The 57671-nt window shown below is 67.2% G+C and carries 42 protein-coding genes and 2 pseudogenes (1 of these 44 running past the window's edge); 24 read left to right on the top strand and 20 right to left on the bottom strand.

Going from position 1 to position 57671, the window contains the following annotated elements:
- The 3 genes in view from DIE04_RS07730 to DIE04_RS07720 are tightly spaced (at most 30 nt apart) and all read right to left on the bottom strand, a layout consistent with a single transcriptional unit that may run on beyond the window.
- On the bottom strand, positions 1-1905 hold the 5' portion of the coding sequence (locus DIE04_RS07730) for a T6SS effector BTH_I2691 family protein (RefSeq protein ID WP_124488666.1). 657 nt of this gene lie to the left of the window's left edge; the window shows 1905 of its 2562 coding nt (coding positions 1-1905); the start codon lies at positions 1903-1905; the stop codon falls past the left edge of the window.
- Between the two features lie 30 nt (positions 1906-1935).
- Entirely contained in the window at positions 1936-2739 is an 804-nt protein-coding gene (locus tag DIE04_RS07725) for a DUF4123 domain-containing protein (protein WP_124523290.1), read from the bottom strand.
- Positions 2740-2749: 10 nt separating this feature from the next.
- The gene (locus tag DIE04_RS07720) at positions 2750-5302 is read right to left on the bottom strand and encodes a type VI secretion system Vgr family protein (RefSeq protein WP_124488668.1); all 2553 of its coding nucleotides are present in this window, start codon (positions 5300-5302) and stop codon (positions 2750-2752) included.
- Positions 5303-5749: 447 nt separating this feature from the next.
- On the opposite strand from DIE04_RS07720, the pseudogene DIE04_RS07715 reads away from it, so the two are divergent.
- From DIE04_RS07715 to DIE04_RS07705, 3 genes and pseudogenes are all read left to right on the top strand, one after another.
- Positions 5750-6490 (top strand): annotated as a pseudogene (locus DIE04_RS07715) (substrate-binding domain-containing protein); the annotation flags it as partial.
- A 46-nt stretch (positions 6491-6536) separates the two neighbouring features.
- On the top strand, positions 6537-7223 hold the full coding sequence (locus DIE04_RS07710; protein ID WP_185500324.1) for a c-type cytochrome: 687 nt from the start codon (positions 6537-6539) through the stop codon (positions 7221-7223).
- The gene (locus tag DIE04_RS07705) at positions 7220-8185 is read left to right on the top strand and encodes a c-type cytochrome (protein ID WP_124488670.1); all 966 of its coding nucleotides are present in this window, start codon (positions 7220-7222) and stop codon (positions 8183-8185) included. The genes DIE04_RS07710 and DIE04_RS07705 overlap by 4 nt, the downstream gene beginning before the upstream one ends.
- Positions 8186-8219: 34 nt before the next feature.
- Here the strand turns inward: DIE04_RS07705 and DIE04_RS07700 are convergent, their stop codons facing one another.
- From DIE04_RS07700 to DIE04_RS07690, 3 genes and pseudogenes are all read right to left on the bottom strand, one after another.
- Positions 8220-10142, bottom strand: a complete 1923-nt coding sequence (locus DIE04_RS07700) for an SMP-30/gluconolactonase/LRE family protein (protein ID WP_124523294.1) — start codon at positions 10140-10142, stop codon at positions 8220-8222.
- Between the two features lie 513 nt (positions 10143-10655).
- Positions 10656-10754: pseudogene (locus tag DIE04_RS07695) on the bottom strand (aldehyde-activating protein); the annotation flags it as partial.
- Positions 10755-10807: 53 nt separating this feature from the next.
- On the bottom strand, positions 10808-12001 hold the full coding sequence (locus DIE04_RS07690) for a porin (protein WP_124523296.1): 1194 nt from the start codon (positions 11999-12001) through the stop codon (positions 10808-10810).
- A 317-nt stretch (positions 12002-12318) separates the two neighbouring features.
- Between DIE04_RS07690 and DIE04_RS07685 the strand changes: the two genes are divergently transcribed.
- From DIE04_RS07685 to DIE04_RS07670, 4 genes are all read left to right on the top strand, one after another.
- A complete protein-coding gene (locus DIE04_RS07685; RefSeq protein ID WP_124488673.1) occupies positions 12319-12951 on the top strand; it encodes a LysE family translocator in 633 nt (210 codons plus the stop codon).
- A gap of 96 nt (positions 12952-13047) precedes the next feature.
- Positions 13048-13584 carry a GNAT family N-acetyltransferase gene (locus tag DIE04_RS07680; RefSeq protein WP_124488674.1) on the top strand — a complete coding sequence of 179 codons (537 nt, stop codon included), beginning with the start codon at positions 13048-13050 and terminating at the stop codon, positions 13582-13584.
- A 106-nt stretch (positions 13585-13690) separates the two neighbouring features.
- On the top strand, positions 13691-14425 hold the full coding sequence (locus tag DIE04_RS07675) for a metallophosphoesterase (protein ID WP_124488675.1): 735 nt from the start codon (positions 13691-13693) through the stop codon (positions 14423-14425).
- A gap of 52 nt (positions 14426-14477) precedes the next feature.
- Positions 14478-15089 (top strand): alpha/beta fold hydrolase, encoded by a 612-nt coding sequence (locus DIE04_RS07670; protein WP_044847427.1) that lies wholly within the window; start codon positions 14478-14480, stop codon positions 15087-15089.
- 61 nt (positions 15090-15150) lie between these two features.
- On the opposite strand, the gene DIE04_RS07665 is transcribed toward DIE04_RS07670, so the two are convergent.
- On the bottom strand, positions 15151-16473 hold the full coding sequence (locus DIE04_RS07665) for an ATP-binding protein (RefSeq protein ID WP_124523299.1): 1323 nt from the start codon (positions 16471-16473) through the stop codon (positions 15151-15153).
- On the bottom strand, positions 16470-17210 hold the full coding sequence (locus DIE04_RS07660; RefSeq protein WP_044847429.1) for a response regulator: 741 nt from the start codon (positions 17208-17210) through the stop codon (positions 16470-16472). The genes DIE04_RS07665 and DIE04_RS07660 overlap by 4 nt, the downstream gene beginning before the upstream one ends.
- Positions 17211-17437: 227 nt before the next feature.
- Here DIE04_RS07660 and DIE04_RS07650 point away from each other — a divergent pair, with 227 nt between their 5' ends.
- On the top strand, positions 17438-18028 hold the full coding sequence (locus DIE04_RS07650) for a thioredoxin family protein (protein WP_124523303.1): 591 nt from the start codon (positions 17438-17440) through the stop codon (positions 18026-18028).
- 49 nt (positions 18029-18077) lie between these two features.
- Here the strand turns inward: DIE04_RS07650 and DIE04_RS07645 are convergent, their stop codons facing one another.
- Positions 18078-18716, bottom strand: a complete 639-nt coding sequence (locus DIE04_RS07645; protein ID WP_124523305.1) for an FMN-binding negative transcriptional regulator — start codon at positions 18714-18716, stop codon at positions 18078-18080.
- A gap of 126 nt (positions 18717-18842) precedes the next feature.
- Here DIE04_RS07645 and DIE04_RS07640 point away from each other — a divergent pair, with 126 nt between their 5' ends.
- The 3 genes from DIE04_RS07640 (at position 18843) to DIE04_RS07630 (ending at position 23237) form a co-directional block, all read left to right on the top strand.
- Complete coding sequence (locus DIE04_RS07640) at positions 18843-20396, top strand: PLP-dependent aminotransferase family protein (protein WP_124523307.1); 1554 nt, start codon at positions 18843-18845, stop codon at positions 20394-20396.
- 97 nt (positions 20397-20493) lie between these two features.
- A complete protein-coding gene (locus tag DIE04_RS07635; RefSeq protein ID WP_124523309.1) occupies positions 20494-22692 on the top strand; it encodes a penicillin-binding protein 1A in 2199 nt (732 codons plus the stop codon).
- 98 nt (positions 22693-22790) lie between these two features.
- Positions 22791-23237 carry a nuclear transport factor 2 family protein gene (locus tag DIE04_RS07630; protein ID WP_124523311.1) on the top strand — a complete coding sequence of 149 codons (447 nt, stop codon included), beginning with the start codon at positions 22791-22793 and terminating at the stop codon, positions 23235-23237.
- Positions 23238-23357: 120 nt separating this feature from the next.
- Here DIE04_RS07630 and DIE04_RS07625 read toward each other — a convergent pair whose 3' ends face one another.
- Both DIE04_RS07625 and DIE04_RS07620 read right to left on the bottom strand, forming a co-directional pair.
- The gene (locus DIE04_RS07625) at positions 23358-24656 is read right to left on the bottom strand and encodes a hypothetical protein (protein ID WP_185500323.1); all 1299 of its coding nucleotides are present in this window, start codon (positions 24654-24656) and stop codon (positions 23358-23360) included.
- 334 nt (positions 24657-24990) lie between these two features.
- Positions 24991-26409, bottom strand: a complete 1419-nt coding sequence (locus tag DIE04_RS07620) for an MFS transporter (RefSeq protein ID WP_124523313.1) — start codon at positions 26407-26409, stop codon at positions 24991-24993.
- A gap of 422 nt (positions 26410-26831) precedes the next feature.
- Here DIE04_RS07620 and DIE04_RS07615 point away from each other — a divergent pair, with 422 nt between their 5' ends.
- Positions 26832-29291 carry a DUF3772 domain-containing protein gene (locus DIE04_RS07615; protein ID WP_124488684.1) on the top strand — a complete coding sequence of 820 codons (2460 nt, stop codon included), beginning with the start codon at positions 26832-26834 and terminating at the stop codon, positions 29289-29291.
- A gap of 142 nt (positions 29292-29433) precedes the next feature.
- Here the strand turns inward: DIE04_RS07615 and DIE04_RS07610 are convergent, their stop codons facing one another.
- Positions 29434-30945 carry an aldehyde dehydrogenase family protein gene (locus DIE04_RS07610; RefSeq protein WP_044848776.1) on the bottom strand — a complete coding sequence of 504 codons (1512 nt, stop codon included), beginning with the start codon at positions 30943-30945 and terminating at the stop codon, positions 29434-29436.
- A gap of 642 nt (positions 30946-31587) precedes the next feature.
- Between DIE04_RS07610 and DIE04_RS07605 the strand changes: the two genes are divergently transcribed.
- The 3 genes from DIE04_RS07605 to DIE04_RS07595 all read left to right on the top strand — a co-directional run bounded on the left by DIE04_RS07605 (position 31588) and on the right by DIE04_RS07595 (position 35362).
- Complete coding sequence (locus tag DIE04_RS07605; RefSeq protein WP_124488685.1) at positions 31588-33168, top strand: amino acid permease; 1581 nt, start codon at positions 31588-31590, stop codon at positions 33166-33168.
- Between the two features lie 135 nt (positions 33169-33303).
- Positions 33304-34572 carry an FAD-binding oxidoreductase gene (locus DIE04_RS07600; protein ID WP_124488686.1) on the top strand — a complete coding sequence of 423 codons (1269 nt, stop codon included), beginning with the start codon at positions 33304-33306 and terminating at the stop codon, positions 34570-34572.
- A gap of 115 nt (positions 34573-34687) precedes the next feature.
- On the top strand, positions 34688-35362 hold the full coding sequence (locus DIE04_RS07595) for a TetR family transcriptional regulator (RefSeq protein WP_044848780.1): 675 nt from the start codon (positions 34688-34690) through the stop codon (positions 35360-35362).
- A gap of 139 nt (positions 35363-35501) precedes the next feature.
- Here DIE04_RS07595 and DIE04_RS07590 read toward each other — a convergent pair whose 3' ends face one another.
- The gene (locus DIE04_RS07590) at positions 35502-37325 is read right to left on the bottom strand and encodes a phospholipase D-like domain-containing protein (protein WP_124523315.1); all 1824 of its coding nucleotides are present in this window, start codon (positions 37323-37325) and stop codon (positions 35502-35504) included.
- Positions 37326-37429: 104 nt separating this feature from the next.
- Positions 37430-38188: a DeoR/GlpR family DNA-binding transcription regulator gene (locus tag DIE04_RS07585; RefSeq protein ID WP_124523317.1), complete on the bottom strand. Its 759-nt coding sequence runs from the start codon at positions 38186-38188 to the stop codon at positions 37430-37432.
- A 205-nt stretch (positions 38189-38393) separates the two neighbouring features.
- On the opposite strand from DIE04_RS07585, the gene DIE04_RS07580 reads away from it, so the two are divergent.
- From DIE04_RS07580 to nadE, 3 genes are all read left to right on the top strand, one after another.
- The gene (locus DIE04_RS07580) at positions 38394-38579 is read left to right on the top strand and encodes a hypothetical protein (protein ID WP_006752380.1); all 186 of its coding nucleotides are present in this window, start codon (positions 38394-38396) and stop codon (positions 38577-38579) included.
- Positions 38580-38831: 252 nt separating this feature from the next.
- Entirely contained in the window at positions 38832-39701 is an 870-nt protein-coding gene (locus DIE04_RS07575) for a DMT family transporter (protein ID WP_124488688.1), read from the top strand.
- Between the two features lie 279 nt (positions 39702-39980).
- Positions 39981-40829: an ammonia-dependent NAD(+) synthetase gene (gene nadE / locus DIE04_RS07570; RefSeq protein ID WP_124488689.1), complete on the top strand. Its 849-nt coding sequence runs from the start codon at positions 39981-39983 to the stop codon at positions 40827-40829.
- A gap of 75 nt (positions 40830-40904) precedes the next feature.
- Here the strand turns inward: nadE and DIE04_RS07565 are convergent, their stop codons facing one another.
- The 3 genes from DIE04_RS07565 to DIE04_RS07555 all read right to left on the bottom strand — a co-directional run bounded on the left by DIE04_RS07565 (position 40905) and on the right by DIE04_RS07555 (position 45151).
- A complete protein-coding gene (locus DIE04_RS07565; protein WP_124488690.1) occupies positions 40905-42581 on the bottom strand; it encodes a S10 family peptidase in 1677 nt (558 codons plus the stop codon).
- Positions 42582-42654: 73 nt separating this feature from the next.
- Positions 42655-44268: a protease pro-enzyme activation domain-containing protein gene (locus tag DIE04_RS07560; protein WP_124523319.1), complete on the bottom strand. Its 1614-nt coding sequence runs from the start codon at positions 44266-44268 to the stop codon at positions 42655-42657.
- 259 nt (positions 44269-44527) lie between these two features.
- On the bottom strand, positions 44528-45151 hold the full coding sequence (locus DIE04_RS07555; protein ID WP_124488692.1) for a LysE family translocator: 624 nt from the start codon (positions 45149-45151) through the stop codon (positions 44528-44530).
- Between the two features lie 134 nt (positions 45152-45285).
- Between DIE04_RS07555 and DIE04_RS07550 the strand changes: the two genes are divergently transcribed.
- Positions 45286-45750: an Lrp/AsnC family transcriptional regulator gene (locus DIE04_RS07550; protein WP_044848788.1), complete on the top strand. Its 465-nt coding sequence runs from the start codon at positions 45286-45288 to the stop codon at positions 45748-45750.
- Positions 45751-45818: 68 nt separating this feature from the next.
- Here the strand turns inward: DIE04_RS07550 and DIE04_RS07545 are convergent, their stop codons facing one another.
- A complete protein-coding gene (locus tag DIE04_RS07545) occupies positions 45819-46730 on the bottom strand; it encodes a LysR family transcriptional regulator (RefSeq protein ID WP_124523321.1) in 912 nt (303 codons plus the stop codon).
- Positions 46731-46880: 150 nt separating this feature from the next.
- On the opposite strand from DIE04_RS07545, the gene speB reads away from it, so the two are divergent.
- Positions 46881-47837 (top strand): agmatinase, encoded by a 957-nt coding sequence (speB, locus tag DIE04_RS07540; RefSeq protein WP_124488694.1) that lies wholly within the window; start codon positions 46881-46883, stop codon positions 47835-47837.
- Between the two features lie 53 nt (positions 47838-47890).
- Positions 47891-49216 (top strand): MFS transporter, encoded by a 1326-nt coding sequence (locus DIE04_RS07535; RefSeq protein ID WP_124523335.1) that lies wholly within the window; start codon positions 47891-47893, stop codon positions 49214-49216.
- A 174-nt stretch (positions 49217-49390) separates the two neighbouring features.
- Here DIE04_RS07535 and metE read toward each other — a convergent pair whose 3' ends face one another.
- The gene (gene metE / locus DIE04_RS07530) at positions 49391-51685 is read right to left on the bottom strand and encodes a 5-methyltetrahydropteroyltriglutamate--homocysteine S-methyltransferase (RefSeq protein ID WP_124523337.1); all 2295 of its coding nucleotides are present in this window, start codon (positions 51683-51685) and stop codon (positions 49391-49393) included.
- Positions 51686-51812: 127 nt separating this feature from the next.
- Here metE and DIE04_RS07525 point away from each other — a divergent pair, with 127 nt between their 5' ends.
- The 3 genes from DIE04_RS07525 to DIE04_RS07515 all read left to right on the top strand — a co-directional run bounded on the left by DIE04_RS07525 (position 51813) and on the right by DIE04_RS07515 (position 55595).
- Complete coding sequence (locus DIE04_RS07525) at positions 51813-52721, top strand: LysR family transcriptional regulator (protein ID WP_124523339.1); 909 nt, start codon at positions 51813-51815, stop codon at positions 52719-52721.
- A gap of 220 nt (positions 52722-52941) precedes the next feature.
- Positions 52942-54534: an inorganic phosphate transporter gene (locus DIE04_RS07520; RefSeq protein ID WP_124488698.1), complete on the top strand. Its 1593-nt coding sequence runs from the start codon at positions 52942-52944 to the stop codon at positions 54532-54534.
- 317 nt (positions 54535-54851) lie between these two features.
- Entirely contained in the window at positions 54852-55595 is a 744-nt protein-coding gene (locus DIE04_RS07515; RefSeq protein WP_185500328.1) for a 2OG-Fe(II) oxygenase, read from the top strand.
- A 255-nt stretch (positions 55596-55850) separates the two neighbouring features.
- On the opposite strand, the gene DIE04_RS07510 is transcribed toward DIE04_RS07515, so the two are convergent.
- Positions 55851-57275, bottom strand: a complete 1425-nt coding sequence (locus tag DIE04_RS07510) for a DHA2 family efflux MFS transporter permease subunit (RefSeq protein WP_124488700.1) — start codon at positions 57273-57275, stop codon at positions 55851-55853.
- Positions 57276-57671 lie beyond the last annotated feature (396 nt).

Raw genomic sequence — 57671 nt, 5'->3', positions numbered from 1 at the left:
CTCGAAGCCGGGTTTGGCCTTAACGTTTGCCAGGGCGGCGGCCTCCGTCGCAGGGCTTTCGACTAGCACGAATTGCTTCGCCTTAATTTCCGGCTCGGCACTTCCTCCTACGGTGGCCTTGTCCTGAAGCTGTTTCTTCAGGTCCTGCACGCTAATTTTCTGCCGACCCGGCATCATTTCCTGCATCTGGCGGGCGACGTAATTCACCCACTGGTTTACCGACCCGTATACGGCCTTAAACTCGAACAGCTGTTTCGTCCGCATGCACAACGTGACATACAACGTCTTCGCCGCCGCAGTCTCCACGCCCGTACTGACCGCTTGAACGACTGGCCCACCGGTCTCGTGCAACAGTCGCGCCAGGGATTTCGCGACGGCAACCTTAATGCCCTTGTCCTTCGAATCCTCCACCTGCTCTATCTTGCTGTAGGACTCGATGAGCTTCGCCACAAACTCCCTCAGTTCCATGTACGGGTAACTGGACGCTTCCTTGACCTTCTCGGCCAGCACCGGGCTATTTAAGACGAACGCGCGCAGCAGCGGGTTGCGGGTATCGGATACGCTTCCTTGGGCCCACTTGACGAGCACGTCAATGGTTTCTTTGCGGTCCGCCGAGCCTTCGATGCACCGAGTAAATGTGTTGGTATAGTTCAGCCCGCAACGCCAGCTTCCCGACTCGTAGTCGAATTCGAACACATTGAGAAGCGCGGGACTGGAAAGCCATACCTGATGGTCTTGCGATAGCGGCACAAGCGTACTAGTTTGCTCCTGCCTCATGTCGTTTGCCATCTTTTGCCGAAAGTCGACGATGGCCTGCTGCCGATAGTGGGTCGTATAGGGCTTCCATGCCTCCGGTCCGGCCGTTGCAAGCTCCGCCGTCTTCTTCGCCTCAATGCTTTTGAGTTGCTTCTCAAGCGCCTTGCCACCATCGAACAGCGCTCCGAGGCTCATACCCTCATAGGCATTGGCTTCTAACATACTGGCGCCACGTTCAACGTCCTCTTTCGCCGATACCGCGACCGCTTTTTGCAGCGCACCGATTGCGCTGGCGGCCCAGATGCCGTGTTCATACGGTGCAAGCGCAGCGCCGAAAGCGACGCGCTGCTCGAAGTTGAGCTCCTGCGTGATACCGACCGGGTCCCACAATGCGAAGAACAGCCCCTTGTCCGGCAGGATGGTATCCATCGCCTTTTTCAGGGCCGGCTGCTGCCCGGCACGGTCATGGTACGGAAAGCAACCGGTAACGAGCGCATCGGGACGGCCGCCCTGGTATTCGCTCAGCAGCCCCTCGAGATGGTCCAGGCTATCCGCGTGCGGCTGGTTCATGCTGCCGTTATACCAGGCGGTCGCATCGAACTTCTGCATCCGCTTGTCACGACAGCCCATGAAATTCTTCGCATAGGTGTCGCGGACCTTCTGCGTCCAAAGCTCATCGCTGAACGCCAGATACACGGCTCCGGCATGTTCAGCGTCTTCAATGGTGATGCATTGGGCCAGTTGCGCATGCCCGGGTTGATGACAGCTGAACGGCTTCTCGAAACTACGGTCGAGCTTGATGCCGACCGGATAGTCGTACAAGTATCCTTCCGCCGTAACGGCATATATCTGCCACCGCTGTGTTTTCGGATAGAAGATATACACGTAGCCATAGCGCAAAGTGCGCAGCGTGTACTTTGCCTTCTTGAGCGCAATGCTGACAACGCCGTCGCCAAACTTGCCGCCCATGAGCGACATCGCGCCAGCAGAGCTGTGGGCCTTCGAGTTGGCCACGGCCCCGTAGCGGACGGGCAGAATCGGCAATCCCTTCTTCTTGCACATATTGCATGAATTGGGCGCGCGCGAGCTTGTCTGCATCGCGGACTGCGTGAGCTGGGAAATACTCGCAAAGTTCGTGTCGAGTGCCATTCTGTATCTCTCTCGTGCCCCCACTCGGGCTTATTGATATTGGATGCTCTCGCGCGCAATCGCTTCCCAGTCTGCTGCGCTCCAGTTCGCCACCGCTTCAGCATACGGGCCTTTCCGCGGCGCCTGCAGAACGGCCCGAACACGCGGGTGACGGTCGAAGTACGGGGAGACGAGTGTGCCGTGAAGTGCAAAAGCAAGCAGGTCCCCGCCAGCGAGTCCATGAGCTTCGCCTTTTGCAAGCTGCGCATCGAGCAGTGCCGGAATTTCGGGACGCGGCGCCGTACCATTGCGCCGGAGCAAGTCAAGCGCGCGCTGAACCAGCTCGATGCGCGCGATTCGTGCGTGCTGGTCCGCCGTAACAGCGAAGGCTGCGTCCAGTTCGGCGGCGCCGTTGACCACCGTCCAACCGCTCATGGGGTCGAGGTACGTCCACGATGCAACCGGCCCCAGAAGAGCACCCATCTGCTCAGCCTTCAAGATGCGACCCAAGTGCGGAAACACGCGCGGGTCGTAGTAGCGGAAGACCGCATCGCCCGAAGTTGGCGCCCGCAGTATCAACCGGTCCGCCAGATGGTGCTGTAGCCGGCCCGTCGCCTTGCCGCATTCGACAATGGCGCAAACGACCGGCGGCAAGCCATTCTCCAGGTCCGATTCGGCGCGCTCTCTCAACGCTGGCAATTGCAGTTCGGGATGCTCGGCGCAGTACAGCACGGGAGCCACGCCCTCGAGCTCGGGACGAGCCGCGGGAACCAACTCACCGACTTCATAGACCGGCGGCACGCCAAGCAGCTCGAGCTTCCCGTTGACGACTTCAACGATAACGTAGTGAACCATGCTGACCGCCCTACACGAGTGCCGAGCCGGCCTGCGCTGCGGCTGCGAACTGCTGGGCGCACGACTTTGAAGGCGCAAGCTGCGCCGATGCGTTATCGCCCCCCGGGCCATCGAAGACGAGTGGACTGCCCTTGACCTCGACCAATCCCGGCGCATGGATGAAGATTTTGCCGTCGGCGATGCGAATCGTTGCGCCGCCGGCGGTGAGGGTGATTTCCTTCTGGGCCGTAACATTCACCGAATCGGACGTGGACACGACCTTCACGGTTTTGTCTGCCGTAAGTTCGATGTTGTCCGACTGCGCCTGCACTTCGACCTTGCCTTTGCCGGCAAACAGCTTGATACCGGCGTTCTGCACAAAGAAGCTCAGTTTCTCGCCAATGCTGGCAATCCATGACTTGGCCGCCGACACATAGGTGCTCTCGCCGCTGACCAGATTGACGTGCTGGGTGGCTGCTGCGTGGAGTGATTTCTGCGTCGACAGTCCCATGTCAGCCGGGCTCGCGAGCAGCATGACGGGTTGCGAAAATGCGTTGGCGCTTCCGGTGCCGCCACCCGCTGTCCTGCCGCCCGCCATAGAGCCCTGCGCATCGCTCTGCGTCGTCGCAGCGAAGTCCTTGATGGCGTCCTGTGCGTCGTCCAGGGTCTCGGCCTTGCCGTCAGCTGCCGCGAGTGAGCGATGCTGAATCACGCCGCTCGAATCGATAAGGTGTTGCGTGGCTTCCTTCACATCCAGCGGCTGACTCGACGTACCGCCGCGGGCGTAGGTCGACACGTAGAGCCCGCGTCCGGCCCGCAGTGCGCCTGACGCCTCGGTCTTCAGTTCGAATCCCGCTCCAAGGTAGTTGCCGCGCGTATTGCCGCTGTGGTCGATGAGATAGCCGATGTGCAGATACGAATTCGCCGTCGAGCTGAAAAGCTGCGCCCGGTTCTGCGACGTGGAATCGTCGAAGACGAGTTGATTGAAACCCTGCCCGCTGTACTCCTGCGACTTGAAACCGGACAGCAGGCCGTTCGAATGCCAATGTGGCGTGTTGACAGCGTGAAAGAGCACTCCGCTGACGACCGGGCGGTCGCAATCCCCGTCGAGGTAATTGACGGCCACTTCCTGCCCGATTCGCGGAACAAACACACCGCCGAACCCTTTGCCGGCGTGCGGCAGTATCACCCGCATCCAGCACGATGACGTCTCGTTATTGCTACCCAGACGGTCCCAGTGCATCTGCGCCTTCACCCGGTTCAACTCGTCCGTGTACACCTCCTCACCCGCCGGTCCCACGATAGTGGCCGTCTGCATGTGCATGACCGGCTTTCTGTGCTCGAACGGGCTGCGGAATGGCACCGAGCGGCGCTGGACCTCGATTTCGGCCAGCACGAAGCTTTCATTACCTAACGGGTCTTTGGACACGAATGCGGCCTGCCGGTCCTTGTATTCGGCACGCAGACGCGACAGGCGCCGCTGCAGGCTACCCGGGAAGGGACGGCTGTTGCCCAGCGGCAGATTGTTCTGGATAGCCCAACGCACGCCGAGAATCGCGAACTCGCGGTCCTCAGGCTTGTCTGCTTCGTGCTCGGGATGGTCTTCGAGCGTGAACCATCGACCGGCGTCCATGCACGGCACACTGCCCACCCCGAAAAACCGTTTGCTGCGCGAGGCCATCTCTTCAAGTCGAATTCGCATAGCGCGCTCGCCACGGTCGTAGGACTCGCCGGTAACCGGAAAGCTATAGTGGCCCGCGTATTCGTAGACTTCCAACTGCTGCGGGATATCGCCTTGGTCGACCGTAGACCGGTCCGCCCGCTGCAAAGCGCGCGTTGGACGTTTGTAATCCGCCGTGCTGAACGCATATCCGACGCTTTGCGTCGTACGCTCGCCGCTCCATTCGACGAGTGTGCCGGCCTGACCGTCTTGGTCGCCGCGGTAGAACGGTACTCGCTGGGTAGCGAGCGCCTTGCAATTGAAGAGGTCGTCGGTCACGACAACCGTATGGGACTTACCGTCCTCGGCATACTCCACGTACGTGAACCACCCCTCTGACTCCATCAGCCGATGGACGAAATTGTGGTCGGTTTCGTACTGGGTGCAATAAGACCGCACTGCGCCCGGGTCTTTCGTGTCAACACGGAAGTGGCCCTTTGCCTGCATGTGGCCGCTGAACACTTCAGTCAGGATGTCGGCAGTCGTCAGGTCCTGGAAGATGCGCGCATCCTTGCGGTACTGCAGAAAGCGCATCCACGATGAAAAGGAAAGCTGGTAGTAAACGAGTCCCCCGTCCGCGCCGAGGCGTCGCGTGGCATAAACGTAGCCGTGCCAGGGCAGGTAAGACTCGTCGGCTTGACGCACCCATAACGTGACAGGTTGCGCCATCAGGTTCTTCAACTGGAGCGCTTGCTCCCGGGAAACGACGTCGACTGTGAGCTCGAAATCCCGGCCCACGCGAGATTCACCGATAACGCGCTGCGGCAAAAGCACTCTTGCCCCGAGAGGAGTGTCCAGGATGAGCGTCCGGTTCGTCTGCTCGATACCCGCGTCGAGCATCAACGCGTTGGGCAACCTACCCATATCGAATATCTCCTCGGGAAATTAACATGCACATAAATCGAAAGGACAAAAGGTCAGACGAGATTTTGACACAACGACCTTCCCGATTTGATAACAAACGTAAAAACAGCAAGCCTGCAATATTTTCCGAGTCAATGCACCGCAATCTCTCTCCTCGGGAGCATTGGTATTTTTTACATCACCCCAACGTACAGCAATCGCCCAGTACCATCTGTGATAAAAGCGAACAGTTCCCGCGCGTATCGTCCTTCATGGCGTGAGGGCGCTCACATTCTAAAAAATGCGCACCAAATGGACCTCCGCACAATCGCGTTGAGTTATTCAATTTTTCGAAAAATATAACGGCGAAAAATAAGCAACTGTCAGAAATTACTGGTCACGCAAATTTCGTCATGTGTCGCCGCCCTGCCCCGGCGACGTGATTGAACTCCATTCCAAAAGTTGATTCCGGAATACCGCGGCCGCATCTACTCGGAAACGACCCCGCCCGGCCTGCTCGTGAAGCAGATTCACGCGGGCGGTACGATCACCGTCGGCAACATGACGTGGACGGTCGAGCCCGAAGCGTATTTCGCCGGGCTCGGCAAGATCGACGAACTGATCGCGGACGGCACGCCCGACGGTCCGGCCGTACCCTACGTGACCAACCAGTTGACGATCATGGTGCGCGCGGGCAATCCGAAGCACATCGCGTCGCTGAGCGATCTCGCGCGGCCCGACGTGAAGCTCGCGATGCCGAACCCGGCGTTCGAAGGCGTCGCGCGGCAGATCCGCGCATCGCTCGTGAAAGCCGGCGGCGGCGATACGCTCGCGCGCACCGTCTACGACGACAAGGCGCGCGCCGGCACGACCGAACTCACGCACATTCATCATCGGGAAACCGCGCTGTTCCTGATGCAGGGACGCGCCGACGCCGGCGTGCTGTGGCAATCGGAAGCGGCGTTCCAGGAACAGGTCGGGCATCCGCTGATGCACATCGACATTCCGGCCGCGCACAATACGACGGCGATCTATGCAGGCGCGATGGTGAAGCACGCGCCGCATCCGGACGCCGCACGCGCGTGGCTCGCGTACATCCAGTCGCCCGAGGCGTTCCGGATTTTCGCGCGCTACGGCTTCGGGCAATATGACGCGACGGCACCGACACCGCAGCTTGCGCCACGGCAGGACCGGCCCGACGCGGGTTGATCGCGCAATTGCGCACGCCACAAGACAGACAATGAGGAGGGGACCCGTGAACGATTCGGGCGACACACCGCGACGCCGGTTCGCGCCGCTGCTGCTCGCCGCGGCAGCGCTCCTGGCCGGCAACGCGCGCGCGGACGACGTCGCGCTCGGCAAGACCATCGCCACCCGGGGCACGACGACGGGCGTGGCTGCATGCATCGGCTGCCACGGTGCCCAGGGCGAAGGCAACGCGGCCGCCGGCTTTCCGCGGCTCGCCGGCACACATGCCGCCTATCTTTCGGCTCAACTCGCCGCGTTCGCCGACGGCAGCCGCCAGAATCCGGTCATGCAGCCGCTCGCGAAACTGCTGTCGCCGCGCGATCGCGACGCGGTCTCCGCGTACTTCGCGAGCCTGCCCGTGCCGCCCGCCATTGCCGCTTCCGACGCCGCGTCGATCGACCCGGCGAACACCGGCGCGTGGCTCGCGACGCGCGGACGCTGGTCGCAGGGCCTGCCCGCCTGTGCGCAATGCCACGGCGCGGGCGGCCTCGGCGTAGGCACCGCGTTTCCGCCGCTCGCCGGCCAGCCGGCCGCGTACATCGCGAGCCAGCTGAACGGCTGGAAGCGCGGCACGCGCGCGCCCGGCCCGATGGCGCTGATGCCGATGATTGCCGGCAAGCTGTCCGACGCCGATATCGACGCGGTGGCCGCCTACTATGCGCGCGGCGGCGCCGCGAACGGAGAACAACGATGATCGACCGCTCGGTGGTGGTCCGCGGCGCGCGTGCCGCGCTGCTCGGTACGGCCTGGCTGCCCGCGCTCGCGTGCGCGGCCGCGCCGCAGGACGCCCCGGCCGCCGCTTCCGCTTCCGCCTCCGCCGCTTCCGCCTCCGCCACAGCCACCGTTCCCGCGACGACGACGACGGCGAAGCCGTTCACGCCGCCGCCCGAATCCGCGATACCCGCCGACGACTTCGGCAAGACCGTGAAGCTCGGCGAGCAGATCTTCCTGCACACACCCGAGCTCGCGGGCAAGTACGTCGGCAACAAGCTGACCTGCGCGAGCTGCCACCTCGACGCGGGCCGCCGGCCCGATTCGAGCCCAATGTGGGCCGCCTACCTGCTGTACCCGGCCTACCGCATCAAGAACGGCCACGTGAACACGTTCGCCGAACGCCTGCAGGGTTGCTTCAGATACAGCATGAACGGCAAGGCGCCGCCGGCCGGCGATCCGATTCTCGTTGCGCTCGAAACCTATTCGTACTGGCTCGCGAAGGGCGCGCCAGTCGGCACGAAACTGCCCGGCCAGGGTTTCCCGAAACTGCCGCCGCCCGCACAAAAAGCCGACTACGCGCGCGGCGCCGCCGTCTACACGCAGCACTGCGCGCTGTGTCACGGCGCGGACGGCCAGGGACAATCGAGCGGCGGCAAGCCGGTCTTTCCGGCGCTCTGGGGCGCACGCTCGTTCAACTGGGGCGCGGGGATGGGCGACATCCGCAACGCGGCCGGCTTCGTGAAGGCCAACATGCCGCTCGGGCTCGGCGGCACGCTGACCGATCAGGAAGCGTGGGACGTCGCGACCTTCATGGACAGCCACGAACGCCCGCAGGACCCGCGCTTCACCGGCTCGGTGCAGGACACCCGCGCGAAATTCCACGACACGCCCGACTCGATGTACGGACGCGAGGTGAACGGCCGCGTGCCCGGCGCGCCATGAGACCTGGCCGGCCCGGGCGGCGCCGCTTGCACCATCACGGACGCCAGCGATACACGACGAGGCTCGACCCGTTGTAGTTGTCCTTCGTGATCACGTATTCGCCGGTCGAGCGCAGGTACGCACGGATGCCGTACATCGAGTCGACGTCGTTGCCGACGTCCATCGCCGACGTGTTCGAGTTCGTCAGCGTGGTGACGAGGCTGCCGGTGTTCAGGTCGAACACGTCGACGTTCGGCACCGTGTGCACGTAGCCGACGAACAGGTAGTGGCCGGCCGCAGCCATCGATTTCGGATTCGCGCTCGTCAGGTTGATCGCCACGTTCGGCGTGCTCGTGTTGCCGGCCATCCAGCCGCGATAGACCTCGATGTGCCCGTTCATCGCGGTCCAGTCCCAGCTGCCCGAGATGCCCTGCGCGAGGATCATCGTGTCGCTGTCGGCCTGGTAGATGATCCGCGTGAGCGGCAGCACGGTGCGGGGAATCGGAATCTGCACCGGCTTGCCCCATGTCGGCTTCCCGGCCGCGTCGAAACCCGTCATCGGATAGTGGGAGATGTTGTTGGTGCGATCGAGCCCGGCCCACACGTCGCCGTTGTCGTCGAGCGAGAAACCTGCCGTTACCTGCAGCGTCGTGTTGAACGGCTTGCCGGGAATCGAGCCGTCCGGAATCGCGATGTAGCCGCTCGCGCCGTTGAAGTGATAGAGGTTGTAGTTGCCCGGGTTCTGCCCGGTCGCGACGAGCATCCGGGTGCCCTTTACCAGCGCCAGCTGGCCGAAATGCTGGCCGCGCTGGTAGTCGTTCATGTCGAGGCGCGGGTCCTTCGGATAGCTGAACGGATCGATCGTGTTCGCGACGAACGTGCCGCCCGCGGTGCCGGTGTACACGTTGTTGCCGCTGTAGAAGAACGCGCCGTCGGTCGCCGGATCGGGCGCGGCGGCACCCTCGAAGTTCAGCGCCTGCAGCTTCCATTGCAGCGCGCCCGTCGGGTTGTACGAATGCAGGTCGGTGCTGCCGTTGCGCCCGAGATCCCAGCCGCCGCCCCACGCGTTGTTCAGCACGTACAGGTTGCCGGCCGCGTCCTTGCCGATGCCTGCGACGCGCGTGAAGCGCTTGTCGCCGACCTGCCCCTTGATGCCCGACGTCGTGTCGAGATAGCCGCCCTGCACGCCGAACGTGCCGAGCTGCACGGGCTGGCCCACGAGCGCGTAGATCTTGATGTTCATGTCGGGGCCTTCGTCGCCCACCAGCAACTGCCCGCGCGGCGCATCGAAATACAGCGATGCCGGCCGCGCACGGGCCGCCATCTGGATCGTGCTCATCGCCGTGCCCGTCGGGCTGAACTGCGCGACGACGCCCGCACTCTTGCGCGCGACCCACAGGTTGCCGGCCGCGTCGAGCGCCAGCGCGCCGGGCCCCGATACGCCGATGTCGCGCTGCCACACGCCGTCCGTCGTGTAGACGCGCACGCGATTGCCATAGAAGTCGCTCGCGTACAGCAGGTTGCCGGCCGTCGCGAGGCCCGTGATCACGTCCGCGTACTGGATGCCCGTCCACGTGCTGACCGGAATGCGCAGGTCGCGCTGGTTCGTGCTGCGGTTGTAGCGGCCGACCGAGCCGCTGCCGAACGTGCGGTTGTAGCCGAGCGCGACGAACAGCGCGTTCGCATTGCCGGTGATCGCGCCGCCCTGGAATTCGTCGTGGATGCCGATCGTGCCGAGCGTCTGCCCGTTCTGGTAGATCGCGACGCCGCCCGCGTTCTCGTCCCAGCGCGAAGCCGTATAGATCACGCCCTCGGGGGCGACCCACAGCGAGCGCGCGCCGTTGCCGACGTGCGCGGCGAGCGTGCCGAACGTGTTCGCGAGCCAGTCCGTCGTGTATTGCGCTTGTGCGTGACTGACCGGCGCCAGCATTGCCATGCACAATCCAAGCAATGCCGCGCGAATTTGTTTCGATAACATGAATGATGCTCCCGGACGATCGTTTTTCGACACTCTAATTCGCCGCGTATGAAATATCGGTGATTTTTTCAAGAACCGGTTCAATTACCGTGCAAGCGATTCATTACGTTCCCTTACCGCACGACGCGAATTGACCAGCGATGGGGCATGCCGGGGTCACCACCGTGAAACCCGTCAACCAACGCCGTTGCGATCCGTCATTACCGGCACTTTGTTCCGGATTTCCTAATGCTCGCACGTCATTTTTTCTGACATGCGAGCATTGATTTTCATTTCCAGGAAACCGATTCGATTATTACAAATCGAAATAAAAATGAAAGAGAAAAAATATTATCCGGCGCACGCAGCCTTGCCGGGTAAATCGTGAATATATGAAATAAGGCAGTGTGCGGCGGAATGCCGTTGCCGATGAAGATGCGGACGAGGTCCGGGATGTACCGCGCGTGCGGCGAAGGGAAGTGGGCGGCGGTGAATGAGCACGGCCGCACGCCGGCGGGTGGCGGCCGGTTAAGGTCAGCTCGCGCTGTCGAGCGTCGGGCCGTCCCGGCCGTCGAGGTACTTGGGCAGCGCATCGACGACGTCAATCACGCGCTGCCGGTGGAACAGATGCATCCACGCAACCGGCGGCCCGCATCGAACGCGAGCCCCCGGTCATGCGCATGCCATCAGAACTTCTGACGCAGCCCGAGGCTGACGATCGCCTGCGATCGCGAGTCGGACGAGTGGCCGTTCGCCTTGTCCGACACCGACGCGGTCGCCGCCACCGGCCGGCCGAGCGCGTCGAGCGTCGTGCCCGACGCATGCTGGTACGCACCGAGCAGGTACACGCTGGTGCGCTTCGACAGGTCGTAGACCGCACCGAGCGTGACGTTGTGATACTGCGCACGGTTGTCGATGCCGTCGACTTCGCTGCCGCGCGTGTAGCTGTAGCCCGCGAACAGTTGCGTCTGCGGCTGCACGTTCCAGCGCGTGAACACGCCCGCGACGTTGAACGTCGCATGGCCGCTGAACAGCGACTGGGCACCGCTGCGGTACTGCACGTTGCTGTAGTTCACGCCGACCACGGCCGGGCCGAAGTCGTACGTCGCGCCGGTCGCGATGATCTGCTGCGACTGCGCGCTCGCATAGCCTTCGTTGATCGACGAGTTGAACAGGCCGTCGTCGGTGCTCCGCCATTTGCCGGCGGTCGGGTCGGTCGCGCCCGTCTTGCTGTTGTCCGAATGCTCGTAGCCGACGCCCACACGCAGCGGCCCTGCCGCGTACGCCGCGCCGACGCTCCACGTGTTGCGCTGCTTCATGCTGCCCGGCTGGCTGCCGAAGCCGTACAGCGCGCCGAACGTGAAGCCCGCGTAGTTCGCGCTCGTGTACTTGATCGAGCTGTCGACGCGCGCGGTCTGGTCGAGGTCGTCGATGTCGCCCGGATGCGCGCCGAAGCCGCCGATGAACGACGACGGGCCGACCGGGCTCACGAAGTCGTCGAGCGACGTGTACTGGCGGCCGAGCGTGACCGTGCCGTAGCGGTCGCTGCCGACGCCGACGAACGCCTGCCGGCCGAACTGGCGGCCGCCCTGGCCCGACGTGCCGTTGGTGATGTCGAAGCCGTTCTCGAGCACGAACAGCGCGCGCATCCCGCCGCCGAGATCCTCGGCGCCCTTGATGCCCCAGCGGCTGCCGGACAGGTTGCCGGTAGTCAGGGCGACGTCCGAGCGCCCCGTATAGGCGCCCGGCGAGCCGACCCGTTCGTTGCTGCGATAGGTCACGCCCGCATCGACGATGCCGTACAGCGTGACGGAGCTTTGCGCGGAGGCGATGCCCGCGAGCGAGAGCAGCAGCGGTGCTGCGATCAGTTGCTTGTTCATGATTTTTTAGCGTCTCCGGGCGGTGAGCCCGTTGTTCTATGCGAGTAGCGCGTGCGGTCGGCGAGATCCGCCGGCATGGCGAGGCCGGCAGCGTCCGCACACGGGAACGCGCGCATGCGAAACGCGCGCGCGACGTCGCGGCCAGCATGCCCGCCGCGGCCGCCATGGTAGTTGGAACCGGTTCCGGTCGATAGCGCAATAATGAAAACAGCTTCTTGCCAAAATCGAGATAATCAGCCGCGCGGCGGACGTCCCTGTACAGCGCGAGGCCGCGCGCCCGATAATCGGGCACCCGCCTTCCACCGGGAGTCTTCGGCATGCATCAATCGACCCTGCTGATCTTCGCCGCCGTCGCGTTCGTCGGGATCGCGACGCCCGGCCCGACCGTGCTGCTCGCACTGACCAACGGCTCGCGCTACGGCGCGCGCCGCGCGGCCTACGGCTTCGCCGGCGCGATGCTGTCCGACTTCGTGCTGATCGTCGCGGTCGCGCTCGGCCTCGGCGCGCTGCTGATGGCCTCGGCGTTCTGGTTCTCGGTGGTGAAATGGCTCGGCGCCGCCTATCTCGCGTACGTCGGCATCCGGCTGCTCACGTCGAAGGGCTCGCTCGACGTCGCCGTCGCGCATGGCGGCGCGGCGTACGAACGCAACGCGTCGATCTTCGCGAAGAGCTTCCTGACCGCGGTGACGAATCCGAAGGGCTATCTGTTCTTCTCCGCGTTCCTGCCGCAGTTCCTCGATCCGGCCGCCCCGCTGGCACCGCAATACGTTGCGCTCGCGGTCACGTTCGCGCTGCTCGACGGCGCCGTGATGTTCGGCTACGCGCTGCTCGGCGCGCGCGCTATGCGGCTGCTGAAGCGCTCGGGCGCGCTGTGGCTCGAACGCACGTGCGGCGCGATGCTGCTCGCGCTGGCGGGATCGCTCGCGCTGTATCGGCGGCATGCTGCGTAGGAGCATCGGCATGCGCGGTGCTTCGGGCGCTTCGAGCGCTTCAGGCGCGCCGTTCGCGCGGGTCGCATTACCCGCAACGTTCTCAACGGGCTCGCGATGAGAATCGACGTCCCGCCCCGCTCCGGTTTCCCCGGCCTGTCGCTGCGCCAGCTCGACCGCGCGGATCTCGACACGTGGTACGCATACCTGTCGAATCCCGACGTCGTCCGCCACACGAGCTGGAACCTGCATGCGCGCGACGATCTGCTGCCGCTGTTCGACGGCATCGAATCGGCTCATCCGGATTCGATCCGCCGCCTCGCGATCGTCGACGACGCGTCGGGCGCGCTCGCCGGGACCATCGGGCTGCATACGGTATCCACCGCGAACCGCTCGGCCGAGATCGCGTACGACCTCGCGCCGTCGCACTGGGGGCGCGGCATCGCGAGCGCGCTGTGCGCGAGCGTCACCGCATGGGCGTTCGCCGAAGGCGGCTTCATGCGGATCCAGGGCGTCGTGCTGACCAGCAATGCCGGCTCCGCGCGCGTGCTGCAGAAATGCGGCTACCGGTACGAAGGATTGCTGCGCGCATACCGGATGGTGCGCGGCATGCCGGGCGATTTCGCGCTGTACGCGCGCCTCGCGACCGACTGACGGGTCGACGCGACGCGCGACGCGCCGATCCGCACGCCGTCGACGCGAATGGACGACCCGCGGCGAATTCGCGACAATCGCCGTTCCCCGCCTCGACTCCTTCGCCATGAAAATCGCCGCGCTGTCCGACATCCACGGCAACCTCGCCGCGCTCGACGCGGTGCTCGACGACGTGCGCCGCCGCGGCGCCGACGTGATCGTCAACCTCGGCGACATCGTGTCGGGCGCGCTCCATCCTGCCGCAACGGCCGACCGCCTGATCGCGCTCGACCTGCCGACCATCAAGGGCAATCACGAACGGCAACTGCTGACCGGCGATCGCGACACGATGCGGCTGTCCGACCGCTGGGCGCACGACACGCTGCGCGACGACCATCGCGCATGGATCGCCGCGCTGCCCGAGCGCCTGACGCTCGGCGACGATGTACTGATGGTGCACGGCACGCCCGCCAGCGACCTCGTCTACTTCCTCGAAACGGTCACGCCCGACGGCTGCCGTGCGGCGACGCCCGATGAAATCGCGCAGCGCGCGGGCGACGAGACGGCCTCGCTGATTCTGTGCGGCCATACGCATGTGCCGCGCCTCGCGAAACTCGACGACGGCCGGCTGATCGTCAACCCCGGCAGTGTCGGGCTGCAAGCGTACGCGGACGATCTACCGCACCCGCACCGGATCGAAACGGGTTCGCCGCATGCGCGCTACGCGATGGTGTCGCGCACGCCGGCCGGCTGGCACGCCGAATTCCATGCGGTCGAATACGACTGGCATACGGCCGCCGCCACCGCGGCATCGCGCGGCCGCGACGACTGGACCGTCGCGCTGCGCACCGGCCGGTGCTGACGCATCGCCGCCTTCCATTCACCCGCTTCGTTCACCAGAAAGCCGATCCGTCATGCCCGTTCCGTCACAACTGCTGTTCCTGCCCGGCGCGTCGGGCAGCACCGCCTTCTGGCAACCGCTCGCGAGCCGCCTCGCGCATCCGGCCGAGCGTCGGATCGTCGGCTATCCGGGCTTCGGCGACACGCCGCGCGATCCGGCCGTCGACGACTTCGACGGTCTCGTGCGCCATGTGCTGAGCGCGATCGACCGGCCGACCGCCGTGATCGCGCAATCGATGGGCGGCGTGATCGCGATGCGCGCGGCACTCGAACGTGCACCGCTCGTCACGCACCTGGTGCTGACGGTCACGTCGGGCGGCCTCGACATGCAGGGGCTCGGCGCGCAGGACTGGCGCGCCGGCTTCGCGCAAGCGAACCCGCAATTGCCCGACTGGTTCCTGACGTTGCGCGCCGACCTGTCGCAGGGCATCGGCCGCATCGCGCAGCCGACGCTGCTGCTGTGGGGCGACGACGATCCGATCAGCCCGGTCGCGGCCGGCAAACGCCTGCTCGAACGGCTGCCCGATGCACGGCTGCACGTGGTGCCGGGCGGCCGGCACGATCTCGCGGCCGTGCATGCCGAAACGCTCGCGCCGCTCGTCGACGCGCATCTGCAGCGCGTGTGACGCAGCCCGCTTCGACCCAGAAGCCCGCGACGCGCTCGACGCCGCATCTCGGGGCGCCCCGTCAGGTCGCGTTCACCAGCGTCAACCGCGCTTCGAGTCCGCCGCCGTCCGGCCGGTTGCGCAACGTGAGCGTGCCGCCCATCGCGAGCGCAAGCTGCCGCGCGATCGCGAGGCCGAGCCCCGTGCCGCCCGTCTCGCGATTGCGCGACGTCTCCACGCGCCGGAACGGTTCGAACACCGCATCGAGCTGATCGTCCGGAATGCCCGGCCCGCGGTCGAGCACCGCAATGACCGCGCCGCCGCCCGGCGCCGCCTGCACGTCGATCTCGGCCGCGCCCGCGAACTTCAGCGCGTTGTCGACGAGGTTGCCGACGATCCGGCGCAGCGCCTTCGGCCGCGTGACGAGCGCGAGCGGGCCGCCGCCATGCAGCGCGACGTCCTGCCCCGCATCCGTGTAGTCGCACACGATGCTGTCGAGCAGCGCATCGAGATCGATCCGGCGCGCGGCCTCTTCCGTGCCGTGCAGCGTGCGCGCATACGCGACGCCTTCCTTCACCAGATGCTCCATCTCGAGCAGGTCCTGGCGCAGCTTCGCGCCCTGCGCGTCGTCGTCCATCACGTCGACGCGCAGCCGCATCCGCGTGATCGGCGTCTGCAGGTCGTGCGAGATCGACGCGAGGATCTGCATGCGCTCGGCCATGTATTGCGCGATGCGGTCCTGCATCGCGTTGAACGCCCGCGCGGCACGCGCGACTTCGGACGGCCCGTCCTCGTTCAGGCGTTCGCCTTTCAGGTCGGGGCCGAGCGCGTCGGCCGCCTGCGCGAGCTGCTTCAGCGGCCGCGTCGCGAGCCGCACCGCGAGCCAGCAGCACCCGGCCAGCACCGCGAGCTGCAGCGCGAGCACGACGGGCAGCCAGCCCGACAGCGGCACCGTCGACATCGGGTGGATGTCGATCGTCAGCGGCGAGCCGTCGGTCAGGCGCAGATGCACCTGCAGATGTTCGCGATCGCCGGGGATCGCGTTCGCCGTCAGCGGATAGTCGCCGCCGATGCCGTCCGAGATCGAGCGCTCGACGCGCGCCGAGAGCCGCGCCTCCGGCGGCGTGCCCGTCTCGCCGGGCCCGAGGATGAACGCGTAGCTGCGCCGTGCGAGACGCGGCAGCCACGCGGCACGCTGGTCGGGCGGCAGGTGATCGAGCAGCGCGACCGAACTCGCGACCTCGCGTTCGATGTAGCCCATCATCAGGTTGGTGGTCGCCTGGTCGCGCTCGGTGACGGTGAGCCAGAACGACAGCGTCTGCGCGAGCGCGAGGCCCACGCACAGGATCAGCGCGAGCCGCGCGAACAGCGAGCGCGGCCAGTGCCACGGGGTGCGCGCGCTCATGCGTCGCCTTCGACCGCGGTCACCGCCGACGAGAACACGTAGCCCTCGTTGCGCAGCGTCTTGATGTAGCGCGGCTCGCGCGCGCCGTCGCGCAGGCGCTGGCGCAGCCGGCTCACGAGCAGGTCGATCGACCGGTCGAACGGATCGGACTGCCGGCCCTGCGTGAGGTTGAGCAGCTGGTCGCGCGTCAGCACGCGCTGCGGATTGTCGAGGAACACGCGCAACAGCCGGTATTCGGCGCCGCTCAACGCGACCAGCGTGCCTTCGGCGTCGAGCAGGTGACGCCCCGTCGTGTCGAGCCGCCATTCGCCGAACGCGAGCATCGCGGCCGACTCCGTCACCTGCATGCCGGGCGGCAGCATGCGCGCGCGGCGCAGCACCGAGCGGATCCGCGCGAGTAGCTCGCGCACCGCGAACGGCTTCGCGAGATAGTCGTCGGCGCCCATCTCCAGACCGATGATGCGGTCGGTTTCCTCGCCACGCGCGGTCAGCATCAGCACCGGCACCGTCCGGAACTTGCCCGCGCGCAGATCGCGGCACAGCGTGAGGCCGTCCTCGCCGGGCATCATCAGGTCGAGCACGATCAGGTCGGGCGCGCCGTCGTCGAGCGCGTTGCGCATCTCGCGGCCGTTCGCGGCGAGCGACACGCGCATGCCGTTCTTCTCCAGGTAGTCCGCGATCAGTTCGCGGATCGCGCGATCGTCGTCGACGATCAGTACGTGGTCGATCTTGTCCATGGGCGGTGTCGTTGGCGTGATGTTCCGGCTGGCGATGTCCGCTTTTATACCCCACCGCGGGCACCCGTTTGTATCCCAATGTATCGCGCCGCCGTGACGACACACAACATTGCACACACGCGGCTTGCCGGACACATCGCAGATACGTCGGCGCGGCCCAATGAGGGCTGTCGAAACCTGTCCGGCCGCCGCCCCCGCGCGGCGGCCGGCCGAACCGGAGAACCGCCATGCCGACCAGACTCAAGACCGCCGCCCTCGTGATCGCCCTCGCCGCCACGGCCGGGCTCGCCGCGTTCGCCGGCACCCGCGACGACGCGGGCATGCCCGCCTCGCTGGCCGGCACGCCGGCGCCCGACTTCACCGGCATCGAGCAATGGCACAACAGCGCGCCGCTCAAGCTCGACCAGCTGCGCGGCAAGGTCGTGCTGGTCGATTTCTGGACGTACTCGTGCATCAACTGCATTCATACGATTCCGTACGTGAACGACTGGTACCGGAAGTATCGCGACCAGGGGCTCGTCGTGGTCGGCGTTCATACGCCCGAGTATCCGTTCGAACGCGATGCGAAGAACGTCGCCGATGCGGTCAAGCGCTTCGGCATCCAGTATCCGGTCGCGCAGGACAACCGTTACGACACGTGGCGCGCGTACGGCAACCAGTACTGGCCCGCGCTGTACCTGATCGACGCGAACGGCAAGGTCGTCTATACGCGGTATGGCGAGGGCGGGTATGACAAGACGGAAGCGGCGATTCGGGGGGCGCTGGCGCAGGCGGCAGAAGGGACAATGGGAACGAAGGGCGCGACGCGTACGCAGTAGCGTGCGCCGGCGGGGGTGCCACATGCGCCCCCGTGCGATTCACCGTGACTCACCCGCGCTTCGCGTCGGCTTCCGCCAGCATCGCCTCCCCGATCGCGAGATTCCCGTCCGCGATCAGCGCGTCGCCCGCGCCGCGAATGTCGTCGACCGCCTTGTTCTGCCCGAGCTTGCGCTTGCCGACGAGCCGCGTGATCTCGATCTGCAGCCCGACGATCGACTGCAGCATCGTGTCGAGATAGTCCTTCGGCGCGTCGGCCATCTTCCACGGCGCCGGCTGCGACGCCTCGTGCGTGCGCGTCAGCCGCGCGACCACGCCGCGCACGAACTTCTCGTCGTCGCGCACGGTGATGCGGCCGTGCGCATGCACGACCACGTAGTTCCACGTCGGCACCTGCCGATGCGCGACGTGCTTGCTCGGGTACCAGTTCGGCGAGATGTACGCGTCGCCGGCGCGGAAGATCACGAGCACCTCGTCGCCATCCGCGACGTCCTGCCAGACCGGATTCGCGCGCGCGACGTGCGCATGCAGTTCGCCGAGGCCGCCGTCGCCCGGCAGCAGTTCGAACGGAAGGTGGTTCGCGTCGAGCCCGCTGTTCCCGCGCGTGACCAGGGTGCCGAACGGATGCTGGACGATCAGTTCGCGCAGCACGTCGGGACGGGATTCGGCGAAATCGGCGGGGACATACATGGCGGCTCCACGGTCAGACAGGGTTGGGAGGGAACGGGTCGGAACCGGCCCGTCATGCCCCGATTGTGATCGCTAACTGGTTTATGCTGTAGAGCCGGTTTAGAACATTTTCAGCAGACCAGAATCATGGCCAGGACCGCCCGGATCGTCGAAATCCCGTCGCTCGGCGCGCTCGACCGCGCGGCCGGCGACCTGAGCCGCCAGCTCGCGCAGGCGTTGCGGGACGCAGTGCGCCGCGGCGACGTGCGGCCCGGCGACACGCTGCCGTCCACGCGGCTGCTCGCGGCATCGCTGCAGGTCGCGCGCGGCACCGTCGTCGACGCGTATGCGCAACTCGTCGCCGAAGGCTTCCTGGAGTCGCGCGGCGGCGCCGGCACGCGGGTCGCGAACGCGCTGGCCGAGCCGTCGCCGCCGGCTGGCGCACGGCCCGGCGCCCGCGAGCGTGCCACCCACGCCGGCCTGCCCGAACCGGCCGCGACGTTTGCGCGGATCGCCCGCGAATTCCGCCCGCTGCCGGCCGTGCCGTTCGCGATCTCGGTGCCGGTCGGGCTCACCGCGCCCGACGACATCTGGCGCCGGCTCGGCAACCGCCTGCGCGCCCGCGGCGCCGGCGCGCCGTCCGGTTATGCGGATCCGCAAGGCGCGCTGCCGCTGCGCGAAGCGATCGCCGATTACGTGCGCCGCTCGCGCTCGGTGCGCTGCAGCGCCGAGCAGGTCGTCATCACGAGCGGCACGCAACAGGGGCTGCACCTCGCGAGCCAGATCCTGCTCGGCCCGAACGATCGCGCGTGGGTCGAGAATCCCGCCTATCGCGGCATCACCGCGCTGCTCGAGAGCACCGGGCGGCGCGACGCGATGGTCCGCGTGCCGGTCGACGCGGACGGCATCGAGGTCGAGGCCGGCATCCGTCTCGCGCCGGACGCGCGCGCGGCGTTCGTCACGCCGTCGCACCAGTATCCGCTCGGGATGCCGATGAGCATGGCACGCCGCAACGCGCTACTCGGCTGGGCGCGCGCGCATCGCGCATGGGTGGTCGAGGACGACTACGACAGCGAGCTGCGCTACGAAGGCTATCCGTTCCCGTCGCTGCAAGGCCTGGATCCGGAACACGTGATCTATCTCGGCACGTTCAGCAAGATCCTGTTCCCGTCGCTGCGGCTCGGCTACGTGGTCGCGCCCGCCGAGCTCGTGCCCGCGTTCTGCGGCGCGCGCGTGCTGATGGATCGCCACGCGCCGACCGCCGATCAGCACGTGCTCGCCGCCTTCATCGCGGAAGGCCATCTCGACCGCCACATCCGCCGCGTGCGCGGCGTCTACGCGGAACAGCGCGCGCTGCTGATCGACACGCTCGGCGCGCGGCTGCCGCGCGAGCGCGCCTGGGTGCAGCCGGGCGATCAGGGGATGCACGTCGTGCTGTGGCTCGCGGACGGGATCGACGATCTCGACGTGGTGGCGCGCGCCGCGCAGGCAGGCGTGGCGGTGCGCGCGGTGTCGCCGATGTTCGCGCCGGGCACCGCGCGTCCGGGCCTCGTGCTCGGCTTCGGCGGGTTCGATCGCGCACGGATGGAAGCGGCCGCGCAGCGGCTCGCGGACGTGGTCGGCGAAGCCGCCGGCGTCGATTCGTCGGAGGAATCGCGGCGACGCATGCGACGAAAAGTTGTCCGCGGGCAACAAACGTAATCGTCTGTAACGCCTGCAGGAAAACCGGCGTTTTGGCCACAGGTGACGCTGCGCGGTTTGCTAGGATCGCGCCTTTTCCGCTCGCGCTCCTGCCGCCGTGAATCGCTTCGTGCCGTATCTTCGAGATCTGTGGCTTCGCTGCCGTACCGGCGCCCGCGCGCTCGGCGCCGGCGCGTGGCATCGCCTGCGCCATCCGACGCGCCGCGGCGTCGCGCTGACGCTCGCCGCGATCCCCGTGCTCGGCCTGCTGGTCCTGCTCGCGTTCGTGCCGTTCACGCCGAGCATCGGCGACATCCGTAAGGCGCGCATCGACCGTCCCGCGCGCGTGCTGTCGGCCGACGGCCAGCTGATCGCCGAGTTCCGGCCCGTGAACCGCGAATGGGTGCCGCTCAAGCAGATCTCGCCGCACATGGTCGACGCACTGATCGCGACCGAGGACCATCGTTTCTACGCGCATCACGGCATCGACTGGCGCCGCACGCTCGCGGCGGGGCTGCATACATTCTCGGGCAGCCGCCAGGGCGGCTCGACGATCACGCAGCAGCTCGCCCGCAACCTGTATCCGGACGAAGTCGGCCGCGCGCCGACGCTCACGCGCAAGGTGAAGGAGCTGATCACCGCGTTCAAGATCGAGGCGGTGTACAGCAAGGACGAGATTCTCGAGACTTACCTGAACACCGTGCCGTTCCTGTACAACGCGTACGGCGTCGAAATGGCTGCGCGCACCTATTTCGGCAAATCGGCGGACCAGCTCGACATCGTCGAAAGCGCGACGCTCGTCGGGATGCTGAAGGGCAACAGCTACTACAACCCGGTGCTGAATCCGGAGCGCGCGGTCCAGCGCCGCAACATCGTGCTCGCGCGGATGGCCGCGATGGGCATGCTGTCGCCGCGGCAGCTCGCGCAACTGCAGCGCCGCCCGCTGCGCGTCGACTTCGAGCCGCAAACCGCGCAACCCGGCCCCGCCCCGCACTTCGCGGTGCAGCTGCGCAAGTGGCTGATCGCCTGGGCCGACCGCAACAACTACGACCTCTACTCGGACGGCCTCGTCGTGCGCACGACGCTCGATGCGCAATTGCAGGAGATGGCGACGCGAGCGCTGACGCAGCAAACCGATCGCCTGCAGGCGATCGCCGATGACGCGTGGCACAACCCGTCCGGCTGCGGGCTGCGCAACGACCTGTTCCGCGGCTTCATCCGGCAGACGCCCGACTATCGCGACGCGCGCGCCGCCGGGCTCGCCGACGCGGCGGCGCTGAAGCAGCTCGGCGCGAATCGCGCGTTCGTGCGCGCGTTATGCGAGCGCAAGACGCAGGTACAGGCCGGCTTCGTCGCGCTCGATCCGCGCAACGGCGCGATTCGCGCGTGGGTCGGCAGCCCCGATTTCGGCAGCGAGCCGTTCGATCACGTCGTGCAGGCGCGGCGCCAGCCGGGCTCGACATTCAAGCCGTTCGTCTATGGCGCCGCGTTCGCGGACGGCATGCGGCCGGACGATACGTTCGTCGATCGCCCGGTGGCGATCCCGATCGGCGCGCACGCGGTGTGGCGCCCGACCGATGCCGAACCGCCGACGGACGCGCCGATGACGCTGCGCGACGCGCTCGCCCTGTCGCGCAATCGCATCACCGCGCAGGTGATGCAGCGCGAAGGCGCGGCCAGGGTCGCACAGCTCGCACGTGCGATGGGCGTGCGCGAAAGCCCGCTCGACGCGGTGCCGTCGCTCGCGCTCGGTACGAGCCCCGTCACGCTGAAGGAAATGGTGTCCGCGTACGGGACGATCGCGAACCGCGGCGTGTACGTCGCGCCGCAGATGATCACGCGCATCGAGGATCGCGATGGCAAGGTGCTCGCCGCGTTCGGCAGCGCGCCGCCCGAACGCGCGATGCCGGTGGCCGCGGCACAGACGCTGGTCGACGTGATGCGTGGCGTCGTCGATTACGGAACCGGTGCCGACATCCGCTCGCGCTACGGGATTCGCATCGACGTCGCGGGCAAGACCGGCACGACGCAGGACAACACGGACGGCTGGTTCATCCTGATGCATCCGCAACTGGTGGCCGGCGCGTGGGTCGGCTTCGACGACGGCAACGTGACGCTGCGCAGCGACTACTGGGGCGCGGGCGCGCACAGCGCGCTGCCGATCGTCGGCTCGTTCTACGATGCGGCGCTGCGTGCGCGTGCGATCGACCCGCATGTGCAGTTCTCGCCCGACTTCCGGCCGCGCAGCGCGCCAGCGCCGGCACCGAGGCGGCGTCCGCATCCGGGCCTGTTCGACTGGCTGAAGATTTTCCGCTGAGCGCGGCACGACTAAGACGCTTCGTCCACCCGGACGAAGCGATCCCGGCCCGCACCGCGCATCATCGACGCAACCCGTCCATCGATGCCGGAGGCCGCATGACCCACAGCGCCGTCCAAATCGCGAACCTGCTGTACCGGTACGCGGAGCTGCTCGACGCCGGTGACCTGCCGGGGATGGCGGCGCTGTTCCGGCATGCGCAGATCAAGGTCGAGGAAGCGGCGCCGACGATCGGCGCCGATGAATTGCTCGCGCTGTTCGACGCGCGCGTGAAGCGCTACGCGTGCGGCACGCCGCGCACGAAGCATGTAATCACGAATCCGCTCATCGAGATCGACGAAGCCGCGCATCGCGCGACGGCTCGCTCGTACTACACGGTGCTGCAGGCCGTCGACGGCCTTGCGCTGCAGCCGATCGCGGCGGGCCGCTATCACGACGCGTTCGAGCGCGTCGACGGCGCATGGCGTTTCGCGTTCCGCGACTACACGCTGTTCGATTTCGCGGGCGACCTGCGTCGCCACCTGAACGATGCGCCGGCCGCTTGACGCGCCGGCCGGCGAACACGGCCGGCAACGCGCTCAGGCCGCCGCGAGCGTCGCGGCCAGTGCGTCGAACTGCGGCGCCCACGCCGCGCGGCCTTCGTCGCGCCGGCGGACCGGCTGTCGTCAGTCCGCCGTGTCGCCGCTCTTCGGCAGCTTCGACCATGCGTTGCGTCCCGGCGCCGGCGACCATGCCGGACGTGTCTTGCGCGCGCTGTCGATCACGACCAGGTAGCGCCCGGCGATCGGCGTGACGTCGCGATCGCGGCGCAGCACCCACAACGACTTGCCGTCCTCGACGCGCGCCTCGTAGTCGTCGTCGAGGATGCCGTGCTGGTCGATGAACGCGTTCAGCGAAGCAGGAATCCGCACGCAGCCTTTCGAGTGCCGGATGCCGAGCAGCGGCTCGAGGCGATCGGGATCGGTCGCGTGCATCTGGAAGCGCATCGGCGACTTGCCGCCCTTGCCCCAGCCGCGCTCGCCGTCCACCCAGCCGAAGTCGTAGATGCGCATGTCGCGCTTGCCGTAGCCGCGAATACCGTTGTCGTTCGTCGTGCCTTCCGCGCGGAAGTCCATGTTGTCGGGCGAGTGGTGGAACACGCCGAGCGGCGTCAGGAAGTGATCGTATTTGCCGGGCCAGCCGGTGCCGACCGGCGACGCGCCGATCATCAGCCACGCATTGGTCGGCGTCGCGCGGAAGTAGATGAACAGCGCCTGCACGTTCGGCGCGCGGTCGACGATCGCGACGTATTCGCCGGCCAGGTCGCCGAGGTCTGCATCGGCGAGCGCCTGCTGAAGGCGGACGCCATACGCGCGCTGCTCGCTCGCGGGCACGTTCAGGCGTCGCGTGACTTCCTGCGTGAAGCGCTTGCGCATGTCGATCGCACGCGCGGTTGCGCTCTTCGCTTCGTCGGCCGACAGCGGCGGGTGCCGGCGCGGCGGCGTCGGTGCGGGTGCTTCGGCTTCGCTTGCCGGCGTGCCGGATGCTGCCGATGTAGGCGATGCCTCCGATGCTGCCGATGCGGCGGAAGCCGGGGATGCCCCGCTGGCGGGCGACGCATGATGCGCGGCGGATGCCGCGGATGACGGCGCGACTCCGGACGACACATGCGCCGGCGAAGCCGAATGCGCGGCCGAAGCCGCGGATGACGACGCGACGCCCGACGACACATGCGCCGGCGAAGCCGAATGCGCGGCCGAAGCCGTTGATGAGGATGACGTAGCAGTTGCCGACGGCACGTCGGACGCGGCAAAGGCGGGCCGCGCGACAAGCACGGAGATCGGGAGAACGGCCGCGAGCCACACATGGGTGGCGACCGCGAGAGTACGGCAACGCGGCTTGTACAACCGCCGCGTCAGGTCGGAGAGCATCATGCGATCGAAACCATCGGCCGAACCGGCCGCCGCACGTTGCGAACGGCGCATCTCCCGCGCGAGCCATCGACACGCCGGCCGCACGCATGTGCCCGGCGCCGACGCCTCTTCGCGGTGGAGTCGTTCGCAGTACAACGCGTTCGGTCCAATGGCGGCTAATGAGTCGTCAGGTCTTTCATTCTACCCGCGCGGACACGAATCGGCAGGGCCGCTTCCCCGGTTTCGCCGCGGTTTTGCGCTTCGTCACACTTTGTTTCAACTCATTGCCGCTTGATGCGCCGCTGCACGGCAGGTTGCTTCGCCGGGCGTGTCCGGCAAGACAAAACCGAAACGCCCGGAAATTCACGCGCATGCGGCATACGACACGCGAACGCGCAACCCCCGACTACTTCGAAATGGTTTCGAGCGCGATGCCCCTGGTACGCGGCCCCATGAACCCGATCGCGGCCATCACGATCACCATCGCGCCGGCGATGAACGCGAACACGCCGAACGTGCCGAAACCCTTCAGCACGGCCGCGATCACGAACGACGAGAAGATCGCCGAGAAGCGGCTCCACGAGTAGACGAAGCCCACCGCGCGCGCGCGGATCGACGTCGGGAACAGCTCGGCCTGATACGCGTGGAAGCTGTACGACATGATGTTGCTCGCGAGCGTGAGGCCGATGCCGAGCACGATCAGGAACGCGCCCACCGTCGTCTGGCTGAACAGCAGCCCGCAGACGACGATCGCCGCCGCCATCGCGACGATCACCGACTTGCGCTCGAAGCGGTCGGCGATCACGAGGCCGATCAGTGGGCCGAGTGGCGCCGCGAGCGCGATCACGCTCGAATACATGAGACTCGACGTGATCGTGATGCCCTGCTTGATCAGCAGCGTCGGCACCCAGTTTGCGAAGCCATAGAAGCCGACCGTCTGGAACACGTTGAAGATCGTCATCATGATCGTGCGGCTGCGATACGGCGGCACCCACATGTCGCGGAAGCTGCCGCGCGGCGGCACCGGCTCGGAGGGCGCGGGCGGCGGCAGCGGCCGGCCGTATTCGGCTTCGACCTTCGCCTCGAGCGCGCGCATGATGCGGTCGGCTTCGTCGACGCGGCCCTGCTGCGCGAGCCAGCGCGGGCTCTCCGGCAGCGCGCGGCGAATCCACCACACGAACAGCGCGCCGTGCGCGCCGATCAGCACGACCCAGCGCCAGCCGTCGAGGCCGAACGGTGCGTGCGGCACGAGCAGGTACGCGAGGAACGCGACCACCGGCACCGCGACGAAGCCGACCGCCTGCTCGCACGCGAACGCGCGGCCGCGGATCTGCTTCGGCACGAGTTCGGAGATGTACGTGCCGATCGTCACCATCTCGACGCCGAGCCCTAGGCCGACGACGAAACGCCAGAAGTTCAGCCCGCCTGCCGTGTCCTGGAACGCCATCACGACGTTGGCGGCCGTGTACCACAGCAGCGACCACGTGAAGATCGCGCGGCGGCCGAAGCGGTCCGCGAGGAAGCCGCATGCGATCGTGCCGATGAAGAGGCCGGAGAACAGCGCGGCGATGAAACTCGCGACGCCCGTGGTGCCGAACAGGCCGTGCGTCGTCGCGGACAGGATCCCGCTTTTCACGAGGCCCGGCGCAACGTAGCCGCTGTACAGCAGATCGTAGAGTTCGAAGAAGAAGCCGAGGCTCAGCAGCACGACGAGCTTCCAGACGCTGCGGGTCGGCGGCAGGCGGTCGAGGCGGGCTGAAATCGAGCCGGCGTCGATGGAAGAGGACGAGGTGGCTGCCTGGGGAAAGCTGTCCGTTGAGACCATCTGGGTCGTGTCTCCTGATCGTGTCGTGTGTTGTTGTCCGGCGGCCGATCGGCCCGGCCGCCGTCGGGCGATTCGTCGCATTGTACCGGCACGCCGCGCGCGCCGCGTCGCGTGGCGAACCGGTTCCGACACCCCACTTTCGCGCCGGACCATGTGTAACTTGCGTAACCGTCTGTCGAATCCGTAAGGTTCGAAGGCATCGCGATCGTCTGCCACTCGCGCGCATCCGAAACCGGCACGGCCCCGTCTGCAAGGGGCTGCCGGGCCGTCGCGCGCTCGCGCCGGCACCGCGAGACACGCCAGGCAACGTGCGCAACCGGCAGCGCCGCCGCCGCCACGCCCCGGTAACATGCTACCGGGCCAACTCCCGGCTTCCGGGCGCCTTTCGGCACCCGGCATTGTCGGCAAAACGTAAGCATTCCATGTTCATACAACGACTCTCCACGTACGCACGCCGGATCGCGCTGTTCGCACTGCTGCAGTTCGCGGCGATCGCGACCGCGTCGGCGTTTCCGACGGCTGCGTCCGCACCGGGCGCGAGCGGCGTCGGCGTCCCCGTGCCGACCATTTCGCTGAACGACGCGGTTGCGCGGCTCAAGCAGATGCAGGTGCAACAGGACCGCATCAAGCAGCAGACATCGAACGCGACCAACAGCAAGGAGCTCGACGAGCTCGGCGACGCGACCCAGGAACTGAGCGCCGACGTCGACAAGCTGCAGAGCCAGCTCGCGCCGCAGCGCACGCAAGTCCAGGCGCAGCTCGACGTCCTCGGCCCGCCGCCGGCGCCGGGCGCATCGCCCGAAACACCTGCCGTCGAACAGCAGCGGGAGACGCTGAACGCGCGCAAGGCGCAGATCGACGCGGCGCTGAAACAGGCCGCCGACCAGAAGACCAACCTCGCGAACCTGAACGACCAGTTCGCGAAGCTGCACCGCAGCCTGCTGAAGAACCAGCTCGCGTTCCGTTCGGGCAGCATCTTCGGCGCGCAGTTCTGGCTGCCGCTGTTCCACCTGTCGCCGGACGACGTCCAGCGGCTCGAGGACTTCAACGACGAACTGCGCGACATGCTGCGCTCGTCCTGGACACCCGGCCAGCGCGCCATCACCACGCTGCTGCTGATCGCCGCGCTCGCTGCCTGGCTCGGCGGCCGCCGCGTCGTCGAACGCGGGCTCGCGTGGTTCTGCCTGAACCGCCTGCCGCCCACCCGGCTGCGCCGCAGCGCGCTGGCGCTGGCGACGGCGTTCTCGACACTGCTCGCGACCGCGGTCGCCGTACAGATCCTCTATCTCGCGCTCGCCCGCCACTCCGAACTCACGTCTTCGATGACCGATCTGTGGGACCAGTTCGCGAAGCTCGCCGTGACCTGCGCGCTGATCGCCGGCCTCGGCCGCGCGCTGCTCTGCACGAAGCATCCGTCATGGCGGCTGCCGGCGCTCGCCGATCCCGTCGCGCTCGCGATGAAGCCGTTCCCCGGCGTGCTGGCCGCGCTGCTGCTGATGTCCGGCACGCTCGAGTCGATCAACCGGATCGTCGATACCAGCCTGTCCGTCACGCTGTTCGGCCGCGGCATCGTCTCGCTCGTCGTCGCGCTGACCGTCGGCGCGTCGATCCTGCGCGCGAATCGCGTCCGCACCGCGCTGGCGGCATCCGGCGAGGCGCCCGAGCAACGCTCGACGCTCGCCGGGCTGATTCACGCCGGCGTCACGCTGGCGATCGTCGTGTCGCTGGTCGCGCTGCTGATCGGCTACATCACGGTCGCGCGCTTCATCACGTACGAGCTCGTCTGGTTCGAGATCGTGGTGTGCAGCGTCTACATCCTGACGCAGCTGACGCGCGACGCGAGCGAAAGCCTGTTCTCCGCGAACCTGTCGACCGGCAAGCAGATCAAGCACCTGTTCGCGCTCGACGACCGGCATCTCGACCAGGCCCACACCGTCGTGTCCGGCCTCGGCACGAGCCTGCTGATGCTGATCGCGGCGATCGCGCTGCTGACGGGCGGCTTCGGCACGACGCCGAGCGACCTGCTCGACAGCGCGGTCGCGATGATCGGCGGCCAGCGGCTGCAGAGCCTGAACATCATGCCCGACCGGATCCTCAACGCGGTGATCGGGTTCGCGATCGGCTTCTACCTGCTGCGCTCGGTGCGCCGCTGGCTCGACGGCGAGTTCATGCCGGCGCTCGGCATGGACGCGGGGATGCGCGTGTCGCTGATCACGCTGTTCACCAACGTCGGCTACGTGCTGCTCGTGCTGATGACGCTGGGGCTGCTCGGCGTCAGGTGGAGCAACCTCGCGTGGATCGTCAGCGCGCTGTCGGTCGGTATCGGTTTCGGCCTGCAGGAGATCGTGAAGAACTTCGTGTCGGGGCTGATCCTGCTGACCGAGCGGCCGGTGAAGGTGGGCGACATGGTCAGCATCGCGGGCGTCGAAGGCGACATCCGCCGCATCAACGTGCGCGCGACCGAGATCCAGCTCAGCGACCGCTCGACCGTCATCGTGCCGAACTCGCAACTGATCTCGCAGAACGTGCGCAACGTGACGATGGGCAACAGCACGCAGGGCGTCGCGACGCTGATGCTCACGTTCCCGCTGAACACCGACCCCGAGCAGGTGCGCGACCTGCTGCTCGACGCGTATCGCGAGCACCCGGCGATTCTCGACAAGCCGGCGCCGTCGGTCACGTTCAGCCAGCTCGCGCCGGACGGGATCACGCTGAGCGTCACGGGCTACGTGGCGAGCCCGCGGATCGCCAGCTCGACGAAGAGCGACCTGCTGTTCGAGATCCTCAAGCAGTTGCGGGCGGCGCAGATCACGCTGTCGACGCCGCAGATGCTGGTCGTGCAGAACATGCCGGCAAGCGACGCTTCCGCCCCGCACGAGTAAGCGATCGAGCGGGCATGCGCCGATCGGGCATCGGCGCGCACGCATCGCCGCAAGCGACAAGGGCCGGTTACCGCTTTCGCGGCAACCGGCCCTTGTCATTCGATCGATTCGACCGTCGCGGCGCCCTCCCGGACGCGCTCCGTCAGACGTCGAACTTCACGCCCTGCGCCAGCGGCAACTGACGGCTGTAGTTGATCGTGTTCGTCGCCCGGCGCATATACGCCTTCCACGCATCCGAACCCGACTCGCGGCCGCCGCCCGTTTCCTTCTCGCCGCCGAACGCGCCGCCGATCTCCGCGCCGCTCGTGCCGATGTTCACGTTGACGATCCCGCAGTCGCTGCCCGCTGCCGACATGAACTGCTCGGCCTCGCGCATGTCGTTCGTGAAGATCGCCGACGACAGGCCTTGCGGCACCGCGTTGTGCAGTTCGATCGCATCGTCGAAGTTGTCGTAGACCATCACGTACAGGATCGGCGCGAACGTCTCGCGCTCGACCACGGCCGATTGCTTCGGCATCCGTACGATGGCCGGGCGCACGTAGTACGCATCCGCGTGACCGACGTCGACGCGCTCGCCGCCCTTCACCTCGCCGCCCTGCTCGCGTGCGTCGCCCAGCGCCTTCTGCATCGCATCGAACGACGCGCGATCGACCAGCGGGCCGACCAGCGTGCCTTCTTCAAGCGGGTTGCCGACCTTCACCGACGCGTAGGCCTTCTCGATGCGCGGCAGCAATTGCTCGACCAGGCTGCGATGCACGATCAGGCGGCGCAGCGTCGTGCAGCGCTGGCCGGCCGTGCCGACCGCCGCGAACGTAACTGCACGCACGACGAGATCCAGATCCGCGCTCGGCGCGACGATCATCCCGTTGTTGCCGCCGAGTTCGAGGATGCCGCGCGCGAGACGCTGGCTCAGCACCTTCGCGACTTCCTGGCCCATCCGCACGCTGCCCGTCGCGCTGACGACCGGCACCTTCTTCGACGCCGTCAGCACCTCGCCGACATCGCGCATGCCGAGCACCAGCTGGCTCAGCTCCGCCGGCGCGACACCCGGATGCGTCTTGTCGAATTCGCGGATCGCCTTCTGGAGCAGCACGTGGCACGCGATTGCCGTGAGTGGCGTCTTCTCGGACGGCTTCCACACGACCGAATCGCCGCATACGAATGCGAGCGCCGCATTCCACGCCCACACCGCGACCGGGAAGTTGAACGCCGAGATCACGCCGCACACGCCGATCGGGTGCCACGTTTCCATCATCCGGTGGCCCGGGCGCTCGGACGCGATCGTCAGGCCGTAAAGCTGGCGCGACAGGCCGACCGCGAAATCGCAGATGTCGATCATTTCCTGCACTTCGCCAAGGCCTTCCGACGTGATCTTGCCGGCCTCGAGCGTGACGAGGCGGCCGAGCTCGGCCTTGTGCTCGCGCAGCACGTTGCCGAACACGCGCACGAGCTCGCCGCGCACCGGCGCCGGCACCGTGCGCCACTTGAGGAATGCGTCGTGCGCGGCGTCGATCTTGCGCTCGGCGTCGGCGGGCGAGTCGACCGCCAGCGTCGCGAGCGTCGCGCCGTCGAGCGGCGAACGCGCGGTCAGCGCATTGCCTTTCCACTGGGCGAGATCGATGTCGAGCGCAGCAAGAATGTCGTTGAATTGCATCACTTCCTCTTCAGGGACAGATTGATCGGTGCGGCGGCGACGCCGCCCGCGTGATTCGATTGGAGCGCGTTCGTGCGCCCTGTGCAAGCGGATGCGCAGCTCGGCAGGCCCGGTGCGCCGCACGGCGCATCGCGCAGCGCCGCCGCCGGAAACCCGGCCGGGCGGCGCGCCCCCGCCTCGCGAGGCACGATCCATGAGACACATTGTCGATGGCCACAAGTCCGGCCGCTATTGATATTAACTCACGACTTCATTCCCAAAACGCAACAACCCAGCAGGACGAATCCGCCCGTTTCGGCACCGGCATGGGACGTATCCAAGGCCGATGGCCGGGCCGCCGCGGCGGTCCCGATGCGCGGCAAGTTGATGACAAAGTTGCATCACCCTGTGCGGAAATATCGTTTGCGGCGCTTGCGGCCGGCACCCACAATCGGGGCGGCGTCGAGGTGCACCGCACCCGGCGCGCCGACGGCCGCCCAACGGGCGGCCGACGACAGACGAAGGCAACACGCGTCGCGGCCCGGCGGTCCCGGTCGATCCGGACCAGCCCCGCGAAGCAGTGCCGCCGCCCGGCCGGCGGCCGGCAACGCGCCGCCCTTCGTAACCAAAAAACAATCCCGGAGACAGCGCCCAGCACCCGCCATGCATTCAGATGCCCGCCCCGACTCGCCCCGTCCGTCCGGCTCGCCGCCCGCGCAGCCGTCCCTCCACCGCAGCCTGCAGGCGCGCCATCTGCGGATGATCGCGATCGGCGGCTCGATCGGCACCGGCCTGTTCGTCGCGTCCGGCGCTTCGATCTCGCAGGCCGGCCCCGGCGGCGCGCTGGTCGCGTACATGCTGATCGGCCTGATGGTCTATTTCCTGATGACGAGCCTCGGCGAAATGGCCGCGTTCATGCCGGTGTCGGGCTCGTTCGCGACCTACGGCGCGAAATTCGTCGACGAAGGCTTCGGCTTCGCACTCGGCTGGAACTACTGGTACAGCTGGGCCGTGACGCTCGCGGTGGAACTCGTCGCCGCGCAGCTCGTGATGCACTACTGGTTCCCGCACGTGCCGGGCGTCTGGTGGAGCGCGATCTTCCTCACCTTGATCTTCGCGCTCAACGCGCTGTCGGTGCGCGGCTTCGGCGAAGCCGAATACTGGTTCGCGCTGATCAAGGTGCTGACGGTGCTCGCGTTCGTCGGCGTCGGCCTGCTGATGATCTTCGGGATCATGCAGGGCGGCCCGAGCGCGGGCTGGGGCAACTTCACGATCGGCGACGCGCCGTTCGCGGGCGGCTGGGCCACGATGCTCGGCGTCGCGATGATCGCGGGCTTCTCGTTCCAGGGCACCGAAATGATCGGCGTCGCGGCCGGCGAATCGGAGAACCCGCGCACGACGATCCCGCGCGCGGTCAGCCAGATCTTCTGGCGCATCCTGCTCTTCTACGTGTTCGCGATCTTCGTGATCGGCGTGCTGATTCCGTACACCGACCCGAGCCTGCTGAAGAGCGACGTGACCGACGTCGGCGTGAGCCCGTTTACGCTCGTGTTCCGCCACGCGGGCCTCGCGTTCGCGGCCGGCGTGATGAACGCGGTGATCCTGACGGCCGTGCTGTCGGCCGGCAACTCGGGCATGTACGCGTCGACCCGGATGCTCTACAACCTCGCGGTCGAGGGCCGCGCGCCGAAGCTGTTCGCGAAGCTGTCGCCGGGCGGCGTGCCGCGCAACGCGCTGTACGCGACGACCGCCGTCGGCGCGCTGTGCTTCCTCACGTCGCTGTATGGCGATAAGACCGTCTACCTGTGGCTGCTGAACACGTCGGGCATGGCCGGCTTCATCACCTGGCTCGGCATCGCGGTCAGCCACTACCGGTTCCGCAAGGGCTTCCTGAAGCAGGGCTACCGGCTCGACCAGCTGCCGTACCGGTCGAAGTGGTTCCCGTTCGGGCCGCTGTTCGCGTTCGCGCTGTGCGCGATCGTCGCGCTCGGCCAGGACTACCAGGCGTTCCTCGCCGACAGGATCGACTGGGCCGGCATCGCCGCGACCTACATCGGCCTGCCGTTCTTCCTCGCGATCTGGCTCGGCTACGCGCTGGTGCGCAAATGCCGCCTCGTCCGCTACGAGGACATGGAGATCGCGCCGTGGATCGAGCGCAACGCGGCGCCCGACGCCACGGTCAAGACCGACGCCGGCTATCCGGCCTACATCGCCGCTCCGGTCAACCCGACGCCGGGCGCATGATGCCCGGCCGCGCACCGGCCGCCGCCCGACCGCGGCGGCCGGTGCGCTGAACACCCCATTCGACGCGGCGCGCGCGTTCAGGCAAGATCGACGCGCGCCGTCCGTTTTTCCGTCGTCACGAGTCATCGAAAACGCATGCAGAACTTCTACGAAGCCACCGTTACCCGCCAGCCCTACCCGCAACTGACCGGCACGATCGACACGCAGGTCTGTATCGTCGGCGGCGGCCTCGCCGGCCTGTGCACGGCGCTCGGCCTCGTCGAGCGCGGCGTGCGGGATGTCGTCGTGCTCGACGGCGAACGGGTCGGCTTCGGCGCGTCCGGCCGCAACGGCGGCTTCGTGTTCGGCGGCTACAGCCTCGACAACGCGGACCTGCTGCGCACGCTCGGCCGCGACGAAGGCCGCCGCCTGTACCGGCTCACCGTCGATGCGGTCGACCTGATCCGCGCGCGGATTGCCCGCTACGGCATCGACTGCGACATCGTCGACGAGGGCGTGATGCTCGCCAACTGGTTCGACGATCCGTCGCGGCTCGATGGCGTGCGCACGCTGATGAAGCAGGAATTCGACGTCGACTGGGAACCGGTCGCGACCGACGCGCTGCGCGCGCGGCTGAAGACCCAGCGCTATTACGGCGGCCTGTTCGAGCCGAACGCGTTCCACTTCCATCCGCTCAAGTACGTGCTCGGCGTCGCGGCGGCCGCCTCGCGCGGCGGCGCACGCGTGTACGAACGCTCGGCCGCGCTCGGCATCGCGCGCGAGGGCGCCGGCTACGTCGTGCGCACGGCGCAGGGCACGGTGCGCGCGAAGGACGTCGTGTTCGCCGGCGGCGGCTACGCGCGCGGCGTGTCGCCGCGCATCGAGCGCGCGGTGCTGCCGATCGCGACCTACGTGATCGCGACCGAGCCGCTCGGCACGCGGCTGCCGGACGCGATCGACGCGCCGTACGCGATCTACGACACGCGTTTCGCGTTCGACTACTACCGGCCGCTGAAGGACACGCGGATTCTGTGGGGCGGCCGGATCTCGGTGCTCGACCGCGGCCCCGACGCGATCGCGCGGCTGCTGCGGCGCGACCTGCTGCGCGTGTATCCGCAACTCGACGGCGTGAAGGTCGAGTACGCATGGGGCGGGCTGATGAGCTACGCGCGGCACAAGATGCCGCAGATCGGCCGCGATGCGGACGGCGTGTGGCACGCGATCGCATTCGGCGGTCACGGGATGGCGCCCACCACCGTCGCCGGCGAAGCGCTCGCCGCCGCGCTGGCCGGGGAGCAGCCGGTGCCGGAAGGCTTCGCCGCGTTCGGGCTCACGCGCACGTTCGGTCTCGCCGGCCTCGCGGCCGCGCAGCTCACGTACACCGCGTACCAGGCCCGCGACGCGCTCGCGTCGTGCCGGCGCTGAGCGGCGACGGCCGCCGAAACCGCGCGGCCGATTAGAGCAGAAGGTCGGCCGGGCGGCGATTTCCCGCATGCTAGAATGATTTCTTCATGCCGCCGCGAACCCACAACAAAGTCACATGAAAGCTGGAAGCAAGGCCGCCACGTCCGAAAGCCGCGCGCTTGCGACCGATGCGCGGCGCAAATACGATCCCGAGCAAACCAAGCGCAACATCCTCGACGTCGCCACGCAGGAGTTTTCCGCGATGGGCCTCGCCGGCGCGCGCGTCGACGCGATCGCCGAGCGTACCAACACGACGAAGCGGATGCTCTACTACTACTTCGAAAGCAAGGAAGGCCTGTACGAGGCCGTGCTGGAGAAGGTATACGGCGACATCCGCGCGCTCGAGCAGGAACTGCACGTCGGCGACATGGAGCCGCGCGAAGGCATGCGCCGGCTCGTCGAATTCACGTTCGACTATCACGACAAGCATCGCGACTTCGTCCGCCTCGTGTCGATCGAGAACATCCACGGCGCGAAGTATCTCGAACAGCTGAAGTCGTTCAAGAACCGCAACGTCAGCATCATCAAGACGCTCGAGGAACTGCTCGAGCGCGGCGCGGCGAGCGGCGCGTTCCGCAAGGACATCGACGCGTTCGACCTGCATCTGCTGATCAGCTCGTTCTGCTTCCACCGCGTGTCGAACCGCTATACGTTCGGCGCCGCGTTCGGCCGCGATCCGTCGGCGCCGCGGCTGCGCGCGCGGCATCGCGAGACGATCGCCGATTCCGTGCTGCGCTACGTCGCCGCGTAAGCGCATCGCGCGGTTTCATCCGAAGGCCGGCGACGAGCGCTGAACCCGCCGCCCGGCCCTCTCCCGACCGGCACTACGACGCTTGCAACCGGCATGAGCCGGATTCACGCGGCGGGTCCCTTCAAGCCGCTCGCGCCGCTCAGGCCGCCTCAGGCCGAACTTCCGCCTCACGCCAGTCCGTCGGCGCCGACGCCAATGCGATCCGCGCCTTCTCTTCCGGGCTGCCCGCCACGTAATACTTCTTCGCCCAGCTCGAATCCGGTGCGAGCGCGAGGTGCCGTTGCGCACCGGCGCCCTGCCGTTGCGACTCGATCGACAGCGCCCGCGCGCGGTAGTGCTCGTAGAGCCGCAGGAATTCCGCGAGATAGATCGCCGCGATCCGCGCGTCGCGAATCTCCAGCAGGTTCTCGTCGTTGTACTGCTCGGAATTGCGGCTCATGTTCGCCGAACCCGTGTAGACGATCGGGTTCGCGCCTTCCGCATCGATCACGATGAACTTGTGGTGGATCACGACCGGCGGATAGGCCGGCGCCGGCTCGCCCGGAAAGAGGCGCAGTTCCGGCTCGAAACCCTGCGGCACCGTCGCCGGTGAAAAATACGCGGCGTCGATCACGTCGCGATGATCGCGCCGGCGATGGTAAAGCTCGAGATTCGCGAGCGTCGCCGCATCGAGCGGCCGGCCGTCGTGCTGCGCGGCATCGGCCTGCGTCGCGCTGCCGGCGTTGATGCGGTTCACCAGACCGAACATCATCAGGCCGCGGTCGCCGGCGGCAAAGCATGCGTCGCGCAGCGCCGCGTCGGTCGGCATGAACAGGCAGAACGACACCGAATGCTGCGCGGCCGCGATCGCGGCGACGATCGTATCGATCTCGGTGCGCTGCCCCGCCGGCTCCGGCGAAAACGCGACGCGCACCTGCGCGCTGCCGATCGTCAGCGGCTCGGACCAGCCCGGCGACAACTTCGCCGTCTCCGCGATCGTCGGATTCGCGGCCAGCGCCTGCGCACGCGCGTTGTACAGCGCCGCGAGCGCCGGCGAATCGAATGCGTGCAGCACGTTCGCCTGCTCCGTCAGCCCTTCGGTCGTGAAGTTCGCTGAACCGGTCAGCACGCGCGCCGGCGTCGGCGCAGTCGTCCCGTTCGCCGGTGCGTCGGTCACGATGAATTTGTCGTGCATGATGTGCGTCCTGTCGCGCGGCGCGCGCGTCGCGAGGCCCTGAAGCGCGTCGACGGCCGGCTGGTTCGGCGACGGCAGCGGCGGCTTGCCCTTGCGGGCGGTCAGGTGCGCGTCGTAGACGATCGCGAGCGACGCTTCGCCGTGCTGCCGTCCGAACGCCTCGAATGCGGGCAACGCCCACAGCGTGTCCGTCAGGTGATAGACGGCCGAGACCGCGCGCGACGCGGGGTCGAGCATCTCCGCGAACACCTGTTCCATGTCGTTCGCGAGCCACGTGCGCAGCTTCAACGCCTGGTCCGCGCTCGGCGCCGCATGCGGCGCGAGACCCAGCGCCGCGACCTGCTTCGCGAACGCCTGCGAGCTGACCACCGCGCGATTGAACCACGTGCCGACGCCGTCCACGATGTGCGCGGGCAGCACGACATCGCACACGCCGGCCTGCGCATCGAGCACCTTCAGGTTCTCCGGCGTGCCGACGACCGGATAGACGTCATAGCGGAACGACGCATCGCGATCCTGCGGATCGATGCGCGCGTCCCACCACATGAATTTCTGGATCGGTGCCTGGTCGGTCGGCGCGTCGCCCTGCGTGCCGGCGGCCGGGCCGTCGAACGTGAGCCGGTTCGGCAGCCAGCTGTTCGGCGCGCGCGTCTTGCCGTCGGCCGACCAGAAGCCCGGCGTGCGTCGGATCGCGAAGCCGAGGAAGTCGGTGCGCGAGGCCGCGTCGGGCCAGTCGAAAGCGAGGAGAACCAGGGTCGGGGAAAGATAGCTGCGTACGCTGACGGTCATTCTTTGCTCCTGCCGCGGCGGCCGGTCGAAAGGAATGAGTCAGTGTCGAAGGCGCATCTTCCCGTGCGATGACCGTTCGATGAACCTTGTATGTCGAAGCCGCGTCAGTCGCACACGAGCAGCTCGATGCCGCGCGCGGTCAGCGCGCGACGCACGGCCTTGTCCGGCGCGCGTTCGGTGACGAGATAGCGCGCGGCCGAGGCGCCGTTGATCCGCACCGGCGTCACGCGGCCGAACTTCGAATGGTCGGCGACGATGATCGCGGTGCCGGCCGCCGCGATCATCCGGCTGCGCACTTCGGCGGCGAGCCGCGAGTAGTCGGTGCAGTCGCCATCGGCCGTGATGCCGCCCGCGCCGACGAACGCGAAATCGACGTGGTATTGCGCGAGCTGCTGGATCGTATCGAGCCCGAACGTCGCATCCTCGTCGTCGGACAGTTCGCCGCCGAGCAGCGTCACGCGATTGCCGTTGCGCCGCGCGAGCACGAACGCGGTGCGCCAGTCGTTCGTGTAGATCGACAGCCGGTGCCGGTCGGCCAGCGCGAGCGCGACCGCATGCGGCGTGCTGCCCGAGTCGATCAGCACCGAGGCGTCGTCGGGCACGAATTCGGCCGCGCGTCGCCCGATCGTGCGCTTCGCTTCGGCATTCGCCGCCTCACGCTCGGACAGGCTCGGCTCGCGGCGATCCGCCGCCAGCGCGCCGCCGTGCGTCATCACGAGCAGGCCGCGCGCCGCGAGCGCGTTCAGGTCGCGCCGTACCGTCTCGCGCGACACGTCGAGCGAGCGCACGAGTTCGGCGACCGACAGCGCGCCCGATCGTCCGAGCTCCGACAGAATGTATTGATGACGTTGTTCCGCCAGCATCGCAATGCGCCCGAGGCGACTGGTAATGGGTAGGCCGACCATTGTATTACGGCCGTTTGACCGCCATTTGACGGCGGTGCGTCCGGCCGCGGCCACGTTTCACGAAAGCGAAATTCTGTATTGCCCGATGCGCGCGAATCGGCGTGGCAAGCGGTTGCTACACTCTGCGTTTCGCCGAACGACAGACCATCAAGGGGCTTGCGTCATGTACCGCAAAGGCAGTGTGCTCGAAATCCAGTTTTCGCCGGAACGGCTCAACGACGGGGCCGGCGATCCGTACTGGATCGACCTGACGCTCGACGAGGCCCGCCGGCTGTACGAACAGCTCGCCGCACGCTTCGCGACCGATGCGCGCGCGAACCAGCCGCTCGACACGTTCTCGCTCGACTGATCCCCGCTCCTCTGCGCGCGCCACGGCGCGCTTTCATGCCGCGGCGCCTTCGCCCGGACGGCCGCTAACCGGACGGCCGGCGTGCTGCCGTGCTCGTGGCGGATCACGCCCGCGGCCAACGTGCCGCGCACCGCTGCTGCATGCGTTCCGCACGCGCCACGCGCGAATGCAGAATCCGACAAGACGGCCACGCCGCTTCACCCGATACTGGCCGGCTCACGATTCGTCCGGCCGTATCGCGGCCCGCCACGCATGTTTACCTCGCTCGTCGCCGCGGCTTTCGTCGCGCTGTGGTCCACCGGCTTCATCGTCGCCCGGGCAATCAAGCCCTACGCCGACCCGAACCTGTTCCTGCTCGCGCGTTTCGCGGGCACGGCCGTGCTGTTCGGCGCGGTGGCGCTCGCCGCGCGCGCGCCGTGGCCGGCGCGCCGCGAATGGCCGCGCCACCTGATCGCGGGCGCGCTGCTGCAGGGCGTCTATCTCGGCGCCAGCTACTGGGCCGTCGCGCAAGGGCTGAACGCCGGCGTGATGGCGCTGCTCGGCGCATTGCAGCCGCTTGCCACCGCCGTGCTCGCGGTGCCGCTGTTCAACGAGCGGCTGCCCGCGCGCGGCTGGCTCGGGATGGCGCTCGGGCTCGCCGGCGTCGCGCTCGTCCTCGCACCGAAGGTCGCGGGCGGCGTCGCGCCGCCGGCGGGCGCCGCGCCCGCGTGGTTCGTCGTGACCGTGTCGATCCTGTCGGTCGGCTCGATCACCGCGGGCTCGCTGTACCAGAAGGGCAAGCTCGCGCAGAACGACCTGCGTACGGCCGTCGCCGTGCAGAACCTCGGCGCGGCGATCGTCGCGGCCGTCTTCGTCGTGCTGCTGCACGAAACGCGCTGGATCGGCGCACCGGCGCTGTGGATCTCGCTCGTGTGGGGCGTCGTGTTCCTGTCCGGCGGCGCGGTCACGATGCTGATGTGGATGCTGCGGCGAGGCAACGCCGCGCGCGCGACGTCGTTGCTGTTCCTCGCGCCGCCGCTCGCCGCGCTGCAGGGCTACCTGCTGTTCGGCGAAACGCTCGCGACCGTCCAGCTCGCCGGCTTCGCGCTCGCGCTGGCGGGCGTCGTGCTCGCGCGGCGCTGACGCGGGCGAGCGCGCGGGTTCGTCACCGCGCCCCGCCATGCGCGGCGTCGCCCCGCCGCCGGGCGCCGCGCCTCGTGGTTCGTCGTGGCGCGCCCCGCCATGCCTCGAAACGAAGCATCCGCGCGCACGCCGGGGGACGCCGCCCCGCGCGCCGCACCATGACGATGCATCGCGTCTCGCCGATGCAACGCGCGGCCGCCGGATCGCATGCCCGGCGCGGCGCCGGGCCGCGATTGCGCTTATGATGGGCGCCTTGCATTTCGTTCCGGAACCACCTTCATGACATCCGCCGATTACGCCAGCCGCCAACGCGCGATCATTGCCGAACTGAACGTCACGCCGCACTTCGACGCCGACGCCGAAATCGCCCGCCGCGTCGATTTCCTCGCGCAGTACCTTCGTTCGACCGGCCTGCGGACCTACGTGCTCGGCATCAGCGGCGGCGTCGATTCGTCGACGGCCGGACGGCTCGCGCAGCTGGCGGTCGAACAGCTGCGCGCCGGCGGCTACGACGCCCGCTTCATCGCGATGCGCTTGCCGAACGGCGTGCAGAACGACGAAGCCGACGCGCAACGCGCGCTCGCGTTCGTGCGCGCGGACGAAACGTTCACGGTCGACGTCAAGCCCGCCGCCGACGCGATGCTCGCATCGCTCGTCGCGTCCGGCCACGCATTCGAAAACCCGGCCCAGCAGGACTTCGTGCACGGCAACATCAAGGCGCGCGAGCGCATGATCGCGCAATACGCGGTGGCCGGCGCGCGGCGCGGCATCGTGATCGGCACCGACCACGCGGCCGAATCGCTGATGGGCTTCTTCACGAAATTCGGCGACGGCGGCGCGGACGTGCTGCCGCTCGCCGGCCTGAGCAAGCGCCGCGTGCGTGCGGTCGCCCGCGCGCTCGGCGGCGACGAACTGATCGTGATGAAGGTGCCGACGGCCGACCTCGAGGAACTGCGTCCGCTGCGCCCCGACGAGCACGCCTACGGCGTCACCTACGACGAAATCGACGATTTCCTCGAAGGCAAACCCGTCGCCGACAACGTGTACGAAACGGTGCTGCGCTTCTACGACGGTTCGCGCCACAAGCGCGCGCTGCCGTACACGCCGTTCGACTGGCCGGCCGCGTAAGCCGGCTCGTTCAGCCGCAACACCGCGCCGCGCGAACCCTGGCGGTTACGCGCGGCGCCTGCGCGACGGGCAGCGCTACGCGTGCCCGCCCGCCTTCTTCGCCTGCAGCGCGCGAATCCGCAGCCGCGCGCCCGTATCGCTGACCGTCGCGTCGTACATCGTCGCGAGATCGCGCTTGAGCGCGGTGCGCGAACCGCCGTCGAGATACACCATGTGCCCGGACGGATAGAAACGCGCGGACAGGTTCTGCCGCACCTTCGGATCCTCGAGCGGCATCTGCTGCAGGTCGATCACGGTCTGGTAGAACGGCGTGACGAAGTCGTAGAGGCCGTTCGCCGACAGCACCTTCAGGTCGACGTTCAGCGCCATCACCGCGGCGAGATCGCCCGCCGTGTAGAGGATCAGGTTCCCCTTCGCATCGATGCCCTGCTGCGCGCCGGTCGGGTCGATGTGGCTGAAGTCCCAGTTCCGGAACGCCTGGTCGTTCAGGTCCGTGAACGCGGAATTCGACGTGAACTTCAGCTGCTCGTTCAGGTAGCTGTTCCACATCGCCGTGTAGACGCCCGTCACGGCCGTCATCGTCGGATCGTTGCCGCCCGAGTTCGGGTCGATCTTGCCGGCGATGCCCGACGAGATCCCGGTCACGCGGCCGTCGTACGACCCGAGCGCGAGCCCCTGCGCGTGCAGCAGCGTCGTCAGGAACAGCGAATTGCCGCGCGTGTCGTAGCCCGCGATGTCGAGGCTCCACGACTGCAGCGTCGCCGTATCGATACCCGTGTATCGCGACAGCTTCTGCACGGCGGCCGGGTCCGCATGCGGAACCGTGCGCAGCGCCTTCAGGTAGTCGGTGCGCGCGAATTGCGCGACTTCCTCGACGAACGCGCCGAGATCGGTCGGCGCGGGCGTGACGCCGAGCTTCTTGTGATACCACGCGTCGGCCGCCGCGGTCGGCAGCGCGCCGACCGGGTTGCCGGCCTGCCGGTAGTCGAGGATCGACGACTGCAGCGTGACGCCGTTCAGGTCGACGCCGTCCTCGTGCAGCTTGTACGCGAGCACGCAGCTGCGCGCGGTGCCGTACGACTCGCCGAACAGGTACTTCGGCGAATTCCAGCGGTTGTTCTTCGTCAGGTAGCGCTTGATGAACTGCTTCAGCGAATCCGCATCCTGGTCGACGCCCCAGAAATCGCGGTTCTTGTTCGGCGCGACGGCCGCCGAATAACCGGTGCCGACCGGGTTGATGAACACCAGGTCGCTGTGGTCGATCATGCTGTCCGGATTGTCTTCCATCTGATACGGCGCGGGCGGCGTGAACCCCGGCATCGACGTCCTGATGCGCTTCGGCGCGAACGAGCCGAGCAGCACGAACACCGACGACGACCCGGGTCCGCCGTTGTAGAAGAACGTGACGGGCCGCGTTTCCTCCTTCGCGCCGTCGGCCGTGAACGCGACGTAGAAGAGCTTCGCGGCCGGCAGCGAGCTGCTCGGGTCGACCGTCACGAGGTGGCCGGCCGTCGCCGTGTACGCGATGCGCTTGCCATCGATCAGGATCGTGTGATGCGTGATCGCGGCCGCTTCGGTCGTGTCGGTCACCGAGTCGTCGGGACCGTTGCCGTACGCGACCGGATCGAAGAACGGCTGGTCGCGGCCGTGGCTCAGCGCGACCGGACTGATGGTCGGCGGCACGCCATGCGAATTGTGGTCGCCGTGATGCAGCGGATACACGCCGCCGGAAGATGCGGAATCGATGCCCATCGTGCTGCTCCTCGAGGTGAAAAAAGACGCGGGCAGGAAACCCGCGTCGCTTGGAAAGGCCGGTGCCGGCGCGTCAGCTCGACGGCTTGCGCGCGAGGATCGCCGCGAGTTTCGCGCCGTCGGGGCTGCCGAGGCCCGTGCACGCATCCCAGCCGGACGCGGCGGCATACGTGCCGTTCGAGCCTTTCGTGATGTCACGCAACGCGCCAGGATTCTTGTACAGCGCCGGGTTGATCCAGCCGGCCGATGCACTCGCCGCCGCACCGGCCGCCGCACTCGCCGCCGCATTGATCCGTGCGATCAGCGCGGCCCACAACGGCGCGACCGCGCTCGTGCCGCCCATCACCGCGACCGTGCCGGCGACCGACACCTCGTAGCCCGTCTGCGGCGATGCATCGGCGGCGACGTCCGGCACGCCGCGCTTCGTGAGCGGCGTGGTGCTGCCGTCGGCGAGCGTGACGGTCAATCCCTGCTGCCACGCCGGCAGGTCGAACAGCGTGCTGACACCGCCGCCGCCCGCGCCGCCGCCGGCCGCCTCGTCGTTCCACGCGACTTCGCTGCGAATGCCCTGCCCCGGCAGCGCATCGAGCTGCGTGCCGCCGCAGCCGAGCACGTACGGACTCGACGCCGGGAAGTCGACATGATCCGTGCCGTCCTGCAGCCCGTCGCCCGAGCCGCTGTCGCCCGACGCCGCGCATACCGTGATCCCCTGCGCGGCGGCCGCCTGCAGCACGCGGTTGAACGCATGCGCCGACTGCGCCTGCCAGATCGCTTCCGGGCCGCCCCAGCTGATCGAGATCACCGACGGCCGGTTGGTCTTGTCGGTGACGGCCGCGTTGACGGCCTGGATGAAGCCCGCGTCGCTGTTCGGCGCGAAATAGACGGCGAGCTTCGCGGCGGGCGCGATCGCACCGGCTATCTCGATGTCGAGCGCGACTTCGCCGTCCGGGCCGTTCGCCTCGCCGGTCGGCGCATTGCGGCCGGTGCCGACGTTCACGTCGACGAGCGTCGGCGGCGTCTTGATGCCGAGCCCGCGGAAATACTGCTGGATATCGGCTGCGCGATAGCCGCCGCCGAGTTCGACGATCGCGATGCATTGCCCTGCACCGTCGCCGGCCGGAAAGCCGTACAGCGACGCGAGCTGGATCGGCGTGAACGTGACGGCGGGCGCGCCGCGCGCGGGCTGGAACGGCGGACGCAGCCGGAAATGCGGCCGCGCCTGCGGACGGCTGTCGAGGCCGAGCACGGCCGTGACGGCATCGCCGAGCTCGTCCGGCAGCGCGATCGGGCCCGAGCGGCCGCGGTACTGGCCGATCGAACGATGCTCGAAACGCTCGAGCTTCACGCTGAATGCCGCTTCGAACTGCTGGATCGAGCCGGACAGCACGACGACGCTTTCGACCGGATCGACGCGATCGACCGTGAGCTGGTGACGGCGCGCGAAGTCCTCGGTCTTGCGAATGTCGTCGGGATTGGCGGAGAAACGCTGCGCGAACGCTTCGCGCGACAGCGGTTTCGCCTGTGCGTCGCCGGTGGCGAGCTGCTGGACCAACGTGTCGAGTTGCCCTTCTTCCTGCCGCCGCAACATGATCGTGACGTGGATACGTTCTGCCGGATCGCAGGGGCCGAGACACTTCGACTCGGCGACGATTCGGGGTTCACGGTCGGCGTGAAGATGCCTTGCCATGTTCAGACCCTCCTTGGTACCGCGTTGCACGGAACAGCCAGGAAATCGGACATAGCCGGCGGAAGTCGGTTCCGTTCGGTCAGTCGGTTCGCGAAAGCGCGAAGCTGAAGGGAGTTTAGATCAGTCAGACGATTTACGCGCACGCCCTTCCACCCCAACGCATGCGCGCGAAGCCCGGCATGGCGCGCGGCCCGCGTTCGGCAGCGCATCGCGGCCGCGCGGCAAGTCGAGCCGCGCGGCCGTGATGCAATGCAGCAGCTCAATCCATCGACAGGCGCAACGCGAACCCGATCAGCGCCGCGGAAAACGTCCAGCGCTGGACCGTCTGCGCGAGCGGATGCGCGCGCATCCACGCCGCGATGCGCGACGCGCCGAACACGCATGCGAGGTCGAAACACACGCCGGCGGCGACGAGCAGCGCGCCGAGCTCGAACATCTGCCACACGACGGGCCCTGCCTCGGGGCGCACGAACTGCGGCAGCAGCACCGAGCAGAACAGCAGTGCCTTCGGATTCAGCAGGTTCGTCAGCAGCCCCTTGAAGAACGACTGCCGCAGTTCGCCCGGCGCCGCCCCATCGCCGTCGCCGAGCGCGAACACCGGCGAGCGGAACACCTGGATCGCGACGTAAGCGAGATAAAGCGCGCCGCCGTAGCGGATCACTTCATACAGCCACGGTGCGCTGCGGATCAGCGCCGCGACGCCGCAGGCGGACAGCGTCACGTGCGCGGTGCGCGACAGCGACAGGCCGGCCGCCGCCGCCATGCCCGGGCGCACGCCGCGGCCGATGCTGGTCTGCAGCACGAGCGCCATGTCGGGCCCGGGCACCGCGTAGATGGCCGCCAGCGCGGCGAGATAAATCAACAGCAAATGCGTGGAAATCATGGTCTGCCCCCGTTCTTCAGTGACGATATGTTGCCGCTGAAGGGAGAGCGATTATTGGCCATCTTTGGCTCGAAATTGGCGATACATAGCGGAATCCGCCAAAATCACGGAATTTAGACAAGGATTCCGCCAACATGACCGAACTCGACAAAACCGATCGCGCGATCCTCGCCGCGGTGCAGCGCGACGGCCGCCTGCCGATCGCGCGTCTCGCCGATTCCGTCGGCCTGTCCGAGACGCCCTGCGCACGGCGCCTGAAGCGTCTCGAAAACGACGGCTACATCGAGCGCTACCGCGCGCAGCTGTCGCGCCAGGCGCTCGGCTTCGGCGTCGTCGCATTCGTGCTCGTGCGGTTCGCGACGCACGACCGCAAGGTCGCCGACCGGTTCGAACGGGAAGTGCTCGGCATCGAGCGGATCCTCGCGTGCCACAACGTCGCGGGCACGGCCGACTACCTGCTGCAGGTGGTCGCGCGCGATCTCGACGACTACGGTACGTTCCTGCGCGACTCGCTGCGGATGCTGCCGGGCGTCACGTCGATCGAATCGGCGTTGTCGTTGCGGGAGGTGAAGCACGATGCGGGGTTGCCGGTGCCGTGATGCGGGCAGTGGATCGCTCCGGCGTGACATTCGTTCACGTTGCCGCCCTCAGGCGACCTCACGCGACCTCACACGACATCGGGCTTTTGATGCGCGCGCTCGAGATCCTCGAGAAACGCTTCGACGAGCGGATCGCCGCGCCCGTCGCGCGCCACGACCATGTGGAACGTGACGTCGTAGTGCAGTTGGTCCGGATTGAGCGGCGCAAGCAGCCCCTGCGCGACATACGGCGCCGCAAAGTGCTGCGGCAGGTAGCCGAGGTGATGGCCTGACAGGATCAGCAGCGCGACGGCCTCCATGTTGTCGGCGGTTGCCGTCACGCGATCGGGCGTCGTCGACATCTGCGCCTCCGGCAGCGGATACGAGCGCCACGCCCATTCGAATCCCGCGACGTCGGCCGGCGTCAGCGCGCCGGCGCGTTCGAACAGCGGATGGCCGCGCCCGCAGTACGCCACCTGCCGCTCGATGAACAGCGGCGTGTAGTGCAGCGACGGCACGCGGTGCCAGAAATAGCCGACCGCGATCTGGATCTCGTTGCTCAGCAGCTTTTCCTCGAGATCGCCCGGCGCGCGCACCGAGATCGAGAAGCGCACGGCCTCGTCGCGCGTGCGGAACGCGGCGATCGCCTCGGCGATCCGTGCGTTCTGGCTGACCGGCGTATGGCCGATCAGGCCGATGTGCAACGTGCCGACCAGCTGGCGGTCCATGTGCCGCGCCGCGATCCCGAATTCGTCGAGCGCGGCGAGCAGCTTGCGGCTCATCGCGTGGAACCGCTCGCCTTTCGGCGTGAGCCGGAAGCCGCTGCGGCCGCGCTCGCAGAGCCGGTAGCCGAGCCGTGTCTCGAGCGACGACAGCTGCGCGCTGATCGTCGACTGGCCGACGTTCAGGATCGCTTGCGCGGCCGACACGCCGCCCGCGTCCGTGACCGCGAGAAACACGCGGATCAACCGCAGATCGAGGGTCGACAGATTCCCCAGCACGCTATTCCCCTTTTGTTCCCCTTCCATACATCGATGAAAATCGATGTTTACGTCGATATCTTCGCATTCTTCTTTCCGGCCGGACGCGTAAAACTATGTGCCAGGCCGCGTCGAATGATACGGCAACCCCACATCGGAAGAGACAAGCCCATGAACGACCACACCCATTTCCAGCCGCTCGGCGGCAATGAAATGCCGCGCAGCGGCGGCATCGCGACGATGATGCGCCTGCCGCACGTGGCGAGCGCAGCCGGCCTCGACGCCTGTTTCGTTGGCGTGCCGTTCGACCTCGGCACCTCCAACCGCACCGGCGCGCGCTTCGGCCCGCGCCAGATCCGCACGGAATCCGTGCTGCTGCGCCCGTACAACATGGCCACGCGCGCCGCGCCCTTCGATTCGCTGCAGGTTGCCGATATCGGCGACGTCGCGATCAACCCGTACAACCTGCACGATTCGATCGCGCGCATCGAGGCTGCATACGACGCGATTCTCGAGCACGACTGCAAGCCGGTCACACTCGGCGGCGACCATACGATCGCGCTGCCGATCCTGCGCGCGATCCACCGCAAGCACGGCAAGGTCGCATTGATCCACGTCGATGCACACGCCGACGTGAACGACACGATGATGGGCGAAAAGATCGCGCACGGCACGCCGTTCCGCCGCGCGGTCGAGGAAGGCCTGCTGCACGGCGACAAGGTCACTCAAATCGGCCTGCGCGGCACCGGCTACGCGGCCGAGGATTTCGACTGGTGCCGCGAGCAGGGCTTCCGCGTGGTCCAGGCCGAGGAATGCTGGAACAAGTCGCTCGCGCCGCTGATGGAGGAAGTGCGCGCGCGCATCGGCGACACGCCCGTCTACATCAGCTTCGACATCGACGGCATCGACCCGGCCTACGCACCGGGCACCGGCACGCCGGAAATCGCGGGCCTCACGGTGCCGCAGGCGCTCGAGATCATCCGCGGCGCGAAGGGGCTGAACATCGTCGGCTGCGATCTCGTCGAAGTGGCGCCGCCGTACGACCCGTTCGGCACCACGGCCCTGCTCGGCGCGAACCTCGCGTACGAGCTGCTGTGCGTGCTGCCCGGCGTCGCCTATCGCGACTGATCCCGGCACGCGACCCATTCCAAATCAGAGAATTACAGAGGAGCACATAACAGATGGGGACTGCCATCAAGCAACCGAAGCGGGCGGCGCTCGCTTCGTTCGTCGGCACCACGATCGAGTGGTACGACTTCTATAGCTACGCGACCGCCGCCGCCATCGTGTTCGGGCCGCTGTTCTTCCCCGGTGAAAGCCGTTTCGTCAGCCTGCTCGCGTCGTTCGGCTCGTTCGCGGTCGGCTTCTTCGCGCGGCCGCTCGGCGGCGTGATGTTCGGCTATCTCGGCGACCGCTTCGGCCGCAAGCGCTCGCTGCTCGCGACGCTGATGCTGATGGCCGTGTCGACGGTCGCGATCGGCCTGCTGCCGACCCATGCGCAGGCCGGTGTGATCGCGCCGATCCTGCTGGTGCTGATGCGCGTGCTGCAAGGCATCGCCGTCGGCGGCGAATGGGGCGGCGCGGTGCTGCTCGCCGGCGAGCATGCGCCCGAAGGCAAGCGCACGTTCTTCGCGTCGTTCGCGCAGCTCGGCAGCGCGAGCGGCCTGATCCTGTCGATGCTCGCGTTCGGGGCGATCAGCACGCTGTCGAAGGACGACATGATGAGCTGGGGTTGGCGCGTGCCGTTCCTTGCGAGCGCCGTGCTGCTGGCGGTCGGCTTCGTGATCCGCGCGAGCGTGTCCGAGTCGCCCGAGTTCGAGGAAGTCAGGAAGAGCGGCAACATCGCGCAAAAGCCGCTGCGTGAAGCGCTCAAGTACTGGCCGCTGCTGCTGCTCGCGATCGGCGCGAACGTGTACGGCATCGCCGGCGTGTATTTCAGCAACATCTTCATGATCAGCTATGCAACGCAATTCCTGTCGCTCGACCGGTCGATGGTGCTGCATTGCATGACGATCGTCGCGGTGCTGCAGTTCGTCGTGCAGCTCGCCGCCGCGTTCCTCGCGCAGCGCTTCGGCACGACGCGCGTGCTGCTGATCACCGGCGCATGGGCCGCAATCGTGCCGTTCGTGATGCTGCCGCTCGTGCACCTGGGCACGCCGCTGTCGATCACGGTCGGCGTCGGCCTCGCGACGCTCGCGGAATCGGGCTACTACTCGGTGGTCGCGGGTTTCGTCAGCGGGATCTTCATCGCGCGCATCCGCTACACGGCGATTTCGATCGCGTACCAGGTGTGCGGCGCGCTCGCCGGCGGTCTCACGCCACTCGTCGCCACGCTGATCGCGCAGAACACCGCGCCGCAATGGTGGCCGCTCGCGATCCAGTACACGAGCGCCGCCGTGCTGTCGTCGGTGTGCGTGTGGCTGATCTCGCGCCGCGTCAGCATCGACGATGCCGGCGCGCCCGGCAGGGCGGACGAAGCGCTGCCGCGCGGTGCGCGTACCGCGTAACCTCACGCAAACGAGGCAGGCAACATCGCCTGCCCGTTTGCATCGGGCGTCGGGCGATACGCCGCTACCCCCGCCTCGCCCCGAACATTCATTGCGACAAACGGCCCGCACATGCGGGCCGCTTGTTTGCTGCCCGATCGTCGATCGGGACGGCCGGCGCGCAGCGTTCGCGCGTCATTGCACCTTGCTGCGCAGCGTCTTCGCCGCGGCGACCATGTTCGTCAGCGCCGGAAGCACTTCCGCCCACTGACGCGTCTTCAGCCCGCAGTCCGGGTTCACCCACAGGCGCTCCGCCGGAATCCGCTCCGCCGCCTTCTTCATCAGGCCGACGATGTGATCCTGCGTCGGGATGTTCGGCGAATGGATGTCGTACACGCCCGGCCCGATCTCGTTCGGATACCTGAAGCTGTCGAACGCGTCGAGCAGCTCCATGTCCGAGCGCGACGTCTCGATCGTGATCACGTCCGCATCCATGTCGGCGATCGACGCGATGATGTCGTTGAACTCCGAATAGCACATGTGCGTATGAATCTGCGTATCGTCCCGCACACCGTTCGCGGCGATGCGGAACGACTCGACCGCCCACTTCAGGTACGCGCCCCATTGCGCGCGACGCAGCGGCAGCCCTTCGCGCAGCGCGGCCTCGTCGATCTGGATCACGCGCACGCCGGCCTGCTCGAGATCCAGCACTTCGTCCCGGATCGCGAGCGCGAGCTGATGGCACGACACCGAACGCGGCTGGTCGTCGCGCACGAACGACCAGTTCAGGATCGTCACCGGGCCGGTCAGCATGCCCTTCATCGGCTTGTTCGTCAGCGACTGCGCGTACGTGATCCATTCGACCGTCATCGCCTTCGGGCGGCTGATGTCGCCGAACAGGATCGGCGGCTTCACGCAGCGCGAACCGTACGACTGCACCCAGCCGAACTGGCTGAATGCGTAGCCGTCGAGCTGCTCGCCGAAGTATTCGACCATGTCGTTGCGTTCGGCTTCGCCGTGCACGAGCACGTCGAGCTCGAGCGATTCCTGTTCGCGTACGCTGCGCGCGATTTCCGCCTGCATCGCCGCGCGGTAGCCGGCTTCATCCAGCGCGCCGGCCTTGAACCGGCTGCGCGCCTGGCGGATCTCGGCAGTCTGCGGGAACGAGCCGATCGTCGTCGTCGGGAAGGCCGGCAGGTTCAGGCGCGCCGACTGCTTCGGCGCACGCTGCGGGTACGGGCTCGCACGGTTGCCGAGCTGCGCGTCGATGCGCGCGATCGCGGCCTTCACCGCCGGGTTGTTCACGCGCGGCGAGCGACGGCGCGAGCCGATCGCGGCCGCGTTCGCGGCGAGCGCGTCGGCCACCTCGTCGCGGCCTTCGTTCAGCGCGGTCGCGAGCAGCTTCAGTTCGTCGAGCTTCTGCAGCGCGAATGCGAGCCACGAGCGGATCTCCTCGTCGAGCGTCTGCTCGCTCGCGAGATCGACCGGCACGTGCAGCAGCGAGCACGATGGTGCGAGCCACAGGCGCTCGCCCAGTTGCTTCGCGAGCGGCTCGAGCCAGTCGAGCGCCGCGTTCAGGTCCGTCTTCCAGATGTTGCGTCCGTTGATCGCGCCGACCGACAGCACGCGCCCGGCCGGCAGTTCGCGCACGAGTGCGTCGATTTCGTCGCGGGCGTGGATCGCGTCGACATGCAGGCCGTCGACCGGCAGCGAGGCCGCGAGCGCCAGGTTGTCCTGCAGCTGGCCGAAATACGTCGCGAGCAGCAGCTTGATGCGGCGCGTCTCGAGCGCGTCGTATGCCGTGCGCAGCGCCTGGCGCCAGGCGGCGTCGAGCTCGGTCACGAGGATCGGCTCGTCGATCTGCACCCATTCGACGCCTTGCGCGGTCAGCGTGTCGAGCAGCGCGCCATATACCGGCAGCAGCTTCGGCAGCAGCGCGAGACGATCGGAATCGTCCTTCGCCTTGCCGAGCCACAGATACGTGACGGGGCCTAGGATCACCGGCTTCGCGGCGACGCCCTGCGCCTGCGCTTCCGCCAGTTGCTGGAGCAGGCGCGACGGATCGAGCGAGAAGTTCGTATCCGCATGGAATTCCGGGACGATGTAGTGATAGTTCGTGTCGAACCACTTCGTCATTTCACCGGCCGCGACTCCGCCGCAGCATGCCGCGTGTTCTTCCGCCGACTGCGCCGAGCGGCCGCGCGCGACGCGGAAATAGTTGTCGAGCGCATCGCCATGGAAGTCCTGCACGCGTTTCGGCAGGTTGCCGAGCGTGAAGCTCATGTCGAGCACCTGGTCGTAGAACGCGAAATCGCCGATCGGCACGAGATCGAGGTCGCGCTGGTCGTTCCAGTGGCGCTGGCGAAGTTCGGCGCCGAGTGCCTTCAGCGCGTCGCGCGACGACTCGCCCTTCCAGTAGCGTTCGAGACCGAATTTGAGTTCGCGCTTCGCGCCGATGCGCGGAAAACCGAGGTTGTGGGTCGTAACCATGAAGCTGCCGTCCTGAAGAAATAGTCGATCCGGCAGCCATCATAGGGATTTCATCCCATGAAATAAAATGGCATTATTTCATTCATCCATTAAATCTGTTCATGTATCTGTCGGGCAAGCGATACCCATGCTGGAACGATTCCATCTCGTCGTGATCCGCGAAGTCGAGCGCCAGGGCTCGTTGACCGCGGCCGCCAACGCGCTGCATCTCACGCAATCGGCGCTCAGCCATACCGTCCGGAAAATCGAGCAGCAACTCGGCACGCCGATCTGGGACCGCGAAGGCCGCGGCCTGCGGCTCACGCAGGGCGGGCAGTATCTGCTGAGGCTGGCGAACCGGCTGCTGCCGCAGTTCGAGCTCGCCGAGGAGCGCATGAAGCAGTACGCGAAGGGCGAGCGCGGCACGCTGCGCATCGGGATGGAGTGCCATCCGTGCTACCAGTGGCTGCTGAAGGTCGTGTCGCCGTACCTGTCGCGCTGGCCGGACGTCGACGTCGACGTGAAGCAGCGCTTCCAGTTCGGCGGCATCGGAGCGCTGTTCGGCCATGACATCGACGTGCTCGTGACGCCCGACCCGCTGAACAAGCCGGGCCTGCGCTTCGATCCCGTGTTCGATTACGAACAGGTGCTGGTGGTCGCGGACGCGCACCGTTTCGCGAACGCCGACTACGTGACGCCCGAGCAGCTGACCGACGAGATCCTGATCACCTACCCGGTCGAGACCGACCGGCTCGACATCTACAACCAGTTCCTGACGCCGGCCGGCATCGTGCCGCGGCGTCACAAGTCGATCGAAACGACCGACATCATGCTGCAGATGGTGGCGAGCGGGCGCGGCGTGGCCGCGCTGCCAAGATGGCTTGCAGATGAATACGCGGACCGGATGCCGGTCGTGCCGGTCAAGCTCGGCAAGAAAGGGATCGCGAAACAGATCTTCCTCGGCATCCGCGAGGCGGATGCGTCGATCGACTATCTGGCCGCATTCGTCGCGCTGGCGCGTGAATCGACATGGAGCGCGCCGCGCATGCTGCGCTAGCGGCGCTCGCGCCGTGCGCGCTTCCCGCGGCCCGCATGCCGGTGCGCGGGCCTGTTCACGATATGGATGACGACGCGAGCCGGCACGACATGTCGCAATTCGACGTCACGGCACCCTCCCCTTACACATCCGTAAGACGATGATTCGACATCCCGACTGTCATCAAACTGACTGGTAGCGAAAGCTAGGATCGGACGCGGTTCCCTTACGAGATACCGTCATGAATCAACCTGCTTCGTCTGCACCGAACAATTCGGGTTCCGTCGAACGCACCAGGCAGGTCGGCTATGCCGTCTTTCTACTGGTGCTCGCGTTCGGCGCCCTCTATATCGCCACGCACCTGATCGCCGACCTGTCGCCGGTCCGCGAAGGCTCGCTGTTTCCGTACCTGATGCTCGGCGCCGCGCTGCTGATCGCGCTCGGCTTCGAATTCGTCAACGGCTTCCACGACACTGCAAACGCGGTCGCCACCGTGATCTATACGCACTCGCTGACGCCGAACGTCGCGGTGATCTGGTCCGGCATGTGGAACTTCCTCGGCGTGATGGTCTCGAGCGGCGCCGTCGCGTTCGGCATCCTGCAGTTGCTGCCGGTCGAGCTGATCCTGCAGGTCGGCAGCGGCGCAGGCTTCGCGATGGTGTTCGCGCTGCTGATCGCCGCGATCGTGTGGAACCTCGCGACCTGGTATTTCGGATTGCCGTCGTCGAGCTCGCATACGCTGATCGGGTCGATCATCGGCGTCGGTCTGATGAACCAGCTGATGCACGGGCCGTCGGGCACGAGCGGTGTCGACTGGGCCCAGGCGCTCGGCGTCGGCAAGTCGCTGCTGTTCTCGCCGATCGTCGGCTTCCTGTGCGCGGCACTGCTGCTGCTCGTGCTGAAGGCGCTCGTGCGGGTTCCGGAGTTGTACAAGGAGCCGCCGAAGGATCAGCCGCCGCCGTTCTGGATTCGCTGCCTGCTGATCCTGACCTGCACGGGCGTGTCGTTCGCGCACGGGTCGAACGACGGGCAGAAAGGGATGGGCCTCATCATGCTGATACTGATCGGCACGGTGCCGACCGCGTATGCGCTGAACAAGGCCGTCACGCCGGCCGAAACGCAGACCTTCGTCGCCGTCGCGAACCAGGCTGCCGCGACGTTCGGGAAGTACACGAACGGCGTCGCGCCGTCCGCGAACCCGCGTGCCGACGTCGAACACTACGTGCAGCATCGTGAACTGACGCCCGCGGTGCTGCCGGCCGTGCAGCAGTTGTCCGCGTCGCTCGCGAACGCGGTCGGCGCGTCGGGGTCGATGGCGGCGGTGCCGCAACGCGACGTCGACAACGTGCGCAACACGATGTATCTGGTGTCCGAAGCCATTCGCCTGATCGAGAAGTCGGGGCAGCCCGCGTTCGCCGCCGACGACAAGCTCGCGATCGACAACTATCGCAAGCAGCTCGACCACGCGACCAAGTTCATTCCGACCTGGGTGAAGGTGGCTGTCGCGATCGCACTGGGCCTCGGCACGATGGTCGGCTGGAAACGGATCGTCGTGACCGTCGGCGAGAAAATCGGCAAGCAGCATTTGACGTATGGGCAGGGCGCGTCGGCCGAAGTCGTCGCGATGCTGACGATCGGCGCCGCCGACGTGTACGGGCTGCCCGTGTCGACGACGCACGTGCTGTCGTCGGGTGTCGCGGGCACGATGGCGGCGAACGGATCCGGGTTGCAGTGGAGCACGGTGCGCAGCCTCGCGCTCGCGTGGGTGCTGACGCTGCCCGCGTCGATCGTACTGGCTGGCGGGCTCTACTGGTTGTTCCGGTCGGTGGCTTGATCGGGGAAGCGGCGCGTGGCCGGTGAAAACCGGTCGCCTGCCGTGGAAGGTTCCTCAGTCGCTTCTCCGCTTCTGCGCTTCTGCGCTTCTGCGCTTCTGCGCTCCGACACATCGCGGCAACCGATGTGCCCGTGCCGCATTCCCAACCTTTCCCTCCCCCTTCCGAATTGAAGCGCAAGATCTGGAGCGCGCCAGCACGCGGACGCCGCTAGACTGGGTTCATCGACTTTCATCGTGGCTTCAACCGTGCACGCGACGCTGGCGAGTATTTCGCGCGACCGTACGGCGCCACACTGCTGACGAACCGAGGGATGCCCGTGAATATCGCCGATCTGCAACCTGCCGTCGAATCGCCGGACATCGCGCAACGCGTCGACGCAATCGACTGGTCGACCGTCGATGTCGAGCTCGATCGCTACGGATGTGCGCGGGTACCAGGCCTGATCTCCACAAGCGAGTGCGATGCGCTCGCCTCGCTCTATGCGCGGGATGCACTCTACCGTTCACGCGTCGTGATGGCACGGCACGGGTTCGGGCGCGGCGAATACAAATACTTCGCGTACCCGCTGCCCGCGGTCGTCGCCGAGTTGCGTGCGACGCTCTATCCGCATCTCGCGCCGATCGCGAATCGCTGGAACCAGGCACTCGGGAGCGACGTCCGCTATCCGAAAGAGCACCGGACCTTCCTCGATCGCTGCCACGCGGCGGGGCAGACACGCCCGACGCCGCTGATCCTGCAATACGGGCCGGACGACTACAACTGTCTCCATCAAGACCTGTATGGCGAGCATGTCTTTCCGCTCCAGGTCGCGATCCTGTTGTCGGCACCCGGGCGGGATTTCACGGGCGGCGAGTTCGTGCTGACGGAACAGCGGCCACGCATGCAGTCACGCGCGGAAGTGGTGCCGCTCATGCAAGGCGACGCGGTGATCTTCGCCGTGCACGGCAGGCCCGTGCAGGGAACGCGCGGCGTCTACCGCGTCAACTTGCGCCATGGTGTGAGCAGAATTCGAAGCGGCCACCGCCACACGGTCGGCATCATCTTCCATGACGCACAGTGACGGCCCGCGGAACAAACATGACGCTGTCGCGCCATTCGGCACGCGGGCAGGGTCGTGCAACCGGCACCGCACGTCGGTGCTCGATGCTCGTTGTACCCTGGCGTCGCCGTACGGTCCGCTCATCGGCCGTGGTAACGGATAACGGGTTGTGCCGCCCGTCGGACCATCGTCGCCTCGACCGATCGATGTTTCAGGTGAGCAACGAAAAGCCGCCGCCCTCACCTGTCGCGACGCCAAGGCAACGCGAGATCCGGCCTACCCTCGGGCCACATTTGCCCGCAGGCGGTCGCCAGCATCGGAAGCCAGCCGCGCATAGCCCGGCAGCGTCAGCAGCGCGAGCACGCCCGCCGCAACGAACGCCCAGCGAAAATCGTCGAGTACGTAGTGCATGCCGGCCGCGTCGCCACGTACCAACGCCGCGAGCCGCAGCGACAACGCACCGAATGCGATCCCCATCCCGATCGTCATCTGCTGCGCGGCGCTCCACAGCGTGCTGGCCGCGCTCGTCTGCCGGGCCGGGATATCCGCATACGCCAGCGTCGCGAGCGTCGTGAACTGCATCGACCGCGTGAGCCCGTAGACGAATACGACGAACAGCGTGATCGCCAGCGGCGTCGACGCGGTCAGCCAGCCGCACGCGATCGTGAAGATTCCGACGATCGTCACGTCGACGAGCGCAACGCGCCGGAAACCGAAGCGGTCGAGGATCCACGACGTTCCCGCCTTCATCCCGAGATTGCCGAGCGCGCTCGCGAGCAGCAGCAGGCCGGACTGGAACGGCGACAGCCCGAAACCGATCTGGAACAGCAGCGGCAGCAGATAAGGCACGGCGTTGATCGCCATCCGCGTGATCGAGCCGGTGATCACCGTCACCGAGAACGTCGGCACCTTCAGCGTCGTGAAATCGAGCAGCGGGTGCGCGCAGCGTTGCGCGTGCATCCACGCGGCGATGCCGAACAGCACGCTCGCCCCCACCAGAATGCCCGCGCGCGTGAAGTCGACGTCCTGCTGGCCGGCCGCTTCGGTACCGATCAGCAGACAGGTCAACGCTCCGCCGGCCAGCACGAACCCGACCCAGTCAAGCGGCCGTTGCTCATCGGCCCGTGTATTCCGGACGATCAGCCAGGTACAGACGAGCGCAGCGATGCCGAACGGGACATTCAACAGGAAGATCCATCGCCATGACGCGTAGGTCGTGATGAAGCCACCGATCGGCGGCCCGACGACCGGCGCGACGATGCCCGGCCACGTAATCGTCGCGATCGCACGCATCAGCCTGGCCTTCTCAGTGCTGCGCACGACGATCATCCGTCCGACCGGCACCATCATCGCCCCGCCGACACCCTGCAGCAGTCGCGCGGCCGTGAACGTCACCACGCCCTCGGACAGCCCGCACAGCACCGACGCACCGGTAAAGACGAAGATGGCCGTGGCGAACACCGTACGCGAGCCATAGCGATCCGCGATCCAGCCGCTGATCGGGATGAACACCGCGAGCGCCAGCATGTAGGCTGTCATCCCGAGGCTCAACGCGTTCGGCCCGACGCCGAACGAGCGCGCCATCTGCGGCAACGCGGTCGCGATCACGGTCGTGTCGAGATACTCCATGAAGAACGTTGCCGCGACGAGGTACGGCAGGAAGTCGGTCGTCCGACCACCTTGGGCAGGGCTGTCAGTCATGAACGGTACAGGAGACGGAATGCGAGGATGCCGAGTTCCGGCAGGTGCAGACGAGGCCGGTAATCGGGACGAGTGGCGATATTACCCTGAAGGATTGATTTTCCGCTCTGTCGGGCATGTCGCGCGAATGGACTTTATGCGCATAGATTTTTATGACGATATTGCGCCGCGTTGGCCGAATGGTGCACACAAGCAGGTCGACGTGACACTTCGAGGGACGGATGGATCAAGCCGGGGGATTCCGCTGCAAAGTGGCATTTCCAGACAATTGCGGACCAACGTCACGCATCGTCGGCCAGTATGACGTCATCGTCATACGCCGCGACATTGACTGGTGCTGACAGACGGCGGATTGGTGTGATCTGGAGAAGGATGTACCGGGTAGATCTCGGTGGG

This window comes from Burkholderia sp. Bp8994 (genome assembly GCF_003853805.1).
Classification (GTDB): Bacteria; Pseudomonadota; Gammaproteobacteria; order Burkholderiales; family Burkholderiaceae; genus Burkholderia.
This window is presented reverse-complemented; position numbering and strand designations above follow the sequence as displayed.

Coding starts and splice junctions, on each gene's coding strand:
- DIE04_RS07725 (WP_124523290.1), bottom strand. CDS start 2,739: ATGGTTCACTACGTTATCGTTGAAGTCGTCAACGGGAAGCTCGAGCTG.
- DIE04_RS07720 (WP_124488668.1), bottom strand. CDS start 5,302: ATGGGTAGGTTGCCCAACGCGTTGATGCTCGACGCGGGTATCGAGCAG.
- DIE04_RS07705 (WP_124488670.1), top strand. CDS start 7,220: ATGATCGACCGCTCGGTGGTGGTCCGCGGCGCGCGTGCCGCGCTGCTC.
- DIE04_RS07700 (WP_124523294.1), bottom strand. CDS start 10,142: ATGTTATCGAAACAAATTCGCGCGGCATTGCTTGGATTGTGCATGGCA.
- DIE04_RS07690 (WP_124523296.1), bottom strand. CDS start 12,001: ATGAACAAGCAACTGATCGCAGCACCGCTGCTGCTCTCGCTCGCGGGC.
- DIE04_RS07685 (WP_124488673.1), top strand. CDS start 12,319: ATGCATCAATCGACCCTGCTGATCTTCGCCGCCGTCGCGTTCGTCGGG.
- DIE04_RS07680 (WP_124488674.1), top strand. CDS start 13,048: ATGAGAATCGACGTCCCGCCCCGCTCCGGTTTCCCCGGCCTGTCGCTG.
- DIE04_RS07675 (WP_124488675.1), top strand. CDS start 13,691: ATGAAAATCGCCGCGCTGTCCGACATCCACGGCAACCTCGCCGCGCTC.
- DIE04_RS07670 (WP_044847427.1), top strand. CDS start 14,478: ATGCCCGTTCCGTCACAACTGCTGTTCCTGCCCGGCGCGTCGGGCAGC.
- DIE04_RS07665 (WP_124523299.1), bottom strand. CDS start 16,473: ATGAGCGCGCGCACCCCGTGGCACTGGCCGCGCTCGCTGTTCGCGCGG.
- DIE04_RS07660 (WP_044847429.1), bottom strand. CDS start 17,210: ATGGACAAGATCGACCACGTACTGATCGTCGACGACGATCGCGCGATC.
- DIE04_RS07650 (WP_124523303.1), top strand. CDS start 17,438: ATGCCGACCAGACTCAAGACCGCCGCCCTCGTGATCGCCCTCGCCGCC.
- DIE04_RS07645 (WP_124523305.1), bottom strand. CDS start 18,716: ATGTATGTCCCCGCCGATTTCGCCGAATCCCGTCCCGACGTGCTGCGC.
- DIE04_RS07640 (WP_124523307.1), top strand. CDS start 18,843: ATGGCCAGGACCGCCCGGATCGTCGAAATCCCGTCGCTCGGCGCGCTC.
- DIE04_RS07630 (WP_124523311.1), top strand. CDS start 22,791: ATGACCCACAGCGCCGTCCAAATCGCGAACCTGCTGTACCGGTACGCG.
- DIE04_RS07625 (WP_185500323.1), bottom strand. CDS start 24,656: ATGCGCCGTTCGCAACGTGCGGCGGCCGGTTCGGCCGATGGTTTCGAT.
- DIE04_RS07620 (WP_124523313.1), bottom strand. CDS start 26,409: ATGGTCTCAACGGACAGCTTTCCCCAGGCAGCCACCTCGTCCTCTTCC.
- DIE04_RS07615 (WP_124488684.1), top strand. CDS start 26,832: ATGTTCATACAACGACTCTCCACGTACGCACGCCGGATCGCGCTGTTC.
- DIE04_RS07610 (WP_044848776.1), bottom strand. CDS start 30,945: ATGCAATTCAACGACATTCTTGCTGCGCTCGACATCGATCTCGCCCAG.
- DIE04_RS07605 (WP_124488685.1), top strand. CDS start 31,588: ATGCATTCAGATGCCCGCCCCGACTCGCCCCGTCCGTCCGGCTCGCCG.
- DIE04_RS07600 (WP_124488686.1), top strand. CDS start 33,304: ATGCAGAACTTCTACGAAGCCACCGTTACCCGCCAGCCCTACCCGCAA.
- DIE04_RS07595 (WP_044848780.1), top strand. CDS start 34,688: ATGAAAGCTGGAAGCAAGGCCGCCACGTCCGAAAGCCGCGCGCTTGCG.
- DIE04_RS07590 (WP_124523315.1), bottom strand. CDS start 37,325: ATGACCGTCAGCGTACGCAGCTATCTTTCCCCGACCCTGGTTCTCCTC.
- DIE04_RS07585 (WP_124523317.1), bottom strand. CDS start 38,188: ATGCTGGCGGAACAACGTCATCAATACATTCTGTCGGAGCTCGGACGA.
- DIE04_RS07580 (WP_006752380.1), top strand. CDS start 38,394: ATGTACCGCAAAGGCAGTGTGCTCGAAATCCAGTTTTCGCCGGAACGG.
- DIE04_RS07575 (WP_124488688.1), top strand. CDS start 38,832: ATGTTTACCTCGCTCGTCGCCGCGGCTTTCGTCGCGCTGTGGTCCACC.
- nadE (WP_124488689.1), top strand. CDS start 39,981: ATGACATCCGCCGATTACGCCAGCCGCCAACGCGCGATCATTGCCGAA.
- DIE04_RS07565 (WP_124488690.1), bottom strand. CDS start 42,581: ATGGGCATCGATTCCGCATCTTCCGGCGGCGTGTATCCGCTGCATCAC.
- DIE04_RS07560 (WP_124523319.1), bottom strand. CDS start 44,268: ATGGCAAGGCATCTTCACGCCGACCGTGAACCCCGAATCGTCGCCGAG.
- DIE04_RS07555 (WP_124488692.1), bottom strand. CDS start 45,151: ATGATTTCCACGCATTTGCTGTTGATTTATCTCGCCGCGCTGGCGGCC.
- DIE04_RS07550 (WP_044848788.1), top strand. CDS start 45,286: ATGACCGAACTCGACAAAACCGATCGCGCGATCCTCGCCGCGGTGCAG.
- speB (WP_124488694.1), top strand. CDS start 46,881: ATGAACGACCACACCCATTTCCAGCCGCTCGGCGGCAATGAAATGCCG.
- DIE04_RS07535 (WP_124523335.1), top strand. CDS start 47,891: ATGGGGACTGCCATCAAGCAACCGAAGCGGGCGGCGCTCGCTTCGTTC.
- metE (WP_124523337.1), bottom strand. CDS start 51,685: ATGGTTACGACCCACAACCTCGGTTTTCCGCGCATCGGCGCGAAGCGC.
- DIE04_RS07525 (WP_124523339.1), top strand. CDS start 51,813: ATGCTGGAACGATTCCATCTCGTCGTGATCCGCGAAGTCGAGCGCCAG.
- DIE04_RS07520 (WP_124488698.1), top strand. CDS start 52,942: ATGAATCAACCTGCTTCGTCTGCACCGAACAATTCGGGTTCCGTCGAA.
- DIE04_RS07510 (WP_124488700.1), bottom strand. CDS start 57,275: ATGACTGACAGCCCTGCCCAAGGTGGTCGGACGACCGACTTCCTGCCG.